Origin of the sequence: Paenibacillus sp. PCH8, from assembly GCF_002968835.1 — a bacterium.
In the GTDB taxonomy this organism is placed as follows: domain Bacteria; phylum Bacillota; class Bacilli; order Paenibacillales; family Paenibacillaceae; genus Paenibacillus.
Window position 1 is genome coordinate 115343 of sequence record NZ_PKQK01000005.1, and the last position, 57671, is coordinate 173013.

Here is a 57671-nt window from a genome sequence, read left to right on the forward strand (position 1 = left end):
GAACGGGCAGCCAGAATCGGGATGGCTCCTTCTTCTATCAACATCTGCGCACAAAGCGCACCGATACCACTTGATGCACCTGTGATAAACACTACCTGACCTTTCAGCATCTCCGACGTCCTCCCGTAATGAACCCATATTGCCTACTCAGGCGTATGGTTCTATTCTACGAGATCATCACCTGAATATCCATCTCACCAATACCGTCCATCAGTAAAGGAATACTCAGTGCCTTCGTCGCCGTAAATGCAGTCAGATGCTCAGACTTCAGGACTTGTGGAGGTGTAATATCGACCACAACCCCCTGGTTCGACAGGATGGTGCTGGCATTTCCACTGATCATATTACCCAGTTCCGAAATGGCACTTTTGCTCATTTCATCCATTTCTGTGATGACAAATCCGCCCATCATCGCAGATACAATTTTCAGTGCAACTTGTTCGTTTATGCCAAACACAATGTTTCCGCTAAGTTGTCCTGTCATTCCGATCACGATCCAGACATGATCTGCAATGTATTCTACATTTTTCACGCCAAGACTCCCGGTGGAAGGCGAAACCTGGATGAGCTGTTCAAATACGTTCCGTGCCGATTCCAGGAAAGGATTAATCACTTCCGCTTTCACTGTCTATGTCCCCCTCACACTGGGTTATTGGTCACATACCAAAAGTCCCATATTCATTAAATTTATTATACTTTATCACGTACAAGAATTCATTAAGAATTCGTTAAACCATGTGTACTATAATTTATCGTCATCCGCAGGGCAAATGTTTATAGCTGATTTTAGCGAATAAACAGAGGTTTTCACTTCTTTTGAAGAAAGTTTTTGATCATTGTGCGTGGCAAAAGGGGTTTAGGACTTTATTACTGGTTTTTTATAATAATAAAAAAATTAAATTCTTGCATACGCGTTTTTTTCACGGTCTCTTGAACTACTTTTGATCCCGACGATCACCTTCATTGCTCTGCTGTCCTGAATCACCTATAATTTAAGATAACGGAACAATGAACAGTTACGGGATATCACATACCAAAACTACATACCTAAGATACCATGCCTGCGAAGGAGGCCACCTATGAACATAAGCCAACTGGAGACACTGATTACCATTTCCAAAACGATGAGCTTCCGCAAAGCGGGTGAACTTCTGAATCTCACCCAACCTGCCGTCTCGGCCCAGATCAAAAGTCTGGAAGACGAATTCAGCACCGTTCTTGTAGATCGTAACCAACCTGTTACCCTTACTGACCGCGGACAGGTATTCCTGGAACACGCTGAACGGATGCTCGACATTGTGGATGAGTTGAAACAGAAATTGTCCGATCTGGATGAAACGCCTCAGGGACGTATCGTGTTAGGTACCACGACTTCCATTGCTATTCAGATCTTGCCCAGGGTGTTATCCTATTTCCAAGATCAATTCCCGCTTATCAAAACCAGTATCCGATCCCTTCCTTCATCACAGATCTATACTCAGGTCGAGAATGGTCTGGTTGATGTCGGTATCGGCTATCTTACAGAGCGCAATCCCAATCTAAATACGTCTGTGCTGTACTATGATACATTCGAGCTTGTCGTATCTCCGTCCCATCCCCTGGCGAAGAAAAAGCATGCTGCGGTAGATGTGCTCCGAAGTACACCGTTGATTTTGCTATCTCCTGATACCGTGGGACGACGATTTACGGAAACCATCTTTAAGAAACATGGTATTGAGCCTAATATCGTGATGGAATTGTCGAGTAGTGAGGAAGTCAAACGGATGGTTGAGATTGATCTCGGCGCAGCTGTCATCTCGAAACAATCTGTTGCACATGAGTTACGCCAAGGTACTCTGCGAATGATACCCCTGAGTGAACTTGAGGTCAGTCATCCTGTAGGTGTGATCTACAAGTCCAGCCGCTACCTCAACTCAGCGATGCAGCAATTCATAAGTGATCTCAAAGGTATGCCGGAAACCCAATTCATCAGTTCAGAATGACAACGAGTCGTGAGAAAGGAAGGATTCCATATGAAATTTGATCTTCATACACATCATTTTCGTTGTGGTCACGCAGACGGCAACATCCGCGATTATATAGAGGCAGGTATTGAGGCAGGACTTCAGGCCATCGGTATCTCGGATCATACGCCATACTTTGGCAGTGAGCTTGAGCAGGCATTTCCCCGGATCGCAATGGGCAAATCGGAATTGCAGCATTATGTGGAAGAAGTCCTTTCTCTGAAAAAAGAATATGCGGGTCAAATCGATGTACTACTCGGCATAGAATCCGACTATTTCCCCATTCATGCGGACTTGTACCGCACCACGCTGGGACAGTATCCTTTTGACTATATCATCGGTTCGGTTCACCATACGGAGGATGTTAGTATTTTCAACAAAACCCGGTGGAACGGACTGAGCAATGCTCGTAAAGTTGAAGTAAAAGAAAGTTATTACTCATTGATCCGCCAATCGGCTCGCAGTGGTATGTTCCAGATCCTTGGACACATTGATGCGATGAAAGGAAATTATCCTCCCTTCTCCGAGATTGTTGCTGACCAGGCCATTGATGAAACGTTACACGTCATTGCAGAGTGCAACGTAGCCATCGAAATTAACACATCAGGTAAAACCAAACTCAGCGGTGGCTGGTATCCTTCAGATGCCATTCTGGAACGGGCCCATCATTACGGGGTGAAGGTGACCTTCGGATCGGATGCTCACAAACCGCAGCGGGTTGCAGACGAGCTGGATAACGTTCGCACACGTCTGCGGGAGATCGGATTCACCGACTGGGTCTATTTCAAGCAGAAACAGATGCAGGTTGTATCACTGTAAATAGAGTAAACACAAAGCCCCCCACAGCGCGCTTGTTCACGCCGTGGGGGGCTTTGTAGTACCCTATATCAGCAAAGATACTATATAAGTTAAACTACATATTTACACGATAACGGAGAGGACAGAAATAACCAGAAGAAGCGAAGTGTTCGCCTAAAAGCTTTCTGAAAGAAAGCTACATCGGAAGCATACGCTATCAACGGATTTTCCCTTTTCAAAAGGGAATCAAAAAATCTGGGGATAACAGCGATCGGAAGGTTATTCTGTCATCGAAGGGCCAGTGTAAAAACTTCACAGTTAACTTATATGGGCAAAAAAAATGAACCCGCTCTCGCGGGTCCCAACAGCATTTCTATTATCAAAAAGGGGGTCATGAGATAAGTTTACCCCCTGTCTGTTAGAGTTCAATTGCAGCTATATTTCAATTGTGTAACAAATGATTGAAGTTCGGTTCGTACAGGTTTTACTATTCTTATTCTATGCTAATGAGGATTGTCAGATACCATGGTTTGAAGATCTTTCTCCTGAAGCGGGCTAACGTATTGTTCCCGGTACATGCTGTATACTTTGACATCCATTAAGGATTCTGAAGTCTCATCATCCTCATCAAGCAATCCGAATGAAGGAAGAGTTCGCTCGAAGGACATCCCTATTTTGCAGAGTATCCGTTCTGAAGACACATTGGCCTCATAACAACGAGCCTCCACCCTCCGCAGATCAAGGTCAGCGAATCCAAACTGTAACAGTCGCTGTACTGCCTCGGTAGCCACGCCCTTGCCCCAACAGGATCTGTTCAGGATATAACCAATCTGTGCGGTACCGTTCTGATCATTCCAGTGCTGAAATGACGTGATTCCAATAACCTGTTCTTTGCCTCTCCAGCAGATCCCATAATGTAACGAATCCAGCTTGGCGCTGCTGCTCCGTATCTGGTTCAACAACCGTCTCGCCCTGATCGGTGTGGGCTGGCTACCCCTATTCACATATCGGATGACTTGAGGATCGGAAAAGAGTTCCGACAATGTGCTGTAATCACTTGGACGCAGTGATCGCAAGACAAGACGCTCTGTCCACAACGCAGGCAGACCTTGAACCAGCATTTTTCGGGTAAGCATGACAATCGCTCCTTTTGCCTAACGGGCTCGAGTCCGGTAAGACAAGCATGCTCTGAAGATGATCCGGCGTAATATCATTTGAACTGATCCACGAACTTTAGTATTCGCATTTTGCATCATTCAATTCTTGGTGTTAAAGGGTACAAATGCTCCTCTATCCTGTAACCCGCGATAGATACCCGTACGAATCTCACGGATATAGAAATCCAGCGCAGGCACATTCGCCGACTGGGCAACCTTAACTTCTCTCTCAATATCATAGGGTACCCGCACAAATTGAACATTGAACGGAGTATTGATATCGTTGCTCTCTTCACCTTCAAGGATGCAGTAGGAAGCCTGGGGAAGATCGAGCGGATTACCAACACTGCCTGCATTGAATAGCAATTTGCCATTCATATATTGCAAGAATGCGTTATGCACATCTCCATATCCCACGACATCAGCAGTACCTTGCTCAAGCTGATCAACCGGAGGATCAAACATCGCCATTCTATTCTCCATCGCATCCCAAGGCTGTACGCGATGGTATACACTTTGAGGCGAGGCGTGTACCAGACGAATGGTACGACCACTCAGTTGTAATTGATAACTGAAGGGAAGAGTTGCCAAGTACGCCAATCGTTCCTCACCCAACCGCTCTGCTTGCCAAGTGAAATTCTCGTTGTCCTGATTAACCGTAACCAGTTCATCCCAGTTCCCACGGATAACAAGTTCACAGGTCTCTCTCACCCGATCGACAACCTGTGCCGGTTCCGGGCCCTTGCCCACGAGGTCACCGAGACAAAAGATTCGCTCCAATCCACGACTTCGGATATCGCTTAGCACTGCTTCCCAGGCAGTCATATTGCCATGAATGTCGGATACAATCGCAATTCGTTCCATCTGGGTAACCTCCATTCATGTTGAATCATTTTATGTGGTTAATCCTTTAAGCTCCAATACCGTTAACTCCGGTCTGCATAGAAAACGAATGGGCAGTTGGGTCATACCAACGCCACGATTCACATACACCGGCATCTGTGTCTGGGTCGTGTAATACACGCCCTCCACATTCGTATAATACAACCCCTGCACATACTTATGTGAACCTCGCGGAGTCGTCAGCGCCCCGATCCAGGGAAAACGTACCTGTCCGCCATGACTATGACCGGAAAGTTGTAATCCGAAACCATATGGAGTCGCAATATCGGCATAATCCGGTTCATGCATGAGCAGCAATTTCCACACCTCATGATCCAGTTCCTTGATGGCTTGGGCAGGATCAGGCCTGCCAGTAAGGGCATCGTCCAGACCCGCTATCGCCAGCCGTTCTCCCCCTTGTTCAATCACCACATGTTGGTTACGTAACAATGTGAATCCGGCTTCATGGAACATGGTTGCCACTTCATTCTGCTGGCTGCCCCGATAATCATGATTCCCCAAAACGGCAAATTTGCCATATTTCGCTTGCATGGAGGCCAACACAGGAATACATTCGCGCATTGGCTCTGCTTCCCTCTCGACCATATCTCCGGTAAAACAAATCAGGTCCGGTTGCTGCTCTTCGATCGTCGCTGCCAGCTTCTTCATCTCTTTCAACCCAGTATGAAACCCAAGATGGGTATCGCTGAAATGAACCACACGCAATCCGTCAAATGCCTTTGGAAACTTCGGGAGTTCCAGCTCTACTCGCTTGATCTCCAGATGACGCGGCTCCCAAAGCCAGGCATAGCCTCCCGTGAGCAAACTGGCACCCGCCGTCATCAAAACCATGCGCAATAAGAAACTTCGACGAGAGGGATCATGATCCTTTTCTTCTCCAGGAAACACAGACTCTCCCGAACCTGGTGTCTTGTACGAGCGTTGGGACGGCGAGTTGTTGCTACCCTGACGCGGTGTCTCCGCCATATCTCCCCTCCTTCTACGCTCCATATCCATCCCCTTAGTATACCATATTCTGCATGGATAGCCCGGTTCCTCTGCTTCTTTATAAAAAGAAGCCGGGATCTCCGGCATTATACTGCACGGGATCACGACTTCTTCTAAGTTGCAGATTACACTTCTGCATATGGATATGACGAGATTATACACTCAACCAGCGTTTGAACATATGCTTGGTTGTTTGTTTGTTCATTTCGGCAATGGAGGTTGTCAGTGGAATGCCTTTAGGACAGGATTGCACACAGTTTTGTGAATTACCACAACCCTCAATGCCTCCGTCTTCCATCAACGCTTCCAGACGATCGTCGGCGTTCATCTCCCCTGTCGGGTGAGCATTGAACAGGCGCACTTGGGAAAGCGCTGCTGGACCGATAAAGTCCGTTTTCTCATTGACGTTAGGGCATGCCTCCAGACATACACCACATGTCATGCATTTGGACAGCTCATATGCCCACTGACGCTTCTTCTCAGGCATCCGTGGACCTGGACCGAGGTCATAGGTACCATCAATCGGAATCCATGCTTTTACGCGTTTGAGGGCGCTAAACATCCGGGTACGGTCGATGACCAGGTCACGTACCACCGGGAAAGTCTTCATGGGTTCGATGCGAACGGGCTGTTCGAGCTTGTCGATCAGGGCTGCACACGCTTGACGCGGCTTGCCGTTGATGACCATGGAGCAAGCACCGCAGACTTCTTCGAGACAGTTGGAATCCCAACACACGGGAGCAATAGATTTGCCCTCTGTATTGACCGGGTTCCGCTGAATCTCCATCAGGGCACTGATCACATTCATGTTGGGACGGTACGGAAGCTCAAATTCTTCGTTGTACGAAGATGACTCCGGGCTGTCCTGACGGGTGATAATAAACTTGACGGTTTTGTTCACTGTAGCTTGTTCCGCCATATCGTTGTCCCCTCCTCTGGTGACGATGATTGTATTGCTGATGCGCAAAATGGTTTGGTGCACGGGTGGCGCTTCGTCAGCGGAATGCCCCTCTGATCGCTGTTATCCCCGGATTTTTTTGATCAACCCTTCACAGGGTTAAAATCCGGTGATAAAGGCGAGCGCTTCGCTTCTTCTGGGCATTTCCGCTTCCTCCGCTACGTCGTGCACACAGGGTCACTTTGCTGGAAACTGCACTCCATTCATGCTGGATGGGCAGTATTGAAGTTCTGAAGCATCGCTAAGGCGCTTTGCTTCTTCTGGGTATATCCGCTTCTTCCGCTATGTTGTGCACGTGGGTAACTTTGCTGGAAAACTGCACTCCATTCATGCTGGAGGCAGTATTGAAGTTCTGAAGCATCGCTAGGGCTTTGCTTCTTCTGGGTCTTTCCTTCACTTTGATGGCAGTAACTTTGAAGAAGCTTTGCTTCTCCAAAGTTCTCCTGCCTCTCCGTTCAGGTGGTTAACTATTCATTACATGAATAGTGTGGTACTTCTTAATCTTTGGAATAGTCCCGGATACGTGGTGGGATCAGGGATACGTCTACTGGCTCGTACGAGATTTTCGGGCCTTCCTTCGACCAGCTTGCGATAGTCGTTTTTAGGAACTCTTCGTCATTACGTTCCGTGAAATCCGGTTTGTAATGTGCGCCTCGGCTTTCGTTACGTAGCAATGCGCCCAATGTCATCGCTTCAGCCAGTTCAATCATGTTCCACAATTGGCGCGTGAACGCTGCACTCGGGTTGTTCCAACCAGAGCTGTCGTACATGTTGATTTTGCCGTAACGCTCTTTCAATTCCTTGATCTTGCCGATCGTGGCTTCAAGCTTGTCATTGTAGCGTACAACCGTCATGTTGGCTGTCATCCACTCACCAAGCTCTTTATGAATGACATAGGCATTTTCGGTGCCTTGCATGTTCATGATGCCTTCATATTTATCGCTTTGGCGTTTGGTGTGGTTCTCAAATACGGAAGAAGGGATATCTGCTGACGATTTTTTGAGTCCTTTGATATATTCAACCGCTTTGGGTCCAGCTACCATGCCACCATAGATCGCGGATACCAGTGAGTTCGCACCCAGACGGTTCGCGCCATGGTATTGATATTCACATTCACCAGCTGCGAACAGCCCCGGAATGTTGGTCATTTGGTTGTAATCTACCCACATGCCGCCCATGGAATAATGGACTGCCGGGAAGATTTTCATCGGGATTTTACGTGGGTCATCACCCATGAATTTCTCGTAAATCTCAATGATTCCGCCGAGTTTAACATCCAGCTCCTTCGGATCTTTGTGAGACAGGTCGAGATATACCATGTTCTCGCCGTTCACACCGAGCCCCATGTCTACGCAGACACTGAAGATTTCACGAGTTGCGATATCGCGTGGAACCAGGTTACCGTAGGACGGATATTTTTCTTCAAGGAAGTACCAAGGCTTGCCGTCTTTGTACGTCCAGATCCGTCCACCTTCACCACGTGCGGATTCAGACATCAGACGCAGCTTGTCATCCCCTGGAATGGCTGTCGGGTGAATCTGAATGAACTCCCCGTTCGCGTACTTCACACCTTGCTGATACACGGCACTTGCCGCTGTACCTGTGTTGATAACGGAGTTGGTTGTTTTACCGAAAATGATACCAGGACCACCGCTCGCCAGAATAACCGCTTCTCCAGGGAAGGTCTGTACTTTCATCGTTTTCAGATCCTGAGCTACGATCCCGCGGCATATGCCTTCCTCATCCACAACCGCCTGCAGGAACTCCCAGTTCTCATACTTCGTAACCAAGCCCGCTGCTTCCCAGCGACGTACCTGCTCATCTAATGCGTAGAGCAATTGTTGCCCTGTTGTCGCTCCTGCAAACGCCGTACGGTGATGCTTCGTTCCCCCGAAACGGCGGAAATCAAGCAATCCTTCCGGTGTCCGGTTGAACATAACGCCCATCCGGTCCATCAGGTGAATAATGCCAGGTGCTGCTTCGCACATGGCTTTAACCGGTGGTTGGTTCGCGAGGAAGTCACCGCCGTATACCGTATCGTCAAAGTGTACCCATGGGGAGTCACCCTCACCCTTGGTATTTACCGCTCCGTTAATGCCGCCTTGGGCACACACGGAGTGAGATCTTTTAACAGGAACCAGTGAAAATAAATGAACATGGACTCCGGCTTCAGCCGATTTGATCGCCGCCATCAATCCCGCGAGACCGCCGCCCACAATAATTACATTCGTTGATGCCATTGCTGTTCACTCCCTTATAAGTCAGCATTTAATCGCTAAATGCTTAGATCAGAACTGTTTTTACCACATCAATCATCGAAGTAGCTGTCTGGAAATCAATGCTCCGGAAGGCAAATAATGAAGCAATAAACATGATGGAAACAATAGCGAACAAGCTCATACATACGTAAGAGGATATACGCTGCGCACGCGGACCAACTGTAATTCCCCAGCTAACGAGGAACGACCACAGGCCATTGGCAAAGTGATATGACGCCGCAACCACACTGATCATATATATTGCAAAGGTTATCGGATTCGTCACAGCATCATGAATGACGCCGCCGATCTCTTCATGTGTTACATTACCTAGCGCAATTTGTACACGCGTCTCCCATACATGCCAGATGACGAATACAAACGTAATGACACCGCTTACCCTCTGCAACGTATAACGCCAGTTGCGCTCATTGCCGTAACGGCCCACATTAGGCTTGGCCTGATAGGCAATATAAAGACCGTAAACACCATGATAGAACAACGGCAGCCAGATGAGTAGTGCCTCGATAACAATAACAAGAGGCAGACCGTTCAGAAATGCTACGGCACCATAAAAAGCTTCTTTGCCGCCTTCAACTGCCGAGAAATTCGTCACTAGATGCTCAATAAAAAACAGACTGAGCGGAATGACACCAAGCAACGAGTGCAGCTTTCTGGAGTAAAACCCTTTCATAAAATGTGATCCCCTTTCGCTAAATACAACGTTTTCATAAATAATAGTACTCATACCATATCACGACACGAATCCTTTTCCATGAAAAGGTTCGACAAATTGTTCCGTTTTCGCCAGGTGTGAACAACTTGTGTCACGGTTCATGTTACTCCTTTTTTTCTTATAAGGGAATTGCAATATAATTATTAAATGTTATAACCTATAGGTATAAGCAATGAAACATTGGATTTACAGGCTATACAACATGGAAAACGATTAATCAAGGGCAAGAATCACACTCATGGAAAAGAGGTCTGTGTTCATGTTCGAGGAGTTAAACGCATTTGCAGCAGTCGTGGAGCAGTCCAGCCTGAACCGTGCATCCAAGTTACTAAACTTGTCCCAACCCGCACTCTCACGCAAAATTGCCAAATTGGAGGATGAACTCGGGGTTGCCCTGTTTCACCGCCGAGGTAAACGGCTTGAGTTAACCAGTGTGGGACAGTTCGCCTATACGTTCGCAGTAGAACAAAAGCAACAACAACAGAAGTTTCTGACCATGCTAGCCCAATATAAGGACGAAGAACAGAGTACCATTACACTCGGAGCCAGCCTGACGACACTTCAGACCACATTACCGCCTCTCGTTAATGCTTTTATGGAGAAACATCCGAATGCAGAACTGAAGCTGGTGACGGGCAAAACACATGAGATCGTTTCTTTTGTGCGTGACAAAAAAGCCGATGTGGGCATTGTCGCCTCCTCCATTAGTGAAGCTGGACTCAACTGTGTACCGCTCTTTGACGATCATCTGGAGCTGGTTGTGCCGCTCACGCATTCCTTATCTGGCAAGGAAGCCGGGATGGAACATCTGCAGGATCTGCCGATGATCACGTTCTCCAAAGGCACTTGGTACCGCAAATTAACGGACGACCTCTTCCAGCGCTGTGCTGTAATGCCGGATATTCGCATGGAGATTGATTCGTTCGAAGCGATCATCCGACTCTTGCCTACCTGCAAAGCTGCTGCGTTGCTGCCCAAGTCCTATCTCCGTCCTCAATTGCTTGCGGACAATGATCTTGTGTCTGTCTATTTACCCCAATTGCAGCAGACCCGAAGAACAACCTGTATGATCTATGGGGAAAAGGAAGACCTCAGCGAGACTTCCAGACAATGGATCAAGGAAACGGCTGCGCTCTTTACAGCAAAGGCGCCGTTGCCCTCACGGAGGACCACAACGCCTTAGTAAACCATCTTAACCATTCAACTGTAGATATATTCCAATCAGCTTTCCTGACTGATTACTTCTTCTTCAAATCGGTCAATGTCTGAATTCATGCCAATAATGACCATGATGTCACCCATCTGAAGCGAATCCAGTGCAGTCGGGGCAATAATGACCCCGGCTTCTTTCTGTAACGCTACAATACTGCAACCAAAGCGTACGCGTGCATTCAAAGTCGAAAGTGTTTTGTTATGCAAGCAGGCGGGAACCTTCATCTCGACAATACTGTAGTCATTGGATAGTTCAATATAGTCCAGCAAGTTCGGGGTAGCGAGCTGATGAGCGACCCGAATACCCATATCCCGTTCGGGGTAGACGACACGATCGATCCCCAGCTTATCCAGCGCTCGTCCGTGAAGAACAGATATGGCCTTGGCTACGACGGTCTTCACGCCCAGTTCTTTAAGAAGGATTGCGGTGAGAATGCTGGTCTGGATATCATCACCGATGGCTACGATGCAACAATCAAAATTGCGAATTCCCAGAGAACGCAATACTTCCTCATCTGTTGCGTCAGCTACAACGGCATGGGTGACTAATTCACTCATGTCTTCAACGACTTCTTCATTTTTATCAATCCCTAATACCTCGTAGCCCAGTTCCATTAATTCTTGTGCCAGACTGGAGCCAAACCGCCCGAGTCCAATCACCGCATACTGCTGTGTTTTCATTGTTCTTCACGAACCCCTTATCCAAATCAATTTCATAACTCACTAAAAATAGATTTATGTAACTAGATATAGACAAATTGAATCGTTTTGATCTATATCTAGCCCTGATTGAAGCAGCCAAAGGTATTATGAAATTGATTTATCCAATAATCATTTTGCCTTCCGGATACCTGTATAACTCTTTACTCTTTTTCTGCCCAAGTGCATACGCCAGCGTGATCGGTCCAAGCCTTCCTGCAAACATCGTAAAACAAATCAGTAGCTTTCCGAATGTCGTGAGCTTTAACGTGAGTCCGAGCGATAATCCCACGGTACCAAAAGCAGATGTCGTTTCAAATAATATCATCATAAAACTGCTGTCTTCCGTGGTACTCAGCACCATAGTGACAGCAATGATAAACAACAGTGCCAGCAATGTAATGGTAAGCGCCTTGAAAATCCGTTCCTGCACCAGTCGATACCGGAAGAACACGATATCTTCTCGTCCACGCATCATAGCAATGACGGCTCCAGCCATGATCATAAATGTCGTTGTTTTGATCCCGCCTCCGGTAGATCCCGGTGAAGCACCGATGAACATCAGGATAATTATGAAGAACTGCGTTGCCTGCCTGAGCCCGGCAATGTCTACTGTATTAGCCCCTGCGGTCCGCGGTGTAACGGACTGGAAGAATGAACCCAGGATTTTGCCACCCCAGTTCAAACTGCCCAGCGTTCGGGGATTGCTGAATTCAAATACGAAAATAACAAGTGCACCAAAAATAATCAACAATCCGGTCATCAACAGTACCACTTTGGAGTGAAGGGACAGCTTCCGCGTTTTGCGATAATCCACCAGATCCGACAGGACCACAAAACCGATGCCGCCAGCGACAATCAGGAACATGGCCGTGAAATTCACCAGAGGGTCATATACATACCCGGTCAGACTGCGAAAATCCCCAAACATATCAAAGCCGGCATTGTTAAACATGGAGATGGCGTGCCAATATCCATAATAGATTGCTTGCCCAATCGGCATGTCGAATGACCAGCGTATGGCAAACAATGTGCCACATATGCCTTCCAGAATCAGCGAGTAGATCACCACTTTACGGATTAACCGAACGATGCCTTCCATTGTGCTCTGATTCATCGCTTCCTGTAGAACCAACCGCTCCTTGAGGGAGATTCGCCGTTTGAACGCAATAGCAACCAGTGTAGACATCGTCATGAAGCCAAGTCCACCAATCTGAATCAGAATTGCGATTACAACCTGTCCCAGCACCGAATAATGAGTCCCTGTGTCCACCACAACCAGACCTGTAACACATACAGCTGAGGTTGCGGTAAAGAGTGCATCGATAAAGGCAAGGCTGTCGCCGTCTCGACTGGATGCCGGAAGCATTAATAAGAGCGTGCCTACCAATATGATACCGGCAAACCCTAATACCAGAATACGGGGTGGCGATAATCGCATCCATTGAACATTCGGTCTCACTTGAGTATCATCCACCTCTGCTATAATGAAAATAACTCCACTCGCCGTGGAGCCTTCTTTGTTTGAATTACTGTTCCCAAGCTTTAAGCATGTATGATTCATAGAAAAACGACATATATAATGAGGTTGAAATATATTCTATTCGTTCCCTTGTTCAGGGAAAGACATGCGGATTATTGCACATTTGTTTCAAAATTATAAGCGCTGCAGCGTTTGCAGACAAAACATTTTTTGTGTAAATAGCATCGAATTCAGCCAAAAAGAGAAAAACTCAGATATGGCGACGGATAGATCCGATTCTTTTGGTGATTTTCATTCATTTTCAAGGATTTACACCCGTTTTCGTTACATCATTGGCATTCGGGGCTTGGCCTGTGCTATCTTTACTTTAATATCCATAATTAGTGCGTGTTCAAAAAGGACGGTTTTCAATACCAAGAAGATGGCATGAAGCTAGAAATGGAGTAGCGGAGCGTAGATAGAGCTACGTGAGCAACGGACATTTCGGGTGAATACCATATTCGATGCTGATGGATGCCGCTAGGCACCCTTCGTAATCAAAAGCGAACTTTTTGAACAACCTCTATTAATAAAGGAGGAACACCATTACATGAATCCCTTAGGGCAGCCTTTGCTACTCAAGGCAAACTTCAAGCGTCTGGGGTTGCTTGCGGCGATTGGCCTGATTCTATTTTTTGTATTTCAGATCTTCCCTGCTACCTCATCACAAACGACTGAAATTCCATCCAAATCCTTCATAAGCAAGGAACAAGCGACGCAGTCGGCACGTTCTTTCGCTGCTTCTGTTGATGACTATACACTGCCGAGTGATACCGGAAATACGCTGGTGACCTACCAGACACATTCTGATATTTACGGTTATATGGCCAAGACCAAACAACTCGACACTTATAATCAGAAATGGGAAACCACCTACCCATACGATGTATACCGCGTTCGTTTGCCTGATCAGGACAAAGGCGGTTATTTAAATGTTGACGTACATATGAAAACAGGAAAAGTGGCCGGTTTCAAACGCGAACTTCCTTCTTCACTATATGCTTCCATTGAGGCTGAGCAGGACCAGCGTAAAGTGCAAGCTGCTCAAGTCTTGGCCGAAGGAAACATGTCTTTGCACGAGAAAGAACAGCTCGCAGCTGGAATCCTGACCGAATTCGGCTATAACGTGCCCGCACTTCAACTCGATACTCGCGATGGCGAGGCCGGTCTGAAGTATACGGATACGGAAAAACAAATCGGAACTTCTAAGCTCGAACTGAATTTCACTTTCGAGAATGACGCAGTCCGGTCCTTTGATCCTGGATTCTCGGTCCCTGCATCCCATACCGATTATGTGAAGGATCAAACACGCCACGCTAACTGGATGACCTATGGCGGCTATGCTTTCCTGACCTTAGTTCTGGGCGTGCTGGCCATCATCTACAGCATTCTGACTCGTGCTCACACGTCATTTAAGCGTGGAATCATTCTTTCTCTGGTGTATTTCGCAGCATCGGTGATCGGTACGCTGAACATGATTCCACTCTTTCAGGCACAAGGGCTCTCCAACTTCATGCTTGCGTTCCTGATGTTAATGCAGATCGGAATTACGCTGGTCATGAGTGCAACCATCTATCTGTCTCTGGTTGCTGGTGACGGGATGTGGCGCAAAATGGGCCTGAACCCATGGCCTCGTGCCAAAGAACCGGGATACGGAAAATATGTACTTCACAGCATGGTTGCTGGTTACCTGTGGGCATTCATTCTACTCGGTGTGCAATCGATCCTGTTCTTCATTCTGGAACGAAGCATTGGTACATGGTCAACAACATCGGCAGATCAATCTACATTTAATATGACTTATGCCTGGCTCTTCCCTATTATGGCCTGGATGGCCGGCATTGGTGAAGAAACGGTCTATCGGCTGTTCGGCATTCGCATGATGCAGAAGATTGTGCGTAACACGTTCATTGCCTGTCTGATCCCGACTATCATTTGGGCACTCGGTCATACACTGTATCCGATCTACCCTGTGATTACCCGTCCAATTGAGCTGCTGGTTATCGGATTGCTGTTCAGTCTGATCATGCTGCGTCACGGCTTCATTGCCGTTGTATTCGCCCATGTCATCTTTGACAGCTTGCTGATGGGACTTAGCCTGGTCTTTATGGGCGATGCTCTGAATATCGCTGCCGGACTCTTCTGGATTGTGCTTCCGGCGATCGTTGGATACGCAGTCTACAAATTCAATCCAAAACAAAAAGAGAAGCCGTATGTCACGACTCCTCATCACGAAGTGCTGCAATAATCTGATTCGCCAGCTTGTCACCAATAGATAGAGGCCGGAAGTCTTCGACGCTGGCCTCTTTTATTTTGCGTAAAGAGCCAAAATGCTTCAGGAGCAGCTTCCGCCGCTTCTCTCCAATACCCGGAATGGCATCCAGACGAGAAGTGACCATCGATTTACCACGCTGTTCCGGTGGAACGAGATCGCAAAACGGTGGACCTCTTCCTGTATCCTCTGCAACAGGTAGAACTCCTGACTATCCCGAGGCAGAGAGATGACTTCCGGCGGATTACCGATCATCAACTGTGAAGTCTTATGCTTCGCATCCTTCACCAGACCGCATACCGGGATAAACAGCCCTAGCTCATTCTCCAAAATATCGACTGCAGCCGAGATCTGTCCTTTACCGCCATCCACTACAATCAGGTCAGGCTGGGTGAGATTTTCTTTCAGTACCCGCTCATACCGTCTGCGAATGACTTCTCTCATCGTTTCATAATCATCCGGTCCTTCAACTGAACGAACCTTGTATTTTCGATATTCTTTCTTATCCGGTTTACCATCGGTAAATACGATCATGGCAGATACCGGGTTGGTTCCCTGGATGTTCGAGTTATCGAACGCTTCAATCCGGCGAAGCTGATCCAGCCCAATCCATCGTCCCAGTCCTTCAGAAGCTTTCGAGGTCCGTTCTTCGTTTCGCTCAATCAGACGGAACTTCTCTTCCAGTGCCACACGGGCATTATCCACAGCCATGGTAATCATCTGCCGTTTCAATCCACGTTGCGGAATGAGCACTTTGATCTCCAGCCACTCCTGTAGCGCAGCAGCAACCTGAGAAGGGTCCTCCAGACCTGCAGCGAGCTTCTCCGGGGTTATATTCGTGTCCGATGCGGAAGCGTCCTCTTGCATCATCGCAGGTTGATCTCCTTCCGCTTCAGCGGAATTCTCTCCGTATGTGGCACGAGTCTCGGCAACCATTAGCTCCGAAACCAACCCCTGATCCACTTGCTTCATTTGTTCGGCTTCAGCTGTAACGGCAGCAGGTACCGCTTGATCCTCAGTGGCCACATCGGAACTGCCATCATCCGCTTCCAGATCTTTGGGCATTTCCGGGAGCAAAATCTCCTGCGGCAATGCCGGATTATCACTGTAATACTGCGTTACGTAGGACATAAAATCGCTGTACGCCTCACCGTAGAATGGGAAGGTGGAGACGTGACGTTCGATCATTTTCCCCTGACGCATATATAGAATCTGGACACACATCCAGCCTTTATCAATGACAAATCCAAACACATCGCGGTCTCTGGCATCGGCCATCGTAATTTTCTGTTTTTCCATCATCGCATCGATGGCGATTACCTGATCACGCAATTCCTTGGCACGTTCAAAATAAAGGTCCTCCGCAGCTTCTTGCATCTTACGCTGCAAATCCTTCTTGATCTCTTCATGCCCACCGCTTAGAAATGAACCGATCTCTTGCGAAATCTGATCATACTGTTCCTTCTCCACTTCCTTCACACATGGAGCAAGACACTGTCCCATATGATAGTACAGACACACTTCTTTGGGCATCACGCCACATTTGCGCAGTGGATACATGCGGTCGAGCAATTTTTTGGTTTGATGCGCCGCATACGAGTTCGGATAAGGTCCGAAGTATTTGGCTTTATCTTTCAGCACACGCCGGGTCACTTCCAGCCGGGGATGCTTTTCATTCGTAATTTTAAGATACGGGAATGTCTTGTCATCCTTGAGCAACACGTTGTATCGTGGCATATGTTTCTTAATCAGGTTACACTCCAGAATGAGTGCTTCCATATTACTGCCTGTCACGATATATTCGAAATCACGGATTTCGGACACCAGACGCTGGGTCTTTCCGTTATGACTACCGATAAAATAAGAGCGTACACGGTTCTTCAGCACCTTGGCCTTACCAACATAGATAATGGTGCCTTCACTATTCTTCATCAGGTAACAACCTGACATATCTGGCAGCAAAGCGAGCTTGTGACGAATCTGCTCCAGTGCCTTCTCCTGATCCTGTAGATCAGTTATGAAATTGTCCATAATTCGGTGGGTCCTCCTTCCCGAAAAAGCTGAAATCCTCACCTTACATGAGCCACTTCGATGACAGAATAACCTTTCGATCGCTGTTATCCCCAGATTTTTTCGATTCCCTTTTATAAGGGGAAAATCTGGGGATAGCCTATGCTTCCGATGTAGCTTTCTTTCAGAATGCTTTTAGGCGAGCGCTTCGCTTCTACAACTCATTTCTGTCCTCTCCGTTAATCATGTAAATTTCCAGTTTCAACCCCTAATTAAATTATACTTTATATTGTCCTATATAAAGGTATTCGACGCAAAACGCCCCCGGCATGTAAACCGGAGGCGTATGTGTAAGCCTGTAAATTATTGGTGTTTTGCGATAATTCCTTTGAGTGCATCTTTCGAGTTAAGACCAACCACTTTATCTACCGGTTGACCGTCTTTGAAGAAGATCAATGTCGGAATGCTCATTACGCCGAAACGGGAAGCAGATTCCGGATTTTCATCTACGTTAACTTTAGCAATTTTCACTGCATCGCCAACTTCTGCGGACAGCTCTTCCAGGATTGGAGCGAGCATTTTACAAGGACCACACCAAGGCGCCCAGAAATCAACAAGAACCGTTCCTTCTCCTTCGACTTCAGTGTTAAAGGATTGATCGGATACGTTAACAATAGCCATGAAATTGTCCTCCTTATATATACTTACGGTTTATTTTAACCTGTAACGTCGTGAACGACACTTCCAGTATAACACAGGTACATTAAACTTGTGAATTGAACGACTTCAATGTTCATCTTCCCAACATCAAATCTTCACAATTAAAGGATATGGCAAGCCCACTGCAAAATCTTTACAAACGCTTTCTTTTCCAAGTATACTAAAATTACTCCGGGTTGCAGCCCCATACGGGCAAGCTTTCAACCCCAAAGGAGGCAATAACATGGATGCAAATGTGCGAATCAGCGACCCGCGTGAACATGTGAACGAGGAACCCCGCAATGATCTGTTTGACCTGATCGCGGGTGTTGCTGGCATGGCGGGCCTGATGACAGTAATCTTCTTCGGTATGGTCATCTTCAAGTTCATTACCGAATAGGATGCTCCGGCTCACGCAGGACCATAAAAGCCCGGTTTTCGCGTCAATGCGAAAGCCAGGCTTTTTTTGGGGACCACTTTAGTCCGATACTATATACAGATGAACAATGAACGTTAACGCGTGCCCCGCTGATTCTCACCCCGGACAGAAATAACATCCACAAATGGACGAATTCGGTCCATCAAACGCTGACCTTTATTCATTTCCTCGCCGTCCCGGTTAGTGAAACTAAGATGTTTTTCAAGCCCATCCAGATTGTAATTGGACGTATAGAACGTAGGTTTTCGATTCATACGATAGTTCAATATAGAACCCATCACATGATCCCGAACCCATGGGTTTAGATTCTCTGCCCCGATATCGTCAAAGATGAGCAAATCACAGCTTTTCAGAATATCGGTCATTTCTTTCAGTTTATTTCCTTCACTGATCATGGATTTCAGATCCTCCACAAAGTCAGGCATATAGATAATTACGCCCGTGTGGCCTGCAACCGCCAATTCATGCAACAGATAACACATCAGAAATGTCTTGCCTGTCCCGAATGATCCTTCCAAAAACAACCCCTGCGGAGACAGTCCGTTCTCCTTGGTCTCACTAATATATCGCAGAACCCGGTTCACGGCAGGAGCACGGAGCCGATCCTTACCCATAATCTCCACATCATTGTATCCAGCACTAAGCGCACGTTCATCCACATAGAAACTGCGAATTCTTTGCTTAATGATGTGCTCATTTTGCCGTGCAGTGTGTTTGGAACAGGGAGCTTTTATATCTATGATCTCGGGTTTACCGTTAAAATTCTCTACTTCCAGTTTGCAAAAGTGACCCTGAAAATCGTTAGGACAGTTGTCCAGTCCTGGGCAATTCGCACAGTTCTTCGAGTCTTTCGCGTACTGAAATAGCTTGCTCAGATCGGTCATGAGCTGTGCATCTTTCAATTCAGGATGAGCTGCGCGGAACTCGCGCACATACGGGTCCTCCAGCAAATCCGCCATAATTCGCCGCGACTGCTCACGAAAGGAAGGGTTCAGCTGCTGAAGCAGTCCTCCCAGGGATTCCATGGCTTCAAGCCCCCTTAATGGTGTCAATATAGAATGAACAATTGAATTGTACCCATGACCATCACGATGGCATGGTAACTATCGACCGCCTGTAATTCTATTGTTCATTCTATAGAAAAACAACCAATAACTCAACTTTTACATCTGGAAAATAGCGTAATCCTTTCACTACAGAGCATAACGCCGATTATCGCCATTATCCTTAGATTCCTGTTCACATTAGCGACGCAAGCCAACCGTGATGATCTCACATGATCCTGCCTGTATGGTCCATTCCTTGTTGGCAAATGATAATGCAGATGCCTCATCTATACTGACGGATTGAAGCATCTCGCACTCTTCCTCCAGGATGTTACTCTTGTACGCTGTGTCGAATGACTGTGGATTCGCCTGCGATGCAGCAAGCTTCAGTGTGGCAGTGTCCGTTCCCATGTTGTACCAGCGAAGCATGACATCGCCTGAATTCTCACTTACCTTGAGTGAAGAGAAAGCCAGCCCTTCCCCTTGCCATGCAAACGGTGTGTTGCTAGGTGTCAGGTACCCTGGGTGCACTTCGGTCTGTGCTATTGTCCATGGAACCTGGAACTGATAAGCCTCGATGTATGCACCTGACACGCCATTTCCATCATGTGGAATGATCTTCATTCGGAATGAATGCTCTCCAAGACATTGTGCTTCCGGTGTCGGGAACAACCCCCAGTCTCCAAGTTCTCCCACCGCACGAAGTAGCGTAACAGCGATCGTATTGCGTCCGTCCTGAAGAACTTCGTATTCATTCAGACCCAGATTGGCTACGACCAATCCGGCATCTGGCTCGCTCACATCTACAAAGCATTGCTGATGCTGTGTATTGCTTGGATTTTCCCACTCCGGTGCAGGCTGGTTATCCCGAGTCGCAACTTCGAACATGGAATCTACCTGATGTACAGACGATATGAGATCCGTTGGGAAGAGTGCGCGTACCCGATGATCCTTGACCTGATTGTTGAAGGTCGTTTCCAATTCGACTCCTTGTCCACTACGACTGAGCGATACAACCGTGCGAACCTTGAACGGAAGCATATTCGCTGATCGCTGGGCTTTGCGGTGTGGATAATAGATCAGTTCCCGCTGTTCCCAATCCAGCATCTCATCCGCTGACTCAGGTATTTCCCAATGGTGAATCACTTCAAACGAAGCGCTGTACGGTGTATCTTCGATGACTCGAATCTCTGCCTGAAGCGCTTGTGTTGTCCGTGCCACTTCGTTCTCTGGCTGTTTGAACATGTATTCATTGCCGATATCGCCCACATTTTCGTACACGCCAAGATCCTTGTATGTTCGGCCTGTTCGTTTATCCGTGAGTGTGAATGAACCATTATCTGCAATCATGACGATCAAATATTTATTCTCCATGCCACGTTCACCGCGCAACAGCGTAGTTGTTTTCGATGGAGTCACATGGGTAGTATCACTGTCGTCAGAAGTCCCCGTCAGATTGGAAATGCTGGAATCTACGTTGGTATCCGTGCCACGTACAGCATTCTCCTCAACGTTAACCAATGCATACGTCTTCAGGCCAAATGCGGCTACATTTTCGGTTTCAAAACGGATACGAACCCGCCGACAGCTATACGGCTGGCGGAAGCGATCTTCCGGCAGATCATAGCCGAATTGCAGACCCCTATCTTCGATCGTACAAGGAACCTGGGTACCCTCTTCATCTACCAGTATGCGACCGGACAGGTCGACGGCGTTCATCTGCGCCGCCATTTCTTCCAGCGTAAACCCGTCACGGAAATACAGCCGAGCCGCATCCAGTTCCATCTGAACCACACCGCTTCGTTCCCAGCCTGTTGTGTTAAACACCACAACAGGCCGAGCATGCTTGCCGTAATCTGCAAAAACGGAGGTATCGACAGCCGTGGCAATCTGGTTGGTGCTCTCTTCAATCAAGGCCTCTGCTACATGACGACTCTTCTCAAATCGGGTGACCATCTCGCGATGAACCTCGTCCACACTGCATCCACAGATGCTGTCATGCGGGTGATTCTGCATCAACGTTTTCCAGGCATACGTCAGTTGATCATGCGGATAGGCATGTCCAAGCAGATAGGCGTAGGAGGCTAGTGGCTCAGCCACTTTTTCCAGCATGGCCTGCCCCAGCTGGTTCATCTGTTTCAGATAAACACGAGCCGAAGCCGTGTTCACCAGAGTTCCCCAGCCATCGGTACGCTGGCTGCGCAGCTCTCCTTTGACCGTGGATAGCTCATGTTCAGACTTCGCTCTCAGTGCATTCAGATACTCCGGAAAGTTCGAGTGAACGAACTCAATATCGGGATATAATTGCTCCGCTGTGCGAATAGCTTCTGGCAGATCCCGCTGAATCGGCTGATGATCACATCCGTTCATGTACAGTAACTCATTGGTCGATGCGTATTTCTCCGCGTCTGCCAGCTTCGTTTCCCAGAACTTGCGAGCTAACGCCTCATCTACCGGAATTTCGTTACCGTTGGAATACCAGTTCGCAAACAGTACACCGAGTACTTTCGATCCATCTGGCCCTTCCCACATCAGCTCCGAGAAGCTGGATTCGTATCCGGCGTCAGACACTGTATTGTTGAATCCTGTCGGCTTCACGCCACGTCCGAAGAACACATTATCAATACCCGATTGCAGCATGAGCTGGGGGGTCTGTCCAACCAGCCCAAACGTATCGGGGAAATATCCGATCTTGGATGGTGTACCGTAACGCTTCGCATCCCGGTGTCCAACCTGCATGTTACGCACATTGGCTTCTCCACTCGTTAGAAACGCATCCTGTAGAATGTACCATGGTCCGATCACAATCCGCCCATTGCGGATATGCTTCTCCAGTCGTTCCTTTTGCTCCGGGCGAACCTGAAGATAATCGTCGATAATAATGGTCTGTCCATCCAAATAAAAGCTTTTGTAGTCCGTTCCCTCATCCAGCTGATCTAACAGGGAATCGACAAGTTGAATGAGTCGCATATGATGCTTCTCGTACGGTAGATACCATTCCCGATCCCAGTGGGTATGTGAAATGATATGTGCTCTTTTCGTCTTGGTTGACGGTTTAATTGTTGGCTCTGTTGTTGGTTTGGTCATCGCGTTATCCCACCTCTTTCTCCTGTTGTACAACCTTAACCTCATCAGGGCGATACACGGCTTGAAGCTTACCGGAAGCATCCGTGGCAAACAGTACAGAACGATTTTTCATAAGTTGGAACGCGTACGATACGCCCGTACGTTTATCTCTCACTTTCACCTCATAATTCAAGGCAAACTCGGATACAAATACATACAAGTTTCCTGTTGGAAAACTCAGCTTCCGTCCATAGATTCCTGCGGCATCCCCGCCAGATATCCATTCCAACTCTTGCTCAATGCCAGCCATTTCGGTCGCATACTGATACAGGTGTGCCAGTGGCTCATCCCGTCCGTTTAACTCCAGGGGTAGAGGTGTCCAGATCAGCTGGCCTTTGCCCAACGGCACGATGGTTATCCCATCTGCTTCTGATTCACCCTGTGCCTTTGCACCGCCTACTTGCCCACCCGTATGAGTCAGCGTCTCCTTCGCCACTTCGGCAATCCGACGCCGTCCATAGGTCACTCGGTGATTCACCCCATTAATGTTCAGCAGTTCTTCACGCTGCACGTTACCCACATTGCGTTTGCCCACAAGATGATCGGCCCGATCACTTACCTTCCAGTATGCATCCAGCCCTAACGGTCCGGTAATGAGCAAAGTCGCACCTTGCTTCTCTGTGAATGCGAAAAGTTCACGTAATGCATCACTGTCCATATTGTGTGGACTCGGCACGATAATCAGCTTGGGCGGTTGTTGCTCCAGCGCTTCGAGATGATATTCGGATACGGCACGGAAAGGCAGTTTCAGATCATAGGACATCACACGAGTTAGCTTCGTTGTTGCATCATAAGCAAGAGACCGGTTGGAGAAGTCATTGGAATACGGGAACACCACTGCAATCTCCTCCAGCTCACGATCTTCAAAGAGATCACGAATCGGATTCATGAATTGGCCAAAATCGTAAGACACATCAGCTTCCGGCTTCTCCGTACCATCTGCACGAAGCGCCCCGATATGCGACTCATTGGCATTATCCATATAGAAATTGGTATTCCAGATCCATTGCACGGCCCCCGCACCTCCTGTCGAGAAAGCATAGGCGTACTTGCGTTCCAGTATGCCGCGCAGCTCTTCCTCTGTGCGCTTCGCTCTGCCATCCGGCGTTTCCACATACATAATGCCTGTCTCCTGAATGAGATTCGGCTTATGCGGAGTTTTGGTGAAAATGCCATCCCAGATCAGATCATCGTTCAACCACCAGGAATGAACCGTTGTATAATCCACTTCACGTTCATAGAAGAACGGTGACGGACGCTGCGCGCCAAGAGCTTCATCCTGGCCGACGGTGACCAGATGGTTCGGAACCAGATCTTTGATTGTACCTACAAGCTCCCTTGCCCACTCATTGTGCATCTCCATGGAGAAGAGGCAATAATCGAGCCAGCGTGTTCCTTTTTTGGCCTTATGCATGTCCTGTACGTCAAAATTAATCTCTTCCGGCTCTGGAATGATCACCGATGCGAAGTCGGGAAGCTGCTTCGGTGACATGTTCCATGCCTCTTGCAGTGCTTCAATGTTCTCATGACGCTGCTGTAGCCAGTCGACAAATGCCTGCTGTTCATGCATGTCACGGGCCGACCGTGGACCATCCGAGAAGATACGTACCGGATCGAACATCGATGGTTCATTAATCAGATCCCAGTCCACATGCGTCGAATGCGTATGTCGACTGACGATGCTGCGGATGAAACGTTTCTGAGCTTCAACACTTTGCGGGTCCAGATACGGATTCGTCCCTTCCCATGTCTCAGGTGTAAAAGAGAAGAACGTGAATGTAACCTGCAAGCCGTGTCGCTTCGCCGTTAACAGGAAAGCATCAATGGCACGCAACACGTCCTCAGCCATGTGACCATCCACCTGCATCATATTGCGATAGGCCGTCCAGATTCCGGTTCGAATCCAGTTAATTCCGGCTTTCGCCATCTGTGCCATGTCCCGATCCCAGACATCGGCATTCGGCAGGAACAGAAATTTGCGTGCCACATCGGAGGTCATGTAGGTCATGCCCACAACAGGTAAAGGTCGTCCATCTTTCACAAAATAATCTCTGCTCCGGGTGATGACTTCCCCTTCTGCAAGCAACGCTGCATCCTGGCCCCAGAAGCCTTGGCGCAAGATACGAACTTCTCCATCTGGTGCCTGCGCACGGCATTCGATCCGATACAGTCCACTTTCAATGGAGACCGGGAGAAGTATGCGTTCGAAACGCTGCTCACCGGAAAGCTCCATCTCCAGTTGATGGTTCCATACCCTCTCAGTCGAGCCACTTATGCGGTCCTCCCGCTCAACGGTCAGATCAAACGTCCACAGCTCGGAAGCTGTACGTCTGCTGCCTGCTCGCTGTAATATCTGGCCCTGAAGTGTAAGTACAGCCCGTTCATCTGGTTCATACGAAGCGTAATTCGACTTCAAGGATAGCTCGGTTACACCTTTCGTACAGAACTGTGCCCAGTTCACGATCTCGGAAGCGCCATCCTGCTCCCAGAATGAGGTCGTCAGTGGCAAATGAACAAACATCCAGCGCGAACCAACGAAAGTCCCGCGAGAATTCTCCCACAAGACGATTGGAGCAGCGATGCTTCGTCTGTCCTTGGTGATCCCGCGCAGCAAAGGATGAATCTGCGTGCTCATCGTTCCAGCCGAACCCATCTGGTGAGGCAGATCACTATTTTTGGTCGTATGCGGAACCAGATTCCACGTATCTGCAATCTCGAATAGTCCTTCTTTGCCAGCAAGAAGCGGGATATGTTCAGAGGAAGTGTAAGATTGTACGTTGACTGAAGATACGTTTAACGCCTCATGAATATACAATTCCTGGTGATACGCGGTCTGCTCTGACTCGACAACCCATGCTCCATTCTCATATCGAACCGGACGTTTGAAGGGTGCTCCGCCAATACTGATCAGGCTTCCCCCTTGATGAAGATAAGCTGAAATGGCTGTCCATGCGGATTTGGGAAAATAGGGTGCATGAAGGTTCACGAAACAGCCTTCACCTGCATTTGCAATTAACACCTCTGCGAGTTGATCTGCATTTACAACGGTGACCTCTTCTAAGCCCAGCCATTGATCCACAGCCTGCTTGGAGGGCAATTCACTCTCCACTGGAAAATCCGGATCAACGAAGATAATCAGCTTGGGTTTATTCACAAGTGCACTACTCATAGCAGGCCATCCTTCATAGATTTATAGACCAACTGGGAGAACAGGCTGTTGGACCATGCGAACCATTTTCGTGTGAAAATCGTCGGATCATCGGCATGGAAGCCCTCATGCATATAACCTGTATCTGCATCCGTCGCTTCGAGCATGCGAATAATCTCCAGCTTTTCCTCAGCAGACTGCGCCGTCAGTCCCTGCATGGATAACCCCATATGCCAGATATAATCAGGTGGTGTATGGGGACTACCAATGCCTTTGGCAACCTTGCCCTCATAATAGAACGGGTTCTCTTTGCTCAGAGCAAAACGGCGGGTATTCTGATAGATCGGATCATCCGCTGTGACGTAACCGAGATACGGAATGGACATCAGTCCCGGTGTACCCGCATCGTCCATGAGGCAGTAGTTCCCATAGCCATCCGTCTCGTACGCATAGATCGGTCCAAATTCAGGATGACGATAGATGCCATACAGCTGAATACCGTGATCCACGTCCTGCTCCAGATCTTTAAGTTCCTGCAAAAATTCCATATCCCGGAACACCCACTCGGCAAATTCCTGCATCTGGCGCAGAGCGACAACCGCGAACATGTTGCCTGGGATGTTGTAGTGGAAATCACAGGCATCGTCACTGGAGCGGAAGCCCGACCAGATCATTCCTGTGTAATTGATCGGCATTCCCTTGCCGTGATTACGGAGAGAATCTGTCGGAATACCATTATTGCGCGTGAAGCGATATGGAGACTGTTCCATATGATGCTGCTCGACTTTGAACAGGTCCACAATTTTCCGCATTGCCGCCTTGAAGCTGGAATCGAAAATGTCGGTTAGTTCCGTTTCTTTCCAATATAAATAAGCCAGTCGCATAACGAAGCATAGCGAATCAATCTCGAATTTGCGCTCCCATACCCAAGGCGACATCTCGGTCTCGTCCGTCGTGTTCCAGTGCCAGTCATTAGCCGTCTCATTGAAGGCATTCGCATACGGATCAATATGAACATACTGAATATGACGTTTGATTAGCCCGCCGATGATCCGCTGTAGTTCCTCATCTTCCTTGGCAAACGGAATGTAATGTACCACCTGCTCCACGGAATCGCGCAGCCAGGAGGCTGGGATATCTCCTGTGATGACAAAAGTGGTACCATCCTCCATCAACTTGGTTGTCGTTTCGATGGTATTGGGGAAACAGTTTTTGAATAATTGAAGCAGCTTCGGCCGATGGGCCAGCTTCTGTTCTGCCTCTTCGAGCACCGCCTGAATCGATTGTGGCAAGGCAACGGGCGGCATGGGTATTTTGGGTAATCTGAATTGTTCCATGGATGAGTGCAACTCCTTAAACAAATTGAATGGTGTAGCTATAAAAGATCAAGCTGAGAACATTCACACTAGCCACTACGATGACAGAATAACCTTCCGATCGCTGTTATCCCCAGATTTTTTTGATTCCCTTTTCTAAAGGGTAAATCCGGGGATAAAGGCGAACGCTTCGCTTCTTCTGGTTATTTCTGTCCTCTCCGTTAACGTGTGAATAATGAGCTGGACATATATAGCTCAAAAATATTTCAAAAAGGTTTACCGCAGTAGCACGGTTTGTATTTCGTAAGGTTTAAAAGATAATGTAATCTGGCCATGTGTATGGGCCAGTGGTTTGACCGGTTCTTCTAATGCGTTGGAGTGGTACGCTTGCTCAAACGCATGCGGCCATTGCAATGTGATGCTTTCGCGTTTGCCTGACGATTCATAGAAGCGGAGTACGGTGCCTTGTCCATCCTCTGCCAATTTGACCGTATCCAGAATGACATGATTGCTGTTGAAATTAATCCATGCTCCGGTTGCCGGGCGTACAGGGGCGGCTTTTGCAGTTGCATCTGCAGTTGGATCTACTCCAGACCCTGGGCTTTGGTGTTCTTGATCCCTCTGTTGTACGTGCCCCATCTGTTGCACTTGCTGCGACTGTTGCACTTGCTGTACCGTCACCTCATGATTCAATTCAGTTGCTTGACGTACGATATGTGCTTTTCGCCAATCTCCTGCGTGCGGATACAGGGAATACGTGAATTGGTGTTCTCCCTGATCAGCCGTGCGGTCGGGCCATTTTGGAGCACGAAGTAAAGATAAACGAATTGTGCTGCCTTGCACGTCATAGCCGTATTTGCAATCATTGAGTAAACTTACGCCGTATCCATATTCGGAGACGTCCACGAACCGATGTCCACAGACTTCATACTGGGCTTGTTCCCAACTGGTGTTACGATGTGTGGGGCGTTCCAGTGCACCAAAAGGAATCTCGAATGTTGCTTTGGACGTCACCACATCAATCGGGAATCCAACTTTCAGCAATTTGTGATCTTCATTCCAGTCCACATAGGTCTCGAAATCAATTCGTGGTGATTCGTGATAGAAGACCATATCCTGCGTAATGACGGATTGATGAAGCTTCCAGCGGAAACGCAGGACATCCTGCGTTGCTCCTGCCAGCACCAGCTTTTTCTCCAGCAACTCCACTGCGCCAGCAACCTGCTCTTCATAACGGGTATCGATATCCCATGCATCCCAGAGTGTCGGACGATCGTGGAAAAAGTGAAATTGATTCCCCTGTTCTCCCGATTTCAGCATCTCTCGCTCTGCGGTTTTATCCCATAAACGCGTGATCTCCCCACGTTCGTTAAACTGCACATGATAAAAGGCAGTATCCCATGTATCATTAAAGGTTGGTTGTGCGGCAAGGTTCGTCATTTCCCGTACATTCGTATCCCTTGTATTTTCCGGTACTAACCAAATCGTCTTATATCCAAATGCCGGAATGTCTGTCACGAGAATAGACATGCTCCCATCCTCCCGATCCATCCGCAAGCGCCGGCCTTCTTCATCAATGCCGTAACGATCGAAGCCATCCTGCACAGGCAGCTGAACCACTGCACTGCGTTTCCAACCCAGACTGTTGAACACAACATAGGCCACTGAATCCTCTGGACCCTGCGTGTTCATGCCTGCTGTCAACGCAGCAACGCCTTGATTCAGTCCTGTTCTGCCCAGCTCGAACACTCGTGCATACTCCTCATTCGATGTCACGTACGATTCCGTAATGGCCGAACCAGGAATGATATCGTGGAATTGATTCAGCAAAATCAACTTCCAGCCCTCATGCAGTGCGGAACGCACTTCGTCTTCCGCCGGCTCATCCATCTCCGGTAGAGCGAGTGTATTCCACAGCTCGGCTTCACGATATAGAACCTCCGCTTTCCGATTGTTGCGCTTGTTGCGTGCATGTGTCGTGTAGGTTCCCCGGTGTAATTCCAGGTACAGATCGCCATGCCATTTCGGCAGTACAGGCTGTTCTTTTTCGATACCAGCAAAAAAAGCTCCCGCTGTGCTATAACGACTTGCAGGCTGTCCTACCATCAGGTCAGCACGATCCACATACTCCAGCATCTCGCGTGTTACCCCGCCGCCACCATCGCCGTGTCCGTATAAAAGCATATGTTCAGGATGCGCTGCTTTCTCCCGGTAGGACTGCCAGTGATCGTAAATATCTTTCGGCAAGGTATGTTCATTAACCCCATGATTGAGGTAGGAGAGGATCGGTGTGCCATCAATGCCAATCCAGTGAAACAGGTCATATGGGAACACATTGGTGTCGTTCCATCCCAGCTTCGTCGTCATGAAATAGTCCACTTTGCCATGCTTCAAAATCTGAGGCAGAGAGGCACAGTAGCCGAATGTATCGGGCAGCCATTCGATCTGCGATGTCTTGCCGAATTCCTCCATATAGAAACGTTGACCATATAACATCTGGCGGATCAAGGACTCCCCGCTTGGAATATTCAGATCTGGTTCCACCCACATGCCGCCAACCAGTTCCCAGCGTCCTTCCACAATCCGCTGCTTCACCCGTGCATACAATTCGGGATCATTCTCCTTCAGAAAGGCATACAGCAATGGCTGACTCTGGGAATAGATATAATTCGGGTATTCATTCATAAGAGCATCCACAGTAGAGAATGTACGACTCGTTTTGCGTACGGTCTCCCGCACAGGCCATAGCCAAGCAATATCAATATGGGATTGCCCCACCATATGCTCCAAGCCTTCTGCGTTGCCGCCAATCTCGCGTACTTGGTGCCTCAGACTATCTTCGATCTGGCGAATACCTTCCCCATGCTTAATCTCTTCCTTTGTCATACCTACGAATTGATCCATCGCACGATAGATGGCTTCCAGCAGACGAACCCGCCGAAAGTCACTTTCCGGCAGCAACACTGCTGAATCCCGTACAATAATGACCGTGTACATCAGGCTGCGAACCGCTTCATTCGGTCTCACCAGCAGGCTGGTAATCGAGGTGATTGGTGGCTGAATCACCGCCTGTTGATTCAGGGGGTCCACAGGTTCAGGCACCGGATCGAACATCTCGATCTCCAGTTCCGGTTCGGTGCCGACTTTGGATGGATCAAGCGTGACGTAAGTATGATTACGGTCCAACCCTTGATAGGAGCGTCCATTTACCCGCAACAGACCTTCTCCACCTGTTTCGAAGACAAGTCCATATGGTGCTTGCTGCCATGATTCAGGAATTTCCAAACGTGTTCTAAAGAAGTAGGTTGTTCCTTGTTTGCTCGGAAATCGTTCAAAATCCTGTCCTGCCGGATAATCACCATGATCCTCATAGTCTCCCGGTACATTATAATAAGCGCGATTGATATGCCAGCTCCGCAGCTGTAATTGTTCCAGCCACTGATGTTCGGATAACTCGCGGATGAACCGTCTGATACGTTCCAAAGCTTACGCCTCCTTTACCGTCAAAACGGTCATTTGCGTATCGTTTACGTTGCTTCCGATATGAATATGGAACTGTCCCGGTTCAACGACTGGCTTCAGGTCCCGGCCAATATATTGCAACTGCTCTGCACCGATGTGTAATTCAACCGTCTGCGTCTCTCCAGGCTCCAGATATACTTTGGCAAAACCCTTTAATTCCTTGTCCGGGCGAGTGATGGAGCTAACCACATCGGATATGTACATCTGAACCACCTCGGCTCCTGCACAACTGCCCGTATTGGTCACATTCACCGATACGGCAACCGAATCGCCCGCAGTTATGTTCGTCCCACTAAGCTTCGGATCACTGTATTCAAATGTGGTGTAACTGAGTCCATATCCGAATGCATAACGTGGCTCCAGATCCTCTTCCAAGTAACGTTTGCCACGGGAACGTTTGCCGTTATAGTAGATCGGTAACTGACCCACATGCTTCGGAATGGAGATCGTAAGTCTACCCGACGGATTCACGTCACCGAACAGAATGTCTGCAATCGCATGCCCGCCTTCTTGCCCCGGATACCACGCCTCCAGAATGGCATCGGCATGCTCATCGACCCATGGCTCAGTAATTGGACGACCATTAATGTAAACTACGACAAGGGTCTTTCCGAGCTTGTGAATCTCCTGAATAAGCTCCAGCTGTACTCCCGCAAGCCCTAACGTCATCCGATCAATACCTTCGCCACACTCCATGTCATTCCATGAATTATCCGATACATTGGAAGCACCCGTCTTCAGATCGATTGTGCCTTCTCCAAAATCACGCGCACTGGAACCGCCCACGACCATAATGACCGTCTCCGCCTGGCTGGCAACTTCGATGGCACGTTCAAATCCTTCTTTGGAATCACCTTTAATCCGGCAGCCCGGTGCATAGAGTACCTCGTTTACAACGCTCTCTACATAGGTTTCAGCACTATTCGTATGACCAGCAGAACCCTTCTCCACGTGCCCATTCGCACTTACAGCCAGCTTACTGCGAATCCCATCCAGTACCGTCGCCACTTTCGACTTCGGTTGCGGTGATGTATAATCGCCGAGCTGATTGTATGCCTGATCCGCATTGGGCCCAATGACAGCAATACGACCTGCCGTTGTAGTGGATAAAGGCAATGTAGCCCCCTCATTTTTGAGCATGACAACCCCTTCCGCCGCCAACTGGCGTGCCAGCTGAACATGCGCTTCACTGCCAATCACTTCTTCTGCGCGATCCGCATCCACATAAGGTTGCTCGAATAATCCTAGACTGAACTTCAAAGCCAATACACGGCGGACAGCCTGATCCAGAACTTGTACATCAAGCTTGCCTTCTGCCACCGCCTGAACCAGATATTGCCCGAACATCTCACCGGACATTTCCATATCAATGCCTGCCTGAATCGCCTGCACCGATGCATCCAATCCATCATTCGCAACGTCATGCCCACTTGCCAGCATGTTGATCGCACCGCAATCCGTAATGACCAGACCGTCAAAGCCCCAATCCTTACGCAGAACATCCTCCAACAATTCCGTATTCACCGTACACGGTGTGCCATCAATTTCGTTATACGCCGGCATAATGGACGCCGCGCCAGCTTCCACCGCTTTGCGGAAAGGATACAGATCCACTTCCAGCAGCTCACGCCAGCCCATGTGTACAGGTCCCGCATTACGTCCACCTTCCGAGCTGCCGTAACCAACAAAATGTTTCAGCGTTGCCGCTACCGCATCCTCCCGATTCAAGCGTTCACCCTGAAGTCCTTCCACCGAGGCAACGGCCAGTTCCCCAATCAGATATGGATCTTCACCGAAGCATTCCTCGGTACGTCCCCAGCGCGGATCACGCACAACATCCAGTACCGGAGAATACGTGACTGCACCGCCTTGAGCACGCGTCTCCCGTGCTACCGCCTGGCACATCTCCCGATACAGATCTACATTCCAGGTGCTCCCCAGCAAAAGCGGTACAGGATAGACGGTTCCGTCAATCGCCATATGTCCATGCGAGCATTCCTCCCCGATCAGGATCGGAATCCCAAGTCTGGAATGCTCCACCGCATAGCGTTGAATCAGGTTAACCGCTTCTGCTCCTTCTCTTGCGGATAACCCATTCTCCAGCGTAACTCCGGTCCAGGGATCGGCTCGTAGTACACCATAGAGAGATCCAACGCCGGTGTTCTGCACTTGCGCTTTAAACGTTTCATTCAGCGTAATGTTCCCCTGATTATTCGTATAGGTCTGCCAGCCGAAAGGCTGGGTGAGTTGACCTACCTTTTCTTCCGTCGTCATCAGACTCAATAGATGCTGTACCCGTTCTTCTACGGATTTGCTTTGGTCCTTATAAGTCATTCATCTGCACCTCCCAATCCTGTCAAGTGATTCGGTTACTCTTTAACTGCTCCCACCGTCAGACCTTGTACAAAGTAACGCTGGAAGAACGGATACGCGAAAATAATTGGCAACGTGGCGAGAACAACCATCGCCATCCGTGAAGTGTCCTGCGGAATAGATTGCATCGCCGCGAGACTCATCGAACTGTTCGCCGAGTTCTGCTGGATGAACTGAATACTCGACTCAATCCGCATCAGCATGGATTGCAGCGGTACGAGATTGGGATTATCAATGTACAATAGCGCATTGAACCAATCGTTCCAGTAACCGAGCGTACTAAATAATCCAATGGTTGCCAGACCCGGTAACGATAAAGGAACAACAATTTTCAGAAACGTATGGAATTCTCCGGCTCCATCAATTCTGGCCGACTCAATGACCGCATCCGGTACACTGGTCGAATAGAAGGTACGCAGAATCATAATATAGAAGGCATTCATCGCAAGTGGCAGAATGAGTGCCCAGACGGTATCTTTCAGTCCAAGAAGCTGGGATACAACCATATAGGTTGGAATCATCCCGCCGTTGAACAACATGGTCAGAATCGCAAATATGGCGAAAAATCTCCGATAACGGAAGCTCTTGCGGGAAATCGCATAAGCATACAGGGACATCAGAATCAGACTGATGATGGTACCGAGTACCGTCACCAGAATGGTCACCCCGTACGCACGCAGCAGTGTGTCACCACTCTGCCAGACGAACTGATAGGCGGCTAGACTCCATTCTGCTGGAATCAGTCGGTACCCATCACGAGCCAGTGCCTTCTCGTCCGTAAACGAGATGATGACTACGAAGATAAATGGAAAAACACAGATCAGAGCGAAGAGTCCGGCGATGATGTTCATAATCACGTTCCAGCCGTTGGATACGTGATGGAAGTCACGTTTTTTAACGAGTTGAGCTTGAGCCACAGTGGTTCACTCCTTTCTCTTGTCCTAGAATAGGCTGCTGTCTTTATCGATTTTGCGTACTACGTAGTTGGAGATGATAACAAGCACAAAGCCTACAACGGATTGATACAATCCGGCTGCTGTACTCATGCCAATCTCACCACTTGTTTTCAAGCCACGATACACATACGTATCAATAACATTCGTTACAGAATAGAGCGTACCGGAATCCCTTGGCACCTGATAGAACAGTCCAAAGTCGGCATAGAAGATGCGACCTACGGCCAGCAATGTCATGATTGTAATGATTGGCGACAGCAACGGAATCGTGATATTGCGAATCTGCTGCCACTTGCTTGCTCCATCGATCATGGCCGCCTCATACAGCGAGCGATCAATGCCCAGGATAGAAGCGAGATAGACGATGCTGTTGTAACCAATCGTTTTCCATAATGCTACAAAAACCAGAATATACGGCCAGTACTTGGCCTCGGAATACCACTGAATAGGTTCCATCCCGAACCAGCCAATAATCTGATTCAACATGCCCCGATCCATGCTCAGGAAGCTGAATGCGAAGTATCCAACGATAACCCAGGAAAGGAAATACGGGAGAAACATACCTGTCTGATATATTTTGGCGAGTCGTTTATTAATGAGTTCCGAGAGCAGGATTGCCAAAGCTACAGCGAATACCAGTCCCAAGAAAATAATGGCGATGTTATAAAAAAGCGTATTGCGTGTAATCAGCCATGCATCACTTGTGCTGAACAGGAATTGGAAATTGTCCCAGCCTACCCATTCACTCTTCATCAGACTTGCCCAGAAGCCTTCGCGGCTGAAACGATATTCCTTAAAGGCAGCCACTGTACCAACGAGTGGCAAGTAGGAGAAGAAGAAGAACCAGATGGCGCCTGGCAGCACCATGAACAGCATGACTCGGTTTCTAATCAGGTTTTTTAAAAATGCAGTCATTATGGATATCCTCCTTCAGGCTTGAATAAAAAAGGACCGGACGCGATAAGCAACCGCCCGATCCTTACGATGTACCGTTACTTGTTCTCTGCTCTCCAGGCATCCAGCTGGCTTTGGGCTTCAGCCATGACTTTCTCCAGTCCGGCTTGATTGAACTTCTCAATCACTTGATCCAGATTGGCTGCCGGGTCCAGTGTACCTGTCATCAGTGCTGCCCAATATTGCTCTTTCACGTTCTGTACCGCCGTCAGTTCAGATGATACATTGCTTGCATCGAAGTTGAAGCTGAGGATCGGGGAATTGACACCTTCAGCATTGAACTTCTTGAACTCATCCCATTTGTTGTCTGGATCATTGCTGTTCAGGTTGAGCAGCATATTGTTTCCAAGGGAGTATGAAGGCATATCGTAGTTTTTCGATTCAGGCAGATTCTCCATGTGGGTGTCATCTACTTTTTTGTAGTGTGTACCTTCAATTCCGGAATCCACCATATTGCGTAGCACAGGATCTGTATTCAGCAGGTTGAGGAATTCCATTGCTTTCTCTGGATATTCCGAGTTGGCTGAGATAGCCATGATTGAACCTTGTACAGATGTATTCGTTATAATCGCATCACTGGCTGGGGTTGAAACAACCTTATACCCGTAACTTGCAGACCACTGATTGTCCGCGAGCGGCTGAGTCTGTGCACGATCCAGGAACCAATTGCCTGATGTCGTCAGGTCGTTCGTGGAACCTGTTGTTGCAGCTTCTGCCGATACATAACCTGCCTTGTAGTATTTGCTCATCGTGGTGAGTGCTTCTTTCATTTCAGGCGTTTCCAGAATGTTCACGAGCTTATAATCTGTTGTATCCAGCTTGATCGCCATTGGCAGATTCTGAATGACATAGTCATAAGGCACATAAGGAACATAATTCTTATCCATGGCAAAAGGCGTTACACTTGGCTCACTTTCCTTGATCGTTTTGAGCAAAGGCTCCAGACTGTCTAACGTACGGATACCGGAGATATCAAGTTTGTATTTATCCAGCAGCATTTGGTTAAAACGCCATACCTCTTGTTGAGGCAACTCCTTGTTGGCAGGAATTCCGTAATTGTGTCCGTCCACTTTCGAACCGCTGAGGAATGCAGGATCAATGGTCTTGGTCAGATCCTGACCGTATTCTGTCAGCAGGTCATCCAGTTCAAGGAATGCACCTTTCCGGGCATTCTGTACATAATCGAATCCACCAGATGAAGTGAATAGAATATCCATTGGCTCACCTGACGCTACGTTGACTTGCATCTTCTGCGGGTAGTCACCCCAGTCCACCATTTTCATCGTCACGGTTGCGTTAATTTTCTCTTTGGTGTACTTACTAACTTCTTCCATTACTTTATTGACGTCTTTCTGAGGCGTACCGATCGTGTACCAGATCAACTCGACCGCGTCATCTCCCGCACCCCCGGATTCGGAAACACTTTTGCTTCCTCCACAGGCACTAAGAACAAGTGTAACGGCCATTAACGATGCAAGAACGAGCGAGAAACGTTTTCTTTGTTTACTCATTTCTTTGACCCTCCCTTTTCGTGTTTCCTTAAACTCTACAATCTAACTGCTTTAACCTTATCGAATGAAAGCATTTACAAAAAGAAGATAAACTCAAGTTTTCGAGGTACAAATTAAAGAGAATTCGTCTCTAGGCACCTATTTTGTACCTGTTTAAATAAATCGCTTACATAAAAGAGACATGCCGGGTAACGTATGGCATGAATTTCATGGCATGCCATTCCTGTTCCGAGTATGTCTCTTGGATCTCCGTCCGCAAGTTGGATCTTCCAGCCACCGAATTAACCAAAAACCTTGAAATCGGTCGGTGAAATGCCCACATATTTGCGGAATTGCTTATAGAAATAGCCGGTCTCCCAGTACCCTACATTTCGGGCAATCTCATGTACCTTTAGATTGGTATTCCGTAACTGCTCCTTCGCACGTTCAATCCGGTATTTGTTAATATATTCGGCAAACGTCTCCCCGGTCTCCTTATGGAATAATTGTCCTAAATACACTGGATGCAGATGATAATGGGCACCCAATAGCTTCAAGGAAAGCTCTTCTGCGTAATGTTTGTCGATATGTTGAAGCACCTGGTTCACAATCGGATTCTTCAGATCCTGCAATAGGGATTGGATCGTCTGCGACCCAACCTGTTGAAGCGCTCGCACGAGTTCATCAAACGTTGCACTGTCCAGCACAAGACGAAGCCCTTGTTGGTATATCGCAGACTCATCCGAATGTTTGATGCTCTCCAGTTCCATCTTGAAGCGAATCACCACTTCCAGTGCCGTATTCTGAAGTTCCCCAGGCGTAAGTCCATGCCGATGTTGTTCGAAATCCATACGAATCCGGTCAGCAAGTTGTTCGGTATTGCGGGACAGAATTAGTTTGGAGTACTCCCTCCAGTCGATGAAGAAAGTCGCCGCCGAGTTGCCGCATCGATCCAGAATGGCATGGTCAATGACTTTCAGATCGGGATAGATCATCACATACTGAAGTGCCTTCTTCGCCTCTTCATAACTTACTGGAGCATGGTAGAGCCCCTTCATCAACCCGCCTGCTCCAATACGTACTGCAGGATGTGTTACTGAGATTACATCAGAGATAACCTGAAGGCCATCCATCAACTTCTGTTTCTCATCTTCGTTGCCGTCAACATTGGCAACAATAACGAGATCTCCATCCATATCATGGAATACATTCAGTTGAGGCTTGTCCTTCAGCATCCCCTCCACACGTTCAAACATGCCGGATGTTTGCCCTTTGTCTTTGTCACGTAGAACAGCTACAGCCACATCCGTGGCCTCCAGGGAAAGATTCATAAATCGGGCACGTTCCTCAAACTCGGTAGCCGCGATCTGTCCTGTCAGCCAGCGATGCAGGATATTGTCTTTCAGAATCTGGATGCCATACGCATCATCGGCTTGAGGTGACTCCGTATGATCCAGTTTGGATGCCGTGTTGCTCAGCGTGGATTCCAGTTCTTCCACATTAATAGGCTTGAGCAGATAATTCTCAATACCGAGCTGCATGCCTTCTTTCAGATATTCAAACTCATTGAAACCACTGAGGATCATGACCTTTAACTCAGGTTGAAGTCGTCTGACTTCCCGAATCAGATCAAGACCATTCATGAGTGGCATGGATATATCCGTAATCAGAATGTCCACAGGCTGAGCAGAGAGTGCGTTCAACGCCGCCTGTCCATTGCCGGCATGACCTACAATTTCCATACCGAATGAAGACCAGTCTACAATATCGTATAATCCTTCAATGATGAACGGCTCATCGTCCACAATAAACACCTTGTACATGTCATACACCTTTCCCTTCTGTATGCGGATGATGCGGATATCGCACTCTGATCCGTGTCCCTTCTCCGAGGGTGCTCTCTATCGTAATTCCGAACTCTGGGCCGTACAGGAAACGCAATCGACTATGGACACTTCGCAGCCCGAACATCTGACCAGACTCTTCCGGGCGTTCCAGTTCTTCAAGGATCTCGCTCAGACGTACAGGATCAATGCCTTTGCCGTTATCCCTGACCTCCACCTGCACCACACCATCCGTCTCTTCTACAACAATGGATAACCGGTTATCCGAACGTTCTGTCTGAATGCCATGTACCACATAATTCTCGATGATCGGCTGCAGCGAAAGTTTCACCACAGGGTGTTGATAAAAAGCGGATTCGATCTGGATGGTATAGATGAAAATATCTTTATAGCGGATTCGGAATAACTCCAAATATAAGCGGCAAGCTTCCATCTCATCCTTCAGCGTATAGTTTTTCTTCTGTTGTACCAGGCTTTTGAATAATACGGACAGGCTATAGATCATCTCGCCAACATCCCTCGCCCCCTGGGAGATCGCCCTCATGCGAATCACTTCAAGTGTATTATATAGAAAGTGCGGGTTGATTCGAGCCTGTAATGCGACCAGTTCGGTCTCCTTCTGTTTGATCTCGGCTTTGTAGACCCGTTCAATATACAGATTAAGCTCATCCAGCATATCATTGAAGCTATGCGAGATTTGCCCAAGTTCATCATCACGTGCATCGTCAATGCGAGCCGTCAGATTGCCGTATTTCACTTTTTGAGTGAAGCGAATAATTCTACGGGTTCGTTTGGCAAAGTTAATAATGAAAAACGCCGGAACCAGCACGGCAAACAGAATACATACGATACTGATGGAGATGATGGTATTGCGAATACCCGCATACGTTTCAGCCATCTCTTCCACCGGAACGGTTCCAATGACAACATAGCCCTGATCCGCAGAGACGAACTTGTTCACATACATGTTCTGTTCCTTTTTCATCGCATCCATATCCGTCTGATCAAACAGGGAATCGGCCACATTCACATAGGGATACTTCTTCCCGTAATAATGATCGTTGGAGTCGAATAATACGGTCCCTTTGGACGACAATACCACGATATCTCCCTTCAGATTGCTCTCGTAATTATCCAGCGCATTCCCGATTCCCGCCGAGTCAAAGAACACGAGAAATTGTCCCAAATTACGAAGGGTCTGTGTATTGTTAATGGGGACGCGGATGGAATAGAGCGCAGGGTCCCATTGATTGATCTCTTTGCGAATCCAGTAATTGGGCGCACTAATATTGGGCGTTTCCATCGCCATCACATCAGGAATATAGGAATGGGCCACATTCGTATCCAACTTGCGGAACGGCTTGTTCTGATTGAAGGTAGACAGATCCTGCTGCTCAGCGCTGTATAACATGAGTTGGTTAATCTGCGAATTGCGATCCATAATATTCTGAAAATGTTTCAGCACATCGGCGGAATAATCATCCTGATTAGCGTAATATCCATTCGTCATGTGCTGAACATATTCAGCATACGTGTGATTCATCAGATACGTAATGTTGGTGGACAGCGCCTCATTCTGATGCATATCCCTCACCATGTTCTGCACGGATTCATACTGCTGATGAATATACCGATCCACATGTTCCATCGCTGCTTTCTGGATCGCGAGTTCCCGGCGAATCGTGGAGTCGGACACCGACAGGAAGATGATATAAGATAACGTAATGATCGTGACAATCGAAATCATCGAGAAGATCAGCAGCATTTTCATAAACATATTATTTTTGAAGAAATTATTGTAAACGCTAACAATTTTCAATTCGCTCGTTCCCTCCGATGCTGTTTTCCTGACTTGAATTATACCATCAGGCTTCTGACATAAACTTGTCACCCGTAATTTTTCTTTAGTTTATACCTGTCTTTCTTTAATTTTGCCCTATTTAAAAACGCTTTCATCCTCTATCGTTAACCATACGTTTAGCTTTGTGTTAAAGAATACCAACCATTCATTCCACTTGAAGGAGGAACAGCATGACACGCAAACTCAAACCGAAAGGCATCATTCCCAAGGTCACTGCCATGGTCCTGACTACGGCTCTGCTTGGACAAGTTGTTGCATCATCCGTTTATGCCGGAGACACGCTCCCTTACACCGGTGACAGCGCCAAAGGGGTGAATCAACCCTATCAGCACGGATACACTTCGGCTCAGATTCTAAACTGGACACCCGAAAGTGATATCCATGGTGAGCTGGTTCGTGCCCATGTCCCCCTGCAACCCCGTAATGAAGCGTTCGCTGCTACACAGGCGTATCCTGATCTCAGCCCAGACACCCAGCTATTTACGATGAGTGGTGATTACGGCAATGCATTCTTTGATAGCACACCATATACCAATGAATTCAGTCAGTATCTGTTTAATTATTGGCAGTATACAGACTACTACAGCTATTGGCACGGCATGGCCTCTGCCGGAGTGCCGGAGGAGCTGTATGATCCGAATAAGGAGTGGACGGAGAAATACTTCGAGTTTGGCATTTTGAACATTCCTAATCCGGCCTACACCAATGCAGCCCACAAAAATGGCGTTAAGTCCATTGCCAACATCTTTTTCTCAGACAATGACCGTGGACCACAGACGTACAAACAAATGCTGGTACAGGATGAGAACGGCAACTTCCCTGTAGCCGAGAAACTGACCGAAATGGCGAAGTATTATAACTACGATGGATATTTCTTCAATCAGGAAGAGGTCGCTCGGGGTGTAGCCCCTGAGGATATCGCTTCCTACAAGAAATTCATGAAAGGTCTAAGAGATGAAGGCTTATATGTTCAGTGGTACGATTCCACGATTAATACAACGGGCAAGATTCAGTACCAGAACGAGTTCAACGGACTTAACAGCCCCTTTGTGCAAGATACCGCTCTGGGCAGAGTCTCGGATTCAATCTTCCTGAACTATGTGTGGAACCACAAGATGCTCCGTGATTCCCGTGATCATGCGATCAGCCTGGGACTTGATCCACTGGAAACTGTATTTGCCGGAGTTGAAGGTGGGCATGACAAATTCGGTCGCTGGAAGCAGTCCTATGACTTGCGCCATAATCTGGATGAGAATGGTCAACCCATGAACAGTATTGCGACACTGGGTGCCGACTTCACCCACAACGCCCTGGATGAAGAAATGGGCGATGGCAGCACCAATCACCGAGCTGAGGATCAGTATCAATGGATGACCTTTGTACGTGATCGCGCTTGGTGGTCCGGACCAAATCAGGACCCGACGAATGCACGGCGTAACGCCTCGGCGGACCTGTCGGATGTATACGCTTCCGGCGCAAACTGGGATGGGATCGCTGCGTACCTCACCGAACGCTCCGTCATTAATGGCTCCAACTTTGCAACCAACTTTAATACAGGCCATGGTCTGAAATATTATGAAGACGGTAGTGTCTCGAATGATAAGGAATGGTCCAATATCAATATTCAAGATATCCCTGTCACTTGGCAGTGGTGGATGGATAGCGAGGGTGACAAGCTACGTGTTGATTTTGATTATGGTCCAACCTACGAGAAAGGCGCAAGATACAACTATGACTCCATTGGCGCGTTCAATGGCGGCAGCTCTCTCGTGGTGAACGGTAAACTGAACGCGGACAACTTCCTGCGCTTGTATAAGACTGACCTGTCCGTCAACGGACAATCGAAACTGGAACTAACGTATAACAAACCGTCTGGCAGTGATGCCTCTTCCCTGCATGTTGGATTGATCTTCGAGGATGATCCATCCAACGTGGTCTACGTGGAAGTGCCTCAGTCAGGCCAGCAGACCGACGGCTGGAAGACCGTTTCACTGGATTTGAGTGCATATCAGGGTAAGACGATTGCTGCTCTAGGATTATCTTTTGACCCTAATGGCGAGACGATCGAGAATTACCAGATGAATATTGGTGAGATTCGCATGATGGACGGTTCAGCCGCTGTGCCGGATGCCCCTACCGGATTCCATATTGCCAAGGCACTGACCAACACCGATGAACTGGTTGTAGCCTGGGACATGAAAGACTATTCTGAAGTGAAACAATACAACTTGTATGAAAATGGTGCCTATGTTGGCGGCGTGTATGATTCTACTTTTTATATCAAATCGCTGAAGCAGCGCTCTGGAGAACTGTCTATACGTGCTGTTGGTGCAGATGGTACCAAAAGTGAAGCAACCGTCCTGCCTTATGATCTGAATGCAGCCGTTCAGAATATTGATGTGAAATTCAAGAAAAATGGCGATGCCATTGTAAGCTGGAAAAACCCGAAGAAAGCGAAAGATACGGGTAAGGATAAGAATACGGATAAGGACAAAGATAAAAATAAAGACAAAGGTAAAGGCAACGAGTCCATTCAGCTCACACTTGAAACCGAATATACAAAAGAGCCCTTCACTAAGTCGCTTCAGGTCAAAAAAGGCAAACCATCTGCCGTCCTAACCGGACTTCCGACTAATGGTGAACATTACGTGTTGAATATCGCCATTGGCGAGCAGAATTCGGTAACCCATACCGGGCAGCTCGCAGATCTTCAGATTACACCATACGCCAAGGAAAAGGTGACGGTAAAAGATGGAAAGTACACACTTGCCCTGCCGGATCTGGAGGACTGGTACAAGATCTATGTGTATGAAAATGGAGTAGCACGCCAGTTCGGAGTCACTTATGTTTCGCAGAAATTCCCGTATATCATTCGGGGCAGAACAAAGCTGAGTGAACTGACCTTCACATCAACGTCCAGCAACAGCTCTTTGAAACTGGTCATTGAGGATTATGCGGGTAATCAGGCCACTACGATTTTGAGGTAACATTGCAAGTTATTTTTCAGGCTAACCTGTATAACATTTTAGCAACTTACAGCTATTTCAGTAAAAGAGAGCCCTCTCACTTCTGAAGTGCACCCCTTAGAATAGACATTGGAAAAACCCCAGGTTTAACCGATGAAATTCTAGGGGGTAAGCATTTTCGGGGTCTGTTATTGATTAAATCTTATCTAGGAAGTGGGCGAGAAAGTCATCCTATGCAACACGAATGATGACGACGCCTAGAGAAACGATTCCTCATATCGGTTCATGTCTCTATACTTCCTTTCCCTAATGATTTTGCAAAAAAAAGACAAGCCCCCATCATAAGAGACCTGCCTTTGGATAGATTTATTTATGAAGTTCCTTTTTGCTTACTTGCCTGCATCTGCTGGGCGAATCTCATCATCTCTTCGAACTCTTCCTCTGATACAGCATCCCCATCAGAACTTACGTCTTGTACAATCGGAATTTCGGGCTTCGCTTTGGTTCCTTTGCCGTATGTACGGGTACGGGTTCCAGCTGCACCAGCAGCCTGTTTGCCTTTGACCTTGGCCTGATCGCGAATATATTGAACAGCCTTCTCATAAGAGTTTACCTGTTTGAGCAACATGTTGGAGGCGATCGCCTCAACGAAGTTACGGTTAATCCGTTGCTCTCCACCGGACACCAGCAATGCCATCAGATAATGGATCAGCACATTGATGACTTCACCAGGCAACTTGTAGCTCAGATCAATTTTCTCAAATATATCGATCAGATTGTCCGGTACGGCACCAGGGAAGAACGTCTGTAGCAAGCGGGTATACGGCTCATTACGCAACATCATGTTGTATTGATGAATATCACACTTCGTCATAAATTGCGGAGGCACTTCGACGTAATATTCCATCTGTACCCCATGCTCGACCGGCGGTTCACCGGAGTCCTCTTTCTCTTTCCGTTCAGGCTCCTCCATATGCTGTCTCAGTGCCACTACCTTGGCTGCTTGTACAGTCTGCTGTTCATGACGCTTCTTCGTCTGTCTGAACTGCAGGCTTGCCTTATGTTGCAGGTCATCCAGAATCAGTTGACCCTGCGGACTGAAGATATCATCCTCATCAAGCAAACGGCATACATCCTGCACACTGAGATTAAACTTATTCACCACATAATTGACAATTCCCAATTGTTCATGGTCGAAGCGAAGCTGCTCAACATGCCGACGATTGACGGACTCCCGTGGAAAACGCAAAATAATGTCGGCATAGTTCAGACTATTTTCCTCCGCTGTATCATTTGTGCCTGTCCGCTGAGCCGTAGTCGATACTTCCGACAATGCCTGCTCCAATTCATAATCAATGACATGGGTATTGAGTTCAAATAAATCGTAAAAAGGAACGGAAATATTCTCTTTATTGGCCACCGGGTAAGGCGCGTCCCCATTTTCCACTGCCGAAAAACCGGAACGCAGGGAAAGGACGGCGAATTTGCCAATCTTGTCACGAAGCAGCAGTGTCAAATGCTGTGTACGAAAAAATTCTGCCGGAGAGAGCGGCGGCTGCAGCTCATATTCGTAGATGTAATCATCATTTTCCGGAATATATAGCCGTGAAGTCTGAAGCAGTCCCACCGCTTCAAGCTTGGACGCCTGCTCGACCAGATATTTGCGCCCTTTCTCGCTCGGCTCCAATCCAAGCGTCATGAACAGCCTCCGTTGCTGCTCAAGCGGTGAGTAACCGACCTGTTCACCGGGAAGATGCTGAAACAACAGCCGATACAAGCCAACCGCAAAAGCACCTACCATGGGCTGATAAGCACCTGTAAGCATACGGTCATCCAGGGCACTAAGTCCAAACTCCCTGTATACGCAGTAGCGATGATGTTCAGTATAATGGTGCAGATTCTTCATGCGCATAGCCTGATCTCCTTCTCCCCAAAAGTATGTTTATCTATTCTATCATAAATGTCTGATCCTCAAATGCTCAAAAACAGGTAAAAAGACGGCCTGTTCTCGCTCCGTTTCGTCCTAGGTCGACATCATTCACGTTTTCGCAGTATTAAACCACTTTCGAAAGATGACAAATGCCGTGAGTCGCTAGAATACTATAAAAGCTGTAGCGGCAGAATACAAGTGATGATCTGAAGAGAATGTTCTCCAGATGTATATGAAGCACGGCTGTACAATAATTCTTCCATTTTACATAAATAGCAAAAAAGCCTTCCCTTGCAGTCGTAAGCGTTTACGACAAAGGTAAGACTCCACGTGATTGCAGACAGGTATGCACGACCTCTTTCCAACAAACTAGAACATTCTGTACCCACCCAGACGCAACTTCTGAATCGTCCAGCCGCTGATGACCGCTCCCGTGAGCCCGGCGATACCCGTCATATAGTCTACAATGTGGAAAGATCCCAGATGTGACACCAGAGATGACGATTGATCCCATAGGGAGTACACTACAATCGGCAGAATGACAATGATGAACAGATAGGAAGGAAACCAGGTGGTCTTCATCAACATATTCAGAATGAAACCGATACCAAACATCATTACGAAAAATAATACCATTAACACCAGTACAGGTATAAATTGCATCGGGCGACGTTCACCTCTTCTTTCACACTTTAGAGTTTCACTTCTGGATAGTAGATAGTGCGTGTCCCAAAACTCGCTGAAGTGCATCTTTTACCGCCTTTTCGCCCCCTGCCGCGTCACTTTCCCTTGACGTGCCCCGGCACGCCTGCGGAAAACTTCCTTGCTTGGAACGAAAATTCTGCAAAATCTGCTTCCTTCGGAGTTTTCAGACACACCCTAGTGTACCGCAAAAAATGTGGCGAAGCAACGAACTTTCTGGACAATTTTCCCTATATTCACCATCTCTTCATTTGCCCTTCTGCTTCCTGTTGGGATACAATGTAAACGATAAAGCACTCACCCGTCCCTTATAGGGGATTTGGAAATATACCTTGCAGGAGGAACTAAACCAATGAACGAAGCCGCATCAACGCTGGAGGGCTGGTATGCCCTGCATGATTTTCGCTCGATTAACTGGGCCGCCTGGAAAGCAGCCGATGATGAAGAACGCGCCGTAGCACTGGACGAGCTGGAGGAATTCTGGAAGGAATGGAAAGAAGTCGAGAATTCTTCCCAAGGAAGTACGGTCGTCTATACTGTTGTGGGACAAAAGGCTGACCTTGTCATGATGCACCTGCGTGAAACGCTGGAAGATCTGAAGGCGGTCGAGAATGCGTTCAACAAAACGATGTTTGCCCAGTACACCACCAAATCGTATTCCTATGTCAGTGTAGTGGAACTGAGCAACTACCTTAGCAAAGAAGGCGAAGATCCGATGCAGAACCCGGACATTATCGCCCGTCTGAAGCCTGTTCTACCACAACGCCAATATATCTGCTTCTATCCAATGAACAAAAAGCGTGAGCTGAATGACAACTGGTACATGCTGTCCATGGATGAGCGTCGTACCATGATGCGCAGTCACGGCATGATCGGCCGTAGTTATGCAGGTAAAGTGAAACAAATCATTACCGGCTCCGTTGGTTTCGATGATTGGGAATGGGGCGTTACGCTATTCGCAGATGATGCGCTTCAGTTCAAGAAACTCGTCTATGAGATGCGTTTCGATGAAGTAAGTGCCCGTTATGGCGAATTCGGTTCGTTCTATGTGGGAAGCTTGCTGAATGAAAGCACACTGGAAGAGATGCTGAAACTGTAATTTGTTTCATACATGCAAGGATCGTACAGCTTGCCTTCTATTGAGGCAGGCTGTACGATTCTTTTTAATTTCAGGACAGCATAACAAAAGCACCGCGGATATATCCTTTAAGGATTGCTCCGCGGTGCTTTTGTTCATACTTATTACGTACTTCAAGCTTGATTAGGATCTATATAATTTGAATTGTTTAGTGTTTACACAAAAAACGGAAAGGACAGAAAAAACCTGAAAAAGCGAAGCTACAAGCTTTCTCCAAGAAAGCTACTTCGAAAGCATACACTTCGCCTTTATCGGAAGCATACGCTATCACCGGATTTTCCCTTTAACAAAAGGGAATCAAAAAATCTGGGGATAACAGCGATTGGAAGGTTATATAAAGTCTTAATCCTCGTCCTCCTCATCAACCGCTTTCAGCGATTCGAGGAATTCGGCTGTGGCCCGGTCACGGTCACGCCCCTTCTCCTTCAACCGCTCAATCGCAGGCAAAATGAGAATATCCACTTCCTTCTGAACGATATAGGCCAGATCGTACTGATCCTGCTCCTCCAGATATCCACCCACCTGCATCAGGGCGTTGTATCGATCCAGTTCTTCACGCGTTAGTAGTCCCCTAACCTGAACACTGCAATGTCTCATCCAAAGAACCGCCCTTTCTTCAGGACCAACGGAATACCGCCAATAATGAACAGGTATCGTAAATCAACCAGTTTCTTCAACTGAGCTGCTTTCCAGCCTTTGTACTTCTTGCCACCTACAACGGCAATCGCTTCACCTTTACCCAATGAGGCAACCGTACCTTTGCTCGTAAATACAAAAGGTTGTGGCTGTTTCTTGCGAATGGATGCCACGACGTTCTTCGCACAGTTGACACCCTGCTGCATCGCAATCTGGGCTGTAGGCGGATAAGGACGTCCTTCCGCGTTGAAGACAAGGGAATTATCACCGATGACATAAACATGCTCATGTCCCGGGGCACGTAGATAGTCGTCTACTTTCACTCGTCCCCGCATGACTTCAAGACCTGCCTGTTCCAGCAAAGAGTTACCACGAATACCGCCAGTCCATACGACTGTAGCTGCATCAAGCTTTTCACCCTCACCGACAATAACGCCATCCGGCAGACATTGCTTGATGGGAACACCTATTTTGAAGGTAACACCCTTCTTCTTCAACACGTTCATCGCATGCTCCACCAGTTCCGGATCAAATCCAGGCAAGGCCGAAGGTGCTGCCTCTACATTGTAGATATGCACATGTTTGGGATTCACGTCGAACTCCTTACATAGTTGTGGAATACGGTCCGCAAGTTCAGCTACGAATTCAACACCACTGAAACCTGCTCCCCCAACGACAAACCGAATACGGTTTCGTTTGTTGTCGTTTTTGTACATCGCAAATTGATATTCGATGTGTTCTCGAATCAGTCGGACCGAGTTAATGCTGCGGATCGTCATGGCGTGGTCAAGCATACCTGGAATACCGAACGTCTCGGGTTCCCCGCCTAGTCCAATAATCAGATAGTCATAGGATAATGTGCCATCCTCCAGAATAATCTTCCGATCCTGTAGACGAATCTCCTTCACAGAAGACTTGACCAGATCAATCTTGAACTCATCAATGAGCTTCGAAATGGAGACTCTCGCATGCTCAATGGTATCCGTGCCGGCTGCCGGCATATGTAGATGTGTTGTAATATAGTGATAATCATGCCGGTTCACCAATGTGACGTCGGCCTCGTTATAATTCAATTCCTTCTGCAGCCGCTGGGCTGTCAGAATCCCGCCATAGCCCGCGCCGAGGATGACGATTTTGGGAATACTGCTCATGTCTATACCCCTTCCGGTTTCGCTCGCACCAGCCCCAGATGGGGTGTTGATGCAAAATGCACTTACTTACAAATATTGATGAGGTCTTATCCATTATGACGACAAATGTTAACTTCGCGAATTTATTTTAACGTTTGAATCAATTTCATAACTCACTAAACATGGGTTTATGAAACTAGATTCGTTTGCACGCAAGTTATCGTTTTAAGTTGTGAAATTAACCACAAGTTTCCACAAAAAAGGTGGATTGTCTTCACATTACATATTGACTCTAAATTAGACAAAAAAACACATAGTACAGGTCAAGGATATCTGTATTTCTGGTAAAGATCAAGGTTTTTTTTGTTATTTTTCATAACCTTTCATTTCCAATTTCATCCTATTCTCATCGGATCTTCATCAATTATTCTCAGATTCGTGACACAGTTAACTTTGCAACCCTGAATACACCGTTTATAATAGGAAAGACAGTTCAGCACCAATGCCGGTTACGATACGTAGCCTGCACTTTTTCTCTGTTCACTACCTATTAAAATATGAAAGGTGTTGTTGATTCTTGACTGCACAGATTTCCAGTCATGATATGACTGATTTGCTTATTATTGGTGGCGGACCTGCGGGTCTATTCGCCGCATTTTACGGTGGGATGCGTCAAGCATCCGTTACACTGGTTGAAAGTATGCCACAGCTTGGCGGACAGCTTGCCGCTCTTTACCCGGAGAAATACATCTATGATGTAGCCGGATTCCCGAAAGTAACTGCTCAGGAACTGGTGAATAACCTGGTGGAGCAAATGAGTCATTTTAACCCGAACATCCGCCTGGAAGAAAAGGTTGTATCGGTTGAGAAAAAAGCTGAACAACATTTCATTGTGAAGACGGATGAGAATGAATATCATGCCAAAGCCGTTATTATTACGGCTGGTGTAGGCGCGTTCGAACCACGCCGCCTGGAACTTGAAGGTGCTGCCAAGTTCGAGAAGAGCAATCTGCACTACTTCATCAATGACCTGAATGCCTTCGCTGGCAAAAAAGTACTGATCAGTGGCGGTGGTGACTCCGCTGTAGACTGGGCGCTCATGCTGGAGCCAATCGCTGAGCAAGTGACCCTGATCCATCGCCGGGACAAGTTCCGTGCGCATGAGCATAGTGTGGAAAACCTCATGAATTCCAAAGTTAATGTCGTTACACCGACCGAAATCACGGAACTTCATGGTGATGATACCATTACCAAGGTAACTCTTGCACACGTCAAAACCAAAGAAACACAAGAAATCGAAGTGGATGACGTTATCGTTAACTTCGGATTTGTCTCTTCTCTCGGACCCATTGCCGAGTGGGGAATTGAAATTGACAGCAACTCCATCGTTGTTGATTCCCGCATGGAAACGTCTATTCCAGGAATCTTCGCTGCCGGGGATATTACAACCTACCCAGGCAAACTGAAATTGATCGCTGTCGGATTCGGTGAGGCCCCAACAGCAGTCAATAATGCGAAGGTATACTTCGATCCAGATGCCAAACTGTCCCCGGGACACAGCAGTAACATGAAACGCTAGTTTCGCTAAATTAACATAAATGATACAAAAAAGGGTATCTTACTCCTGAATGAATCTATATCAGGAGGGATACCCTTGTCTTATATATGCCCGCTGTGTAACGGTCTGGTTGTACCGGAGCAGGCTTGCCCCCACTGCCTTCAGGGACTGTCAGAATGCGGCAAATTGAACGACTACACCGGACCATACAGCCCCTACGAATTCCAACCTTCCTCTGACACGGCAGACGAAGCCGAGAACGTTTGCAATCATGTGATGTACTGTCACCATTGTCAGACTCGTACGCTATGTCCTGTCTCACTATGGGACTTGTCCGGAAACCTGTAATATTGCCTGCAATGAGGATCTCTAGTGAAGAATGGCAGATACGTCGGTACCCAGTTTGCGCTTATGGATCTCTGCCAACAGCAGTGCGATGAAATCTCGTTCGAGATTCAACTCAATCGCCTTATGGTAGGAATCCAATAACATCTCATCGGATAACATAGCCATTTTCCGCCACAACCTTTCCTTTTTTTTCCTCAAAACTATCATATCAGAGATTTATATAGAGAACAAGCGTTCTTGTTATCCACAACGATATGTGGAAATCCTGTGCATAGTTTGTTGATAAATGGTAAAAATGCTGATTGATCAACGTGTATAGTGTGGACAGTATTTATGCACAGGTATGTTGTTAGTCGAACAGAACGTTTAACAGAATATTTTTTTCGGAATAAATTCATAGTTTCAAGAATGTGATGCGAGTATCTTACCCAACAATGTAAAATTCCAAACGTTTTTCATTCCATTTTCTACTATATATAATATCGGTTTTTCTTTGGTTTTCTTTAGCTTTTCCATCCATTTTCACTGAGGTCTGGTGTTTACTTCCAGAATCCATATCTTGCCTGAATGATCCAGTCCATAATCAAAACCAAGCTGACCCACGCCAGGAAACTGACTCTCCATAATATAAGTACATGTCAGTGTAAGTGAGCGCATCTCCCGGCGTTTGTGCCGACCTGATATGTGCGGCAGAGAGAGACCCAAGGCTCTTCTTCCGGATAGCATGGTGCCACCCTTACTCAGATTCGTTACACAGAGTCCCGGACGAGCGACCCGTCCCACCAGGGAACGGAATACCCAACCTCTCTCCGTCTTAACGACTTTGACTCTATAATCAACAGGTCTTCCTTGAATCGTTGCCAGATGAATTCCTTGCTGGATCAAGTATCTGCGTCTCGCCTTTACACGGATCAGAGAGCGATACATCTGCCCGTAACTTGCGAAAGAACGAGTGGTTTTCAGATGGGTGTATCGGTAGGCCCCTCCGCTTGCGGATACCCGGATGACACCGTAACCTCCGCCACCTACAATAGGTTTAATGTACACCATTCCATAACGACTGAGCATGAGCAGCAGATTCCCCGAGTTGAACGCCTTGGTCTGTGGAATATGGACAGCCGCAACCGGGTATTTCATCAGTGCCGCTGTCTTCAGCCATTTGCTTGCAAGCTGTCTCGACATGGGTTGATCTCCTTCCTTGGAACAATAGTCCTTCCTTATACATACTCAACAGGAGCCTTGCTTTCTTGTATGTTTGTCCACGGCAGGGGCCCCTTTCCATGGAACATGTCCAAGGATGAAGGTGTGAAACGGGAACAAGAGCCTGGTTTACTTTTCAAACCAATCAATCTGTCGTATGCTACTAAGGAATGGCTTGGAAGGGCTTAAATATGAGGATCTAAGGAGCGTTCAGAAGAAATGGAAACATTTTTCAAATCACTGTATAGCGTAGCCTATTTTGCAATGTCGATCGTTCTGGTAGCCGTCACGGTACTTCTCTTTGTCACAGGTATCCGACTCTTTATTCAAAAGCGCAATCGCGGCTTTGCCGTGAGTTGTCTTATATTTGCCTGTTTCATCGTCTTTATCATTGTTGTTATGCTTACTACGCCCTTCTCTGCAACACCTCCGGGCTCGCCGGAAGCCATGGCCGCCCTACTTCACTTCGGGTAGTTGAAACTCTGTAGAAGGAGATGCTTATGACACGTAATGAAACCTTAGGAATTATTGATATTGGCTCGAACTCCATTCGTCTTGTGATATACGAACTGGACCATGACGGAGCCTATCGCATCATTCATGAAGACAAATACGCTGCTCGTCTGAGCAACGTTGTGGAACCGGATGGAACGATTCTGCGCCATTCACTGGATAACGCTATCACGGTCTTGCGTCAATTCAAGGCTACTTGCGAGGCGTATCAGACCAAACTAATCCGTGCGGCTGCTACGGCAGCGATTCGTAATGCGGTCAATGTTACGCTGATTATAGAGTGGTTGGAGACCGATACAGGGCTCACCATTGAATGTGTATCTGGAGATCGGGAGGCCTATTATGGTTTCCTGGGTGTCACCCAATCCATTGACCTGGAAGACGGTTACGTCGTGGACATTGGAGGCGGCAGTACTGAGATTACGGTCTTTCGGGATCGGAAAAGGTTACATAGCATCTCCCTGCCCATTGGTGCTGTGAACTCTCACGCCCGTTATGGTGGTGAAGACCAATGGACTGAAGAAAATGTAACTGCGCTATGTAATGATGTGATCCAGGCGCTCCGTGGACAGGATTGGATTCATGACCATCCCGGACTGCCACTCATTGGTCTCGGAGGCACGATGCGAACACTCGCCAAAGTGGAACAGAAGCGTGTCCAGTATTCGCTGCCTGTCACTCATCATTTTGAGATTAGTGAGGAAGCGATGGAGAACATCGCTCGCTCCTTGCCACATCTAACCTCCGCACAACGCAAAAAGGTACCTGGACTCGCCAAAGATCGCGCAGATATTATTGTTCCAGGCGTATTGATCCTGCGGACGATCTTCCGCTTGATTCAGGGAGATTGCTATGTGGTTAGCGGAGCGGGATTGCGAGACGGATTGCTGCGAGACTTCCTGGCTTCGGGTCAGCCCGTGGTTCCGGATGCACTGAAGGACAGCATTCGCAATTTCCTTCATTTTGGTCCGCCTGTTCCGAAGAAACATCTGCACAGAGTTCATCAGGATGCACTTACACTGTATACGGCATTACAGGATGCCCCTCCTGAACAAGCAGATGCACGAATTCTGTACGCGTCCTCCATGCTGCACTTGGCTGGTCAGCAGATTAATTATTTCCGTTATACACAGCACTCGGCCTATTGGATTATGAATGCTAGCATCTATGGACTTTCTCACCGGGAGACGATCCTTAGTGCCATCGCAGCTGATTATCATCCCAAAAGAAGAACGCCCCAGTTGCTGAGCAAGCACCAGGACATTCTGAAGGATTCGGATGAACAGCATGCTCATCGATTGGGCTCTCTGCTGTGCGTGGTGAAAGCCATCAATCGTGCCGAGAGCATCGTTGCAATCGAAGCAACCAAAGAAAACGACTCGCTGCTGGTGAAGTTCACCTGTACAGCCGAGCCGTTACTTGAACTTAGCGACCTTGAAGAGGCCGTTAAGGATATGCAGGAAGCCTGGGGAGTTACGTTAAGACACTCCATTCAGCAGGCTTCCAAGGGATAATTCCCATTGCCTCCGTCTGACTTCTCAGCGGGGGCTTTTCATTTTCTACAAATACATAGTTGCCACCAGGCATAAGTTCTCTCGCTTTGACATTATCATTAAGGGACAGATTAAGAATATCGACCAGCATCTTCTTCAGCTCGGGATCGAAGACAGGACACATGAGTTCAATTCTTCGATTCAGGTTACGTGTCATCCAGTCTGCACTGGAGATAAATACATCCGGGTTCCCATTATTCTCGAAATAGAACAACCGGGAATGCTCCAGGAAGCGATCCACAATGCTGATGACCCGAATATTCTCACTGAGTCCCTCTACCCCCGGACGCAGGCAACATACGCCGCGCACAATCAGATCAATCTGCACGCCAGCTTGGGATGCCTCGTACAATTCATCAATCATATCCTGATGGGATAAGGAGTTGATCTTGGCAATAATCCTGGATGGTTTGCCATTCAACGCATGCCCCGTTTCCCGGCGAATCAGTGCAAATAATTCCTCCTTCATACCATCTGGCGCAACGTGGAAAGCTTGCAGTGCCTTAGGACCGGAATATCCAGTGATCTCATTGAACAATTCGGATGCATCTTCACCGATAATCGGATTGGACGTGAACAGTCCCACGTCCGTGTATACTTTGGCTGTACTCTCATTGTAGTTACCCGTTCCCACGTGAACATAGCGTCTTAACCCCTGCTGTTCCCTGCGCACAACCAGAATGATCTTGGCATGTGTCTTCAGCCCAACCAGTCCATATACCACGTGACAACCTGCTTTCTCCAGCTTACGGGCCCACGCAATGTTACGTTCTTCATCGAAACGTGCTTTCAGTTCGACCACAACCGTGACCTGCTTGCCACTCTCTGCTGCATGAGCAAGTGCGGGGATGAGCCGTGAATCCCCATTGACGCGGTATAGCGTCATCTTGATAGCCAGAACCCTTGGATCTTCCGAAGCCTCCAATATAAAATCGGTGACCGGTTCAAACGATTCGTACGGATGATGCACCAGTACATCCCGTTTGCGCAGCAGCTCAAAATGACTTTCTCTTGGCAGAAACTCAAGTGGATACACCGGCTTCACTGGACTATATTTCAGGTGTGAGAAACCTTCCAGACTATCCACGAATCCGGCCAGGAAACTCAGATCGAGTGGTCCATCTATTCCGTACACCGGGTCCTGAATATCGAATTCATCCTGCAACTCTAGCAGAGCATCTGGACGAAAATCTTTGCAGACTTCCAGTCGTACAGGGGCTCCACGGCGTCTGCGGCGCAGTTCTTTTTCAATGGCCTCCAGCAGATCTCCAGTTTCTTCTTCATTAATGAACAGATCCGCATTGCGGGTCACCCGGAACTCTTGCGCAGCCAGCGAAACGTATCCGCTGAAGAGGGAATGAATATGATGTTTGATGAGGTCTTCGATCAGAATGAACGTTTTCTTTTTGCTATTTGCCCGAATAGGAGCCTGAACTACCCGTGGCAGATTGGAAGGTACCTGAACGATAGCCATAAATGGCTCGCCCGATTGTTCATCTTCCTTCTGCAGCATCACAGACAGATAGACTGACTTGTTGTGTACCAGTGGGAATGGACGACTCTGATCAATGGCCATCGGTGTGAGTACCGGAAAAATAATTTCATGAAAATATTGGTCCATTGCGCGCTGCTGTGTCACATTAAGATCTGTATATTCCTGAATGTTTACGCCTTTCTTGGCGAGTAGACGAGTGAGTTCATGATAAGTTTTATATTGCTCGGCGACCATAGTGCCGATTCGTTTGATCAATCTGCGGTACAATCCCGCAGGCGTATACCCTGTAAAATCCTTTTGCGTAAATCCGGCCTTGATCTTCTCTTTCGTCTCCGCCACCCTAACACTGACGAACTCGTCCAGATTACTGGCGACAATACCGAGAAACCTCATGCGTTCCAGCAGAGGTGTTGTAGGGTCCTGAGCCTCCTGGAGCACACGCCGATTAAATTCAACCCAACTCAAATCACGATTAACGTAGTTCCCTGTTTTGACATCTCTATGCATGTATGGCCTCCGAATGTGTTGCGTATCTTTTCTTGTTTAGATGCTCTCCTATAATTGTACTATTCATAATCGACTCCAAGCGTCAGCGCAGTGTAAAATCTACGTAAAATTTATGTAAATGATACCTCATAGCCGCAACATTTTCCATCCCTTTACAAAGAGCAACAGACAGAGTAAAGTGAGGTACAGTGTGATTTGGTCCGGTAGCTTGTTCTCATTTTAAAAACAGAGTTAATAGAAGGAGTATATAATGAAATCCAATAAACCTAGAACGTTACAAAAAAATATAGAGTTTTTCACGGCTGCGCTATCCCAATGTTTGGTCACGGCATGGCAGGAAGACCCAGCTGGCGTCTACTGTGAAGTGGGATCCGGTATCGTGGAGCGAATCAGTGAAGACAGCGTGCGCATTCGAAATAATGATGGGACAAAGAGTCATTATGCACGAGATATCACGATGTTTCAGACCGAAAAATAATTTTGCATTTAATATGAAAAAAGACTAGCTTTCCGAAACAAGGTGTTGTATACTCTTGCCACAAGGAAAGGAGGTGCGTCAACATTTCTAATCATATGTTGAACGTGTCCCTTACTCGATCCACTAGCTCAAAATAAAATGAGTTTGGTGGAGGCGCGGGATACGGATCAATGTTTAAAAAAGCGCCACGGGTAAAAAAGCCGTCTTCGGACGGCTTTTTGTTTTGTCTTTTACATGTAGAGAGGTTGAAAAAACAGCCAAAATATTGGAAATGGGCCCTTTAGTTGAGTGAATCAAGACCGCTATACTTAGGAAGTAACTCATCCCATATCCAAGGAGGCATCTTGTTATGTTCCAAAATGTAAGGGGTTTCAAGACATCCATTGCTCTGGTTTTTGTTTTGTTGTTCACCTCTATTATGTTGCCCGCAGGCCAGCATGCTAATGCAGCACCGAGTTTCGCCAAAGGAGCGGACATCAGCTGGGTTCCCGGGATGGAAGCCCAAGGCTACAAATGGAAAGACAAAAACGGAGTCCAACGGGACATCATTGATATTTTGAAAAAAGACTATCAGATTAACTCCGTTCGTATCCGGGTCTTTGTTAATCCATCGAATGATTATGGTAACGGTTACATGAATAAGGATCGCGCGGCTTCCTTAGCACAACGTGCCAAGAATGCGGGTATGAGCGTTATGCTGACCCTACACTACAGTGACTCTTGGGCAGACCCGGGCAAACAAACCAAACCTGCCGCCTGGAAAAACTACACGTTCCAGCAATTGATGGATGCCGTCTGGAACCACACACGCGACGTGATGACTACGATGCAAAGCAAAGGGGTTACCCCGGATTGGGTACAGATCGGTAACGAAACCAGCAACGGCATGTTATGGGAAGATGGCAAAGCTTCCACTAATATGAAAAATTATGCGTGGTTGGTGAACACGGGTCATAATGCGGTCAAATCTTTGAGCACCGGCACCAAAACCATTGTGCATCTGGCCGGTGGAGATGATAACGCCCTCTACGTATGGAATATTGGAGGTCTGATCAATAACGGTGCCAACTTTGATATGATCGCGATGTCCCTCTACCCTTCATCTTCCGGCTGGAATACGGCCGTAACGAATACGGTGAACAACGCCAAGGATATGATCAACCGTTATGGTAAAGAGATCATCATCTCCGAAATTGGCATGGACAATAATCAGGCTGCAGCTGGTAAA

44 protein-coding genes (2 of these 44 running past the window's edge) are annotated in these 57671 nt (G+C 47.6%); 13 read left to right on the forward strand and 31 right to left on the reverse strand.

Annotated features, from left to right (window positions below; genetic code table 11):
• Together C0Q44_RS24555 and C0Q44_RS24560 are read right to left on the reverse strand one after the other, a co-directional pair.
• Positions 1-110, reverse strand: the 5' end (the start) of a protein-coding gene (locus C0Q44_RS24555; RefSeq protein ID WP_105409836.1) for an SDR family NAD(P)-dependent oxidoreductase. The gene continues 664 nt to the left of window position 1, outside the view; the window shows 110 of its 774 coding nt (coding positions 1-110); its start codon is at positions 108-110; its stop codon lies off the left edge, out of view.
• Between the two features lie 56 nt (positions 111-166).
• On the reverse strand, positions 167-625 hold the full coding sequence (locus tag C0Q44_RS24560; RefSeq protein ID WP_105409837.1) for a chemotaxis protein CheX: 459 nt from the start codon (positions 623-625) through the stop codon (positions 167-169).
• Positions 626-1079: 454 nt separating this feature from the next.
• Between C0Q44_RS24560 and C0Q44_RS24565 the strand changes: the two genes are divergently transcribed.
• Both C0Q44_RS24565 and C0Q44_RS24570 read left to right on the forward strand, forming a co-directional pair.
• Complete coding sequence (locus tag C0Q44_RS24565; RefSeq protein ID WP_105409838.1) at positions 1080-1982, forward strand: LysR family transcriptional regulator; 903 nt, start codon at positions 1080-1082, stop codon at positions 1980-1982.
• A 30-nt stretch (positions 1983-2012) separates the two neighbouring features.
• On the forward strand, positions 2013-2822 hold the full coding sequence (locus tag C0Q44_RS24570; protein ID WP_105409839.1) for a histidinol-phosphatase: 810 nt from the start codon (positions 2013-2015) through the stop codon (positions 2820-2822).
• A gap of 482 nt (positions 2823-3304) precedes the next feature.
• On the opposite strand, the gene C0Q44_RS24575 is transcribed toward C0Q44_RS24570, so the two are convergent.
• The 6 genes from C0Q44_RS24575 to C0Q44_RS24605 all read right to left on the reverse strand — a co-directional run bounded on the left by C0Q44_RS24575 (position 3305) and on the right by C0Q44_RS24605 (position 9758).
• On the reverse strand, positions 3305-3937 hold the full coding sequence (locus tag C0Q44_RS24575) for a GNAT family N-acetyltransferase (RefSeq protein WP_105409840.1): 633 nt from the start codon (positions 3935-3937) through the stop codon (positions 3305-3307).
• 120 nt (positions 3938-4057) lie between these two features.
• Complete coding sequence (locus C0Q44_RS24580; RefSeq protein ID WP_105409841.1) at positions 4058-4822, reverse strand: metallophosphoesterase family protein; 765 nt, start codon at positions 4820-4822, stop codon at positions 4058-4060.
• Between the two features lie 30 nt (positions 4823-4852).
• On the reverse strand, positions 4853-5827 hold the full coding sequence (locus C0Q44_RS24585) for a metallophosphoesterase (protein WP_105409842.1): 975 nt from the start codon (positions 5825-5827) through the stop codon (positions 4853-4855).
• Between the two features lie 175 nt (positions 5828-6002).
• Complete coding sequence (sdhB, locus tag C0Q44_RS24590) at positions 6003-6767, reverse strand: succinate dehydrogenase iron-sulfur subunit (protein ID WP_105409843.1); 765 nt, start codon at positions 6765-6767, stop codon at positions 6003-6005.
• Positions 6768-7303: 536 nt separating this feature from the next.
• The gene (sdhA, locus tag C0Q44_RS24600; protein ID WP_105409845.1) at positions 7304-9046 is read right to left on the reverse strand and encodes a succinate dehydrogenase flavoprotein subunit; all 1743 of its coding nucleotides are present in this window, start codon (positions 9044-9046) and stop codon (positions 7304-7306) included.
• A 43-nt stretch (positions 9047-9089) separates the two neighbouring features.
• A complete protein-coding gene (locus tag C0Q44_RS24605) occupies positions 9090-9758 on the reverse strand; it encodes a succinate dehydrogenase cytochrome b558 subunit (RefSeq protein ID WP_105409846.1) in 669 nt (222 codons plus the stop codon).
• Positions 9759-10059: 301 nt separating this feature from the next.
• On the opposite strand from C0Q44_RS24605, the gene C0Q44_RS24610 reads away from it, so the two are divergent.
• Complete coding sequence (locus C0Q44_RS24610; RefSeq protein ID WP_105409847.1) at positions 10060-10983, forward strand: LysR family transcriptional regulator; 924 nt, start codon at positions 10060-10062, stop codon at positions 10981-10983.
• Positions 10984-11021: 38 nt separating this feature from the next.
• On the opposite strand, the gene C0Q44_RS24615 is transcribed toward C0Q44_RS24610, so the two are convergent.
• Positions 11022-11693: a potassium channel family protein gene (locus C0Q44_RS24615; protein WP_105409848.1), complete on the reverse strand. Its 672-nt coding sequence runs from the start codon at positions 11691-11693 to the stop codon at positions 11022-11024.
• A gap of 139 nt (positions 11694-11832) precedes the next feature.
• The gene (locus tag C0Q44_RS24620; protein WP_105409849.1) at positions 11833-13173 is read right to left on the reverse strand and encodes a TrkH family potassium uptake protein; all 1341 of its coding nucleotides are present in this window, start codon (positions 13171-13173) and stop codon (positions 11833-11835) included.
• A 610-nt stretch (positions 13174-13783) separates the two neighbouring features.
• Between C0Q44_RS24620 and C0Q44_RS24625 the strand changes: the two genes are divergently transcribed.
• Positions 13784-15481 (forward strand): CPBP family intramembrane glutamic endopeptidase, encoded by a 1698-nt coding sequence (locus C0Q44_RS24625; RefSeq protein WP_105409850.1) that lies wholly within the window; start codon positions 13784-13786, stop codon positions 15479-15481.
• Here the strand turns inward: C0Q44_RS24625 and C0Q44_RS31915 are convergent.
• From C0Q44_RS31915 to trxA, 3 genes are all read right to left on the reverse strand, one after another.
• Complete coding sequence (locus C0Q44_RS31915) at positions 15450-15632, reverse strand: helix-hairpin-helix domain-containing protein (RefSeq protein WP_258166540.1); 183 nt, start codon at positions 15630-15632, stop codon at positions 15450-15452. The genes C0Q44_RS24625 and C0Q44_RS31915 overlap by 32 nt on opposite strands.
• Positions 15569-17536, reverse strand: a complete 1968-nt coding sequence (gene uvrC, locus C0Q44_RS24630) for an excinuclease ABC subunit UvrC (protein ID WP_258166541.1) — start codon at positions 17534-17536, stop codon at positions 15569-15571. Before uvrC ends, C0Q44_RS31915 begins: the two co-directional genes overlap by 64 nt.
• A 342-nt stretch (positions 17537-17878) precedes the next feature.
• Positions 17879-18196 carry a thioredoxin gene (trxA, locus tag C0Q44_RS24635; RefSeq protein WP_105409851.1) on the reverse strand — a complete coding sequence of 106 codons (318 nt, stop codon included), beginning with the start codon at positions 18194-18196 and terminating at the stop codon, positions 17879-17881.
• Positions 18197-18458: 262 nt separating this feature from the next.
• Here trxA and C0Q44_RS24640 point away from each other — a divergent pair, with 262 nt between their 5' ends.
• On the forward strand, positions 18459-18614 hold the full coding sequence (locus C0Q44_RS24640; RefSeq protein WP_105409852.1) for a YqzM family protein: 156 nt from the start codon (positions 18459-18461) through the stop codon (positions 18612-18614).
• 113 nt (positions 18615-18727) lie between these two features.
• Here C0Q44_RS24640 and dnaI read toward each other — a convergent pair whose 3' ends face one another.
• The 11 genes from dnaI to C0Q44_RS24695 form a co-directional block, all read right to left on the reverse strand.
• Positions 18728-19678 (reverse strand): primosomal protein DnaI, encoded by a 951-nt coding sequence (gene dnaI / locus C0Q44_RS24645; protein WP_105409853.1) that lies wholly within the window; start codon positions 19676-19678, stop codon positions 18728-18730.
• A 219-nt stretch (positions 19679-19897) separates the two neighbouring features.
• Positions 19898-22786, reverse strand: coding sequence for an alpha-mannosidase (locus tag C0Q44_RS24650; protein ID WP_105409854.1), 2889 nt, complete (start codon positions 22784-22786; stop codon positions 19898-19900).
• 4 nt (positions 22787-22790) lie between these two features.
• The gene (locus tag C0Q44_RS24655; RefSeq protein ID WP_105409855.1) at positions 22791-25994 is read right to left on the reverse strand and encodes a beta-galactosidase; all 3204 of its coding nucleotides are present in this window, start codon (positions 25992-25994) and stop codon (positions 22791-22793) included.
• Positions 25991-27310, reverse strand: a complete 1320-nt coding sequence (locus C0Q44_RS24660) for a glycoside hydrolase family 125 protein (protein WP_105409856.1) — start codon at positions 27308-27310, stop codon at positions 25991-25993. Before C0Q44_RS24660 ends, C0Q44_RS24655 begins: the two co-directional genes overlap by 4 nt.
• 255 nt (positions 27311-27565) lie before the next feature.
• Positions 27566-30772: an alpha-mannosidase gene (locus C0Q44_RS24665; protein WP_105409857.1), complete on the reverse strand. Its 3207-nt coding sequence runs from the start codon at positions 30770-30772 to the stop codon at positions 27566-27568.
• A 3-nt stretch (positions 30773-30775) separates the two neighbouring features.
• On the reverse strand, positions 30776-33145 hold the full coding sequence (locus C0Q44_RS24670) for a glycoside hydrolase family 3 N-terminal domain-containing protein (RefSeq protein WP_105409858.1): 2370 nt from the start codon (positions 33143-33145) through the stop codon (positions 30776-30778).
• Between the two features lie 35 nt (positions 33146-33180).
• Positions 33181-34035, reverse strand: a complete 855-nt coding sequence (locus C0Q44_RS24675; RefSeq protein WP_374955149.1) for a carbohydrate ABC transporter permease — start codon at positions 34033-34035, stop codon at positions 33181-33183.
• Between the two features lie 90 nt (positions 34036-34125).
• Positions 34126-35055, reverse strand: coding sequence for an ABC transporter permease (locus C0Q44_RS24680; protein ID WP_105409860.1), 930 nt, complete (start codon positions 35053-35055; stop codon positions 34126-34128).
• Between the two features lie 77 nt (positions 35056-35132).
• Entirely contained in the window at positions 35133-36605 is a 1473-nt protein-coding gene (locus C0Q44_RS24685) for an ABC transporter substrate-binding protein (RefSeq protein ID WP_105409861.1), read from the reverse strand.
• A 281-nt stretch (positions 36606-36886) separates the two neighbouring features.
• On the reverse strand, positions 36887-38407 hold the full coding sequence (locus tag C0Q44_RS24690) for a response regulator transcription factor (protein WP_105409862.1): 1521 nt from the start codon (positions 38405-38407) through the stop codon (positions 36887-36889).
• A gap of 1 nt (position 38408) precedes the next feature.
• Positions 38409-40205, reverse strand: coding sequence for a sensor histidine kinase (locus tag C0Q44_RS24695; RefSeq protein ID WP_181151164.1), 1797 nt, complete (start codon positions 40203-40205; stop codon positions 38409-38411).
• A gap of 254 nt (positions 40206-40459) precedes the next feature.
• Here C0Q44_RS24695 and C0Q44_RS24700 point away from each other — a divergent pair, with 254 nt between their 5' ends.
• Positions 40460-43276 (forward strand): endo-beta-N-acetylglucosaminidase, encoded by a 2817-nt coding sequence (locus C0Q44_RS24700; RefSeq protein WP_105409864.1) that lies wholly within the window; start codon positions 40460-40462, stop codon positions 43274-43276.
• Between the two features lie 349 nt (positions 43277-43625).
• On the opposite strand, the gene C0Q44_RS24705 is transcribed toward C0Q44_RS24700, so the two are convergent.
• Positions 43626-45167 (reverse strand): replication initiation and membrane attachment family protein, encoded by a 1542-nt coding sequence (locus C0Q44_RS24705; protein ID WP_105409865.1) that lies wholly within the window; start codon positions 45165-45167, stop codon positions 43626-43628.
• A gap of 387 nt (positions 45168-45554) precedes the next feature.
• Positions 45555-45848, reverse strand: a complete 294-nt coding sequence (locus C0Q44_RS24710) for a YuiB family protein (RefSeq protein ID WP_105409866.1) — start codon at positions 45846-45848, stop codon at positions 45555-45557.
• 391 nt (positions 45849-46239) lie between these two features.
• Here C0Q44_RS24710 and hemQ point away from each other — a divergent pair, with 391 nt between their 5' ends.
• Positions 46240-46986 (forward strand): hydrogen peroxide-dependent heme synthase, encoded by a 747-nt coding sequence (gene hemQ / locus C0Q44_RS24715; RefSeq protein WP_105409867.1) that lies wholly within the window; start codon positions 46240-46242, stop codon positions 46984-46986.
• 381 nt (positions 46987-47367) lie between these two features.
• Here the strand turns inward: hemQ and C0Q44_RS24720 are convergent, their stop codons facing one another.
• Both C0Q44_RS24720 and C0Q44_RS24725 read right to left on the reverse strand, forming a co-directional pair.
• Complete coding sequence (locus C0Q44_RS24720) at positions 47368-47622, reverse strand: hypothetical protein (protein ID WP_036673350.1); 255 nt, start codon at positions 47620-47622, stop codon at positions 47368-47370.
• A complete protein-coding gene (locus C0Q44_RS24725) occupies positions 47619-48812 on the reverse strand; it encodes an NAD(P)/FAD-dependent oxidoreductase (RefSeq protein WP_105409868.1) in 1194 nt (397 codons plus the stop codon). The genes C0Q44_RS24720 and C0Q44_RS24725 overlap by 4 nt, the downstream gene beginning before the upstream one ends.
• 583 nt (positions 48813-49395) lie before the next feature.
• On the opposite strand from C0Q44_RS24725, the gene C0Q44_RS24730 reads away from it, so the two are divergent.
• Complete coding sequence (locus tag C0Q44_RS24730; RefSeq protein WP_219845201.1) at positions 49396-50370, forward strand: NAD(P)/FAD-dependent oxidoreductase; 975 nt, start codon at positions 49396-49398, stop codon at positions 50368-50370.
• Positions 50371-50445: 75 nt separating this feature from the next.
• Positions 50446-50697 (forward strand): hypothetical protein, encoded by a 252-nt coding sequence (locus C0Q44_RS29910; protein ID WP_146113510.1) that lies wholly within the window; start codon positions 50446-50448, stop codon positions 50695-50697.
• A gap of 21 nt (positions 50698-50718) precedes the next feature.
• Here C0Q44_RS29910 and sda read toward each other — a convergent pair whose 3' ends face one another.
• Complete coding sequence (gene sda / locus C0Q44_RS24735; protein ID WP_017692430.1) at positions 50719-50862, reverse strand: sporulation histidine kinase inhibitor Sda; 144 nt, start codon at positions 50860-50862, stop codon at positions 50719-50721.
• A gap of 357 nt (positions 50863-51219) precedes the next feature.
• Positions 51220-51879, reverse strand: a complete 660-nt coding sequence (locus tag C0Q44_RS24740) for a YheC/YheD family protein (protein WP_105409870.1) — start codon at positions 51877-51879, stop codon at positions 51220-51222.
• Between the two features lie 237 nt (positions 51880-52116).
• Here C0Q44_RS24740 and C0Q44_RS24745 point away from each other — a divergent pair, with 237 nt between their 5' ends.
• Together C0Q44_RS24745 and C0Q44_RS24750 are read left to right on the forward strand one after the other, a co-directional pair.
• Complete coding sequence (locus tag C0Q44_RS24745) at positions 52117-52371, forward strand: hypothetical protein (RefSeq protein ID WP_105409871.1); 255 nt, start codon at positions 52117-52119, stop codon at positions 52369-52371.
• A 26-nt stretch (positions 52372-52397) separates the two neighbouring features.
• Entirely contained in the window at positions 52398-53924 is a 1527-nt protein-coding gene (locus tag C0Q44_RS24750) for a Ppx/GppA phosphatase family protein (RefSeq protein ID WP_105409872.1), read from the forward strand.
• Here C0Q44_RS24750 and ppk1 read toward each other — a convergent pair.
• Complete coding sequence (gene ppk1, locus C0Q44_RS24755) at positions 53884-55965, reverse strand: polyphosphate kinase 1 (RefSeq protein ID WP_105409873.1); 2082 nt, start codon at positions 55963-55965, stop codon at positions 53884-53886. The two genes, C0Q44_RS24750 and ppk1, sit on opposite strands and share 41 nt — an antisense overlap.
• Before the next feature lie 250 nt (positions 55966-56215).
• On the opposite strand from ppk1, the gene C0Q44_RS24760 reads away from it, so the two are divergent.
• A complete protein-coding gene (locus tag C0Q44_RS24760) occupies positions 56216-56443 on the forward strand; it encodes a hypothetical protein (RefSeq protein ID WP_105409874.1) in 228 nt (75 codons plus the stop codon).
• A gap of 349 nt (positions 56444-56792) precedes the next feature.
• A protein-coding gene (locus C0Q44_RS24765) for a glycoside hydrolase family 53 protein (protein ID WP_105409875.1) crosses the window boundary here: on the forward strand, positions 56793-57671 show its 5' portion. 171 nt of this gene lie beyond the right edge of the window; 879 of the gene's 1050 nt are visible here — the first part of the coding sequence; its start codon is at positions 56793-56795; the stop codon falls past the right edge of the window.

What these genes read in the sequence shown, in the direction of transcription:
- C0Q44_RS24565 (WP_105409838.1), top strand. Translation starts at nt 1,080, where the DNA reads ATGAACATAAGCCAACTGGAGACACTGATTACCATTTCCAAAACGATG.
- C0Q44_RS24570 (WP_105409839.1), top strand. Translation starts at nt 2,013, where the DNA reads ATGAAATTTGATCTTCATACACATCATTTTCGTTGTGGTCACGCAGAC.
- C0Q44_RS24575 (WP_105409840.1), bottom strand. Translation starts at nt 3,937, where the DNA reads ATGCTTACCCGAAAAATGCTGGTTCAAGGTCTGCCTGCGTTGTGGACA.
- C0Q44_RS24580 (WP_105409841.1), bottom strand. Translation starts at nt 4,822, where the DNA reads ATGGAACGAATTGCGATTGTATCCGACATTCATGGCAATATGACTGCC.
- C0Q44_RS24585 (WP_105409842.1), bottom strand. Translation starts at nt 5,827, where the DNA reads ATGGCGGAGACACCGCGTCAGGGTAGCAACAACTCGCCGTCCCAACGC.
- sdhB (WP_105409843.1), bottom strand. Translation starts at nt 6,767, where the DNA reads ATGGCGGAACAAGCTACAGTGAACAAAACCGTCAAGTTTATTATCACC.
- sdhA (WP_105409845.1), bottom strand. Translation starts at nt 9,046, where the DNA reads ATGGCATCAACGAATGTAATTATTGTGGGCGGCGGTCTCGCGGGATTG.
- C0Q44_RS24605 (WP_105409846.1), bottom strand. Translation starts at nt 9,758, where the DNA reads ATGAAAGGGTTTTACTCCAGAAAGCTGCACTCGTTGCTTGGTGTCATT.
- C0Q44_RS24610 (WP_105409847.1), top strand. Translation starts at nt 10,060, where the DNA reads ATGTTCGAGGAGTTAAACGCATTTGCAGCAGTCGTGGAGCAGTCCAGC.
- C0Q44_RS24615 (WP_105409848.1), bottom strand. Translation starts at nt 11,693, where the DNA reads ATGAAAACACAGCAGTATGCGGTGATTGGACTCGGGCGGTTTGGCTCC.
- C0Q44_RS24625 (WP_105409850.1), top strand. Translation starts at nt 13,784, where the DNA reads ATGAATCCCTTAGGGCAGCCTTTGCTACTCAAGGCAAACTTCAAGCGT.
- C0Q44_RS31915 (WP_258166540.1), bottom strand. Translation starts at nt 15,632, where the DNA reads ATGGTCACTTCTCGTCTGGATGCCATTCCGGGTATTGGAGAGAAGCGG.
- uvrC (WP_258166541.1), bottom strand. Translation starts at nt 17,536, where the DNA reads ATGGACAATTTCATAACTGATCTACAGGATCAGGAGAAGGCACTGGAG.
- trxA (WP_105409851.1), bottom strand. Translation starts at nt 18,196, where the DNA reads ATGGCTATTGTTAACGTATCCGATCAATCCTTTAACACTGAAGTCGAA.
- C0Q44_RS24640 (WP_105409852.1), top strand. Translation starts at nt 18,459, where the DNA reads ATGGATGCAAATGTGCGAATCAGCGACCCGCGTGAACATGTGAACGAG.
- dnaI (WP_105409853.1), bottom strand. Translation starts at nt 19,678, where the DNA reads ATGGAATCCCTGGGAGGACTGCTTCAGCAGCTGAACCCTTCCTTTCGT.
- C0Q44_RS24650 (WP_105409854.1), bottom strand. Translation starts at nt 22,786, where the DNA reads ATGACCAAACCAACAACAGAGCCAACAATTAAACCGTCAACCAAGACG.
- C0Q44_RS24655 (WP_105409855.1), bottom strand. Translation starts at nt 25,994, where the DNA reads ATGAGTAGTGCACTTGTGAATAAACCCAAGCTGATTATCTTCGTTGAT.
- C0Q44_RS24660 (WP_105409856.1), bottom strand. Translation starts at nt 27,310, where the DNA reads ATGGAACAATTCAGATTACCCAAAATACCCATGCCGCCCGTTGCCTTG.
- C0Q44_RS24670 (WP_105409858.1), bottom strand. Translation starts at nt 33,145, where the DNA reads ATGACTTATAAGGACCAAAGCAAATCCGTAGAAGAACGGGTACAGCAT.
- C0Q44_RS24675 (WP_374955149.1), bottom strand. Translation starts at nt 34,035, where the DNA reads ATGAACATCATCGCCGGACTCTTCGCTCTGATCTGTGTTTTTCCATTT.
- C0Q44_RS24680 (WP_105409860.1), bottom strand. Translation starts at nt 35,055, where the DNA reads ATGACTGCATTTTTAAAAAACCTGATTAGAAACCGAGTCATGCTGTTC.
- C0Q44_RS24685 (WP_105409861.1), bottom strand. Translation starts at nt 36,605, where the DNA reads ATGAGTAAACAAAGAAAACGTTTCTCGCTCGTTCTTGCATCGTTAATG.
- C0Q44_RS24690 (WP_105409862.1), bottom strand. Translation starts at nt 38,407, where the DNA reads ATGTACAAGGTGTTTATTGTGGACGATGAGCCGTTCATCATTGAAGGA.
- C0Q44_RS24695 (WP_181151164.1), bottom strand. Translation starts at nt 40,205, where the DNA reads ATGTTTATGAAAATGCTGCTGATCTTCTCGATGATTTCGATTGTCACG.
- C0Q44_RS24700 (WP_105409864.1), top strand. Translation starts at nt 40,460, where the DNA reads ATGACACGCAAACTCAAACCGAAAGGCATCATTCCCAAGGTCACTGCC.
- C0Q44_RS24705 (WP_105409865.1), bottom strand. Translation starts at nt 45,167, where the DNA reads ATGCGCATGAAGAATCTGCACCATTATACTGAACATCATCGCTACTGC.
- C0Q44_RS24710 (WP_105409866.1), bottom strand. Translation starts at nt 45,848, where the DNA reads ATGCAATTTATACCTGTACTGGTGTTAATGGTATTATTTTTCGTAATG.
- hemQ (WP_105409867.1), top strand. Translation starts at nt 46,240, where the DNA reads ATGAACGAAGCCGCATCAACGCTGGAGGGCTGGTATGCCCTGCATGAT.
- C0Q44_RS24720 (WP_036673350.1), bottom strand. Translation starts at nt 47,622, where the DNA reads ATGAGACATTGCAGTGTTCAGGTTAGGGGACTACTAACGCGTGAAGAA.
- C0Q44_RS24725 (WP_105409868.1), bottom strand. Translation starts at nt 48,812, where the DNA reads ATGAGCAGTATTCCCAAAATCGTCATCCTCGGCGCGGGCTATGGCGGG.
- C0Q44_RS24730 (WP_219845201.1), top strand. Translation starts at nt 49,396, where the DNA reads ATGACTGATTTGCTTATTATTGGTGGCGGACCTGCGGGTCTATTCGCC.
- sda (WP_017692430.1), bottom strand. Translation starts at nt 50,862, where the DNA reads ATGGCTATGTTATCCGATGAGATGTTATTGGATTCCTACCATAAGGCG.
- C0Q44_RS24740 (WP_105409870.1), bottom strand. Translation starts at nt 51,879, where the DNA reads ATGTCGAGACAGCTTGCAAGCAAATGGCTGAAGACAGCGGCACTGATG.
- C0Q44_RS24745 (WP_105409871.1), top strand. Translation starts at nt 52,117, where the DNA reads ATGGAAACATTTTTCAAATCACTGTATAGCGTAGCCTATTTTGCAATG.
- C0Q44_RS24750 (WP_105409872.1), top strand. Translation starts at nt 52,398, where the DNA reads ATGACACGTAATGAAACCTTAGGAATTATTGATATTGGCTCGAACTCC.
- ppk1 (WP_105409873.1), bottom strand. Translation starts at nt 55,965, where the DNA reads ATGCATAGAGATGTCAAAACAGGGAACTACGTTAATCGTGATTTGAGT.
- C0Q44_RS24760 (WP_105409874.1), top strand. Translation starts at nt 56,216, where the DNA reads ATGAAATCCAATAAACCTAGAACGTTACAAAAAAATATAGAGTTTTTC.